Source organism: Mesoflavibacter sp. CH_XMU1404-2 (assembly GCF_037029465.1).
In the GTDB taxonomy this organism is placed as follows: domain Bacteria; phylum Bacteroidota; class Bacteroidia; order Flavobacteriales; family Flavobacteriaceae; genus Mesoflavibacter.
Genome location: NZ_JAYMEM010000030.1, coordinates 57672 through 115342, shown reverse-complemented (window position 1 = coordinate 115342; position 57671 = coordinate 57672). Strand labels below are relative to the sequence as shown.

At 31.2% G+C, this 57671-nt stretch carries 63 protein-coding genes and 1 other RNA gene (2 of these 64 cut by a window edge); 30 read left to right on the top strand and 34 right to left on the bottom strand.

What is annotated here, in order from left to right; genetic code table 11:
• Window positions 1-458 carry the 5' end (the start) of an FtsX-like permease family protein gene (locus tag WA327_RS14225; RefSeq protein ID WP_336070834.1) on the bottom strand. It extends 781 nt beyond the left edge of the window, so only the first 458 of its 1239 coding nucleotides appear in the window; it begins with the start codon at window positions 456-458; its stop codon lies off the left edge, out of view.
• Window position 459: 1 nt separating this feature from the next.
• On the opposite strand from WA327_RS14225, the gene WA327_RS14220 reads away from it, so the two are divergent.
• On the top strand, window positions 460-1752 hold the full coding sequence (locus tag WA327_RS14220; protein ID WP_336070832.1) for a DUF1343 domain-containing protein: 1293 nt from the start codon (window positions 460-462) through the stop codon (window positions 1750-1752).
• 3 nt (window positions 1753-1755) lie between these two features.
• Here the strand turns inward: WA327_RS14220 and WA327_RS14215 are convergent, their stop codons facing one another.
• The 4 genes from WA327_RS14215 to WA327_RS14200 form a co-directional block, all read right to left on the bottom strand.
• Entirely contained in the window at window positions 1756-2784 is a 1029-nt protein-coding gene (locus WA327_RS14215; RefSeq protein ID WP_336070830.1) for a hypothetical protein, read from the bottom strand.
• 264 nt (window positions 2785-3048) lie between these two features.
• On the bottom strand, window positions 3049-3876 hold the full coding sequence (locus WA327_RS14210; protein ID WP_336070828.1) for a sterol desaturase family protein: 828 nt from the start codon (window positions 3874-3876) through the stop codon (window positions 3049-3051).
• A 27-nt stretch (window positions 3877-3903) separates the two neighbouring features.
• A complete protein-coding gene (locus WA327_RS14205; protein WP_336070826.1) occupies window positions 3904-4794 on the bottom strand; it encodes a hypothetical protein in 891 nt (296 codons plus the stop codon).
• 44 nt (window positions 4795-4838) lie between these two features.
• Window positions 4839-5333 (bottom strand): YkgJ family cysteine cluster protein, encoded by a 495-nt coding sequence (locus WA327_RS14200; RefSeq protein ID WP_336070824.1) that lies wholly within the window; start codon window positions 5331-5333, stop codon window positions 4839-4841.
• Between the two features lie 119 nt (window positions 5334-5452).
• On the opposite strand from WA327_RS14200, the gene WA327_RS14195 reads away from it, so the two are divergent.
• Entirely contained in the window at window positions 5453-6151 is a 699-nt protein-coding gene (locus WA327_RS14195) for a methyltransferase domain-containing protein (RefSeq protein ID WP_336070822.1), read from the top strand.
• A gap of 3 nt (window positions 6152-6154) precedes the next feature.
• On the opposite strand, the gene WA327_RS14190 is transcribed toward WA327_RS14195, so the two are convergent.
• Window positions 6155-7888 (bottom strand): TonB-dependent receptor, encoded by a 1734-nt coding sequence (locus WA327_RS14190; protein WP_336070820.1) that lies wholly within the window; start codon window positions 7886-7888, stop codon window positions 6155-6157.
• Between the two features lie 30 nt (window positions 7889-7918).
• Window positions 7919-10939 (bottom strand): tetratricopeptide repeat protein, encoded by a 3021-nt coding sequence (locus tag WA327_RS14185; protein WP_336070818.1) that lies wholly within the window; start codon window positions 10937-10939, stop codon window positions 7919-7921.
• 139 nt (window positions 10940-11078) lie between these two features.
• Here WA327_RS14185 and WA327_RS14180 point away from each other — a divergent pair, with 139 nt between their 5' ends.
• The 4 genes from WA327_RS14180 to WA327_RS14165 are packed head-to-tail and all read left to right on the top strand — an operon-like array spanning window position 11079 to window position 14948.
• Entirely contained in the window at window positions 11079-12428 is a 1350-nt protein-coding gene (locus WA327_RS14180) for a hypothetical protein (protein WP_336070815.1), read from the top strand.
• On the top strand, window positions 12425-13108 hold the full coding sequence (locus WA327_RS14175; RefSeq protein WP_336070813.1) for an ATP-binding cassette domain-containing protein: 684 nt from the start codon (window positions 12425-12427) through the stop codon (window positions 13106-13108). Before WA327_RS14180 ends, WA327_RS14175 begins: the two co-directional genes overlap by 4 nt.
• 5 nt (window positions 13109-13113) lie before the next feature.
• Window positions 13114-13998 carry a glycosyltransferase gene (locus WA327_RS14170; RefSeq protein ID WP_336070811.1) on the top strand — a complete coding sequence of 295 codons (885 nt, stop codon included), beginning with the start codon at window positions 13114-13116 and terminating at the stop codon, window positions 13996-13998.
• 5 nt (window positions 13999-14003) lie between these two features.
• The gene (locus WA327_RS14165; protein ID WP_336070809.1) at window positions 14004-14948 is read left to right on the top strand and encodes a glycosyltransferase family A protein; all 945 of its coding nucleotides are present in this window, start codon (window positions 14004-14006) and stop codon (window positions 14946-14948) included.
• Here WA327_RS14165 and WA327_RS14160 read toward each other — a convergent pair.
• Window positions 14934-15347, bottom strand: coding sequence for an FdtA/QdtA family cupin domain-containing protein (locus WA327_RS14160; RefSeq protein WP_336070808.1), 414 nt, complete (start codon window positions 15345-15347; stop codon window positions 14934-14936). The genes WA327_RS14165 and WA327_RS14160 overlap by 15 nt on opposite strands.
• Window positions 15347-16153, bottom strand: a complete 807-nt coding sequence (locus WA327_RS14155) for a glycosyltransferase family 2 protein (RefSeq protein ID WP_336070807.1) — start codon at window positions 16151-16153, stop codon at window positions 15347-15349. The genes WA327_RS14160 and WA327_RS14155 overlap by 1 nt, the downstream gene beginning before the upstream one ends.
• A gap of 53 nt (window positions 16154-16206) precedes the next feature.
• Here WA327_RS14155 and WA327_RS14150 point away from each other — a divergent pair, with 53 nt between their 5' ends.
• Window positions 16207-17349, top strand: coding sequence for a glycosyltransferase (locus WA327_RS14150; protein ID WP_336070806.1), 1143 nt, complete (start codon window positions 16207-16209; stop codon window positions 17347-17349).
• Here WA327_RS14150 and WA327_RS14145 read toward each other — a convergent pair whose 3' ends face one another.
• The 5 genes from WA327_RS14145 to typA all read right to left on the bottom strand — a co-directional run bounded on the left by WA327_RS14145 (window position 17350) and on the right by typA (window position 23564).
• On the bottom strand, window positions 17350-18657 hold the full coding sequence (locus tag WA327_RS14145; protein WP_336070804.1) for an O-antigen translocase: 1308 nt from the start codon (window positions 18655-18657) through the stop codon (window positions 17350-17352). It lies immediately after the preceding gene.
• A complete protein-coding gene (locus WA327_RS14140; RefSeq protein ID WP_336070803.1) occupies window positions 18658-19755 on the bottom strand; it encodes a DegT/DnrJ/EryC1/StrS family aminotransferase in 1098 nt (365 codons plus the stop codon).
• Window positions 19752-20624, bottom strand: coding sequence for a GNAT family N-acetyltransferase (locus WA327_RS14135; RefSeq protein WP_336070802.1), 873 nt, complete (start codon window positions 20622-20624; stop codon window positions 19752-19754). Before WA327_RS14135 ends, WA327_RS14140 begins: the two co-directional genes overlap by 4 nt.
• Before the next feature lie 369 nt (window positions 20625-20993).
• Entirely contained in the window at window positions 20994-21761 is a 768-nt protein-coding gene (locus WA327_RS14130) for a nicotinamide mononucleotide transporter family protein (protein ID WP_336070800.1), read from the bottom strand.
• Window positions 21762-21764: 3 nt separating this feature from the next.
• Entirely contained in the window at window positions 21765-23564 is a 1800-nt protein-coding gene (typA, locus tag WA327_RS14125; protein WP_336070798.1) for a translational GTPase TypA, read from the bottom strand.
• Between the two features lie 291 nt (window positions 23565-23855).
• Between typA and kdsA the strand changes: the two genes are divergently transcribed.
• Window positions 23856-24674, top strand: a complete 819-nt coding sequence (gene kdsA / locus WA327_RS14120) for a 3-deoxy-8-phosphooctulonate synthase (RefSeq protein ID WP_336070796.1) — start codon at window positions 23856-23858, stop codon at window positions 24672-24674.
• Window positions 24675-24899: 225 nt separating this feature from the next.
• Here the strand turns inward: kdsA and WA327_RS14115 are convergent, their stop codons facing one another.
• Complete coding sequence (locus tag WA327_RS14115) at window positions 24900-25247, bottom strand: DUF1801 domain-containing protein (RefSeq protein WP_336070795.1); 348 nt, start codon at window positions 25245-25247, stop codon at window positions 24900-24902.
• A 1-nt stretch (window position 25248) separates the two neighbouring features.
• Entirely contained in the window at window positions 25249-25608 is a 360-nt protein-coding gene (locus WA327_RS14110; RefSeq protein WP_336070793.1) for a hypothetical protein, read from the bottom strand.
• Window positions 25609-25748: 140 nt separating this feature from the next.
• On the opposite strand from WA327_RS14110, the gene WA327_RS14105 reads away from it, so the two are divergent.
• The 6 genes from WA327_RS14105 to WA327_RS14080 all read left to right on the top strand — a co-directional run bounded on the left by WA327_RS14105 (window position 25749) and on the right by WA327_RS14080 (window position 28949).
• A complete protein-coding gene (locus WA327_RS14105) occupies window positions 25749-26354 on the top strand; it encodes a hypothetical protein (protein ID WP_336070791.1) in 606 nt (201 codons plus the stop codon).
• Between the two features lie 115 nt (window positions 26355-26469).
• Window positions 26470-26763 (top strand): transcriptional regulator, encoded by a 294-nt coding sequence (locus tag WA327_RS14100; RefSeq protein WP_336070788.1) that lies wholly within the window; start codon window positions 26470-26472, stop codon window positions 26761-26763.
• 55 nt (window positions 26764-26818) lie between these two features.
• Complete coding sequence (locus WA327_RS14095; RefSeq protein ID WP_336070786.1) at window positions 26819-27319, top strand: hypothetical protein; 501 nt, start codon at window positions 26819-26821, stop codon at window positions 27317-27319.
• Window positions 27294-27923 (top strand): ElyC/SanA/YdcF family protein, encoded by a 630-nt coding sequence (locus WA327_RS14090; protein WP_336070785.1) that lies wholly within the window; start codon window positions 27294-27296, stop codon window positions 27921-27923. Before WA327_RS14095 ends, WA327_RS14090 begins: the two co-directional genes overlap by 26 nt.
• The gene (locus tag WA327_RS14085; RefSeq protein ID WP_336070783.1) at window positions 27920-28291 is read left to right on the top strand and encodes a DUF2809 domain-containing protein; all 372 of its coding nucleotides are present in this window, start codon (window positions 27920-27922) and stop codon (window positions 28289-28291) included. Before WA327_RS14090 ends, WA327_RS14085 begins: the two co-directional genes overlap by 4 nt.
• Window positions 28284-28949, top strand: coding sequence for a DUF1361 domain-containing protein (locus WA327_RS14080; protein ID WP_336070781.1), 666 nt, complete (start codon window positions 28284-28286; stop codon window positions 28947-28949). The genes WA327_RS14085 and WA327_RS14080 overlap by 8 nt, the downstream gene beginning before the upstream one ends.
• An 18-nt stretch (window positions 28950-28967) precedes the next feature.
• Here WA327_RS14080 and WA327_RS14075 read toward each other — a convergent pair whose 3' ends face one another.
• Complete coding sequence (locus WA327_RS14075) at window positions 28968-31028, bottom strand: hypothetical protein (RefSeq protein WP_336070779.1); 2061 nt, start codon at window positions 31026-31028, stop codon at window positions 28968-28970.
• A gap of 104 nt (window positions 31029-31132) precedes the next feature.
• Window positions 31133-32338, bottom strand: coding sequence for an NAD(P)-dependent oxidoreductase (locus tag WA327_RS14070; RefSeq protein WP_336070777.1), 1206 nt, complete (start codon window positions 32336-32338; stop codon window positions 31133-31135).
• A 296-nt stretch (window positions 32339-32634) separates the two neighbouring features.
• Here WA327_RS14070 and ssrA point away from each other — a divergent pair.
• Window positions 32635-33032: a transfer-messenger RNA gene (ssrA, locus tag WA327_RS14065) on the top strand.
• A 65-nt stretch (window positions 33033-33097) separates the two neighbouring features.
• Here the strand turns inward: ssrA and WA327_RS14060 are convergent.
• The 7 genes from WA327_RS14060 to WA327_RS14030 form a co-directional block, all read right to left on the bottom strand.
• The gene (locus WA327_RS14060; protein ID WP_336070775.1) at window positions 33098-33547 is read right to left on the bottom strand and encodes a heavy-metal-associated domain-containing protein; all 450 of its coding nucleotides are present in this window, start codon (window positions 33545-33547) and stop codon (window positions 33098-33100) included.
• A 31-nt stretch (window positions 33548-33578) separates the two neighbouring features.
• Window positions 33579-35309, bottom strand: coding sequence for an efflux RND transporter periplasmic adaptor subunit (locus tag WA327_RS14055; protein ID WP_336070773.1), 1731 nt, complete (start codon window positions 35307-35309; stop codon window positions 33579-33581).
• Window positions 35299-35781 carry a DUF305 domain-containing protein gene (locus WA327_RS14050; RefSeq protein WP_336070771.1) on the bottom strand — a complete coding sequence of 161 codons (483 nt, stop codon included), beginning with the start codon at window positions 35779-35781 and terminating at the stop codon, window positions 35299-35301. Before WA327_RS14050 ends, WA327_RS14055 begins: the two co-directional genes overlap by 11 nt.
• An 11-nt stretch (window positions 35782-35792) precedes the next feature.
• On the bottom strand, window positions 35793-36524 hold the full coding sequence (locus tag WA327_RS14045; RefSeq protein WP_336070770.1) for a MauE/DoxX family redox-associated membrane protein: 732 nt from the start codon (window positions 36522-36524) through the stop codon (window positions 35793-35795).
• A 2-nt stretch (window positions 36525-36526) separates the two neighbouring features.
• Window positions 36527-37750, bottom strand: a complete 1224-nt coding sequence (locus tag WA327_RS14040; protein WP_336070768.1) for a TolC family protein — start codon at window positions 37748-37750, stop codon at window positions 36527-36529.
• A complete protein-coding gene (locus WA327_RS14035; protein ID WP_336070766.1) occupies window positions 37747-41454 on the bottom strand; it encodes an efflux RND transporter permease subunit in 3708 nt (1235 codons plus the stop codon). Before WA327_RS14035 ends, WA327_RS14040 begins: the two co-directional genes overlap by 4 nt.
• A 107-nt stretch (window positions 41455-41561) precedes the next feature.
• Entirely contained in the window at window positions 41562-41975 is a 414-nt protein-coding gene (locus WA327_RS14030; protein WP_336070765.1) for an HYC_CC_PP family protein, read from the bottom strand.
• 212 nt (window positions 41976-42187) lie between these two features.
• On the opposite strand from WA327_RS14030, the gene WA327_RS14025 reads away from it, so the two are divergent.
• Entirely contained in the window at window positions 42188-42346 is a 159-nt protein-coding gene (locus tag WA327_RS14025) for a YqaE/Pmp3 family membrane protein (RefSeq protein WP_336070764.1), read from the top strand.
• A gap of 39 nt (window positions 42347-42385) precedes the next feature.
• On the opposite strand, the gene WA327_RS14020 is transcribed toward WA327_RS14025, so the two are convergent.
• The 4 genes from WA327_RS14020 to WA327_RS14005 form a co-directional block, all read right to left on the bottom strand.
• Window positions 42386-42775 (bottom strand): rhodanese-like domain-containing protein, encoded by a 390-nt coding sequence (locus WA327_RS14020; RefSeq protein WP_336070762.1) that lies wholly within the window; start codon window positions 42773-42775, stop codon window positions 42386-42388.
• 13 nt (window positions 42776-42788) lie between these two features.
• Window positions 42789-43097: a rhodanese-like domain-containing protein gene (locus WA327_RS14015; RefSeq protein ID WP_336070760.1), complete on the bottom strand. Its 309-nt coding sequence runs from the start codon at window positions 43095-43097 to the stop codon at window positions 42789-42791.
• A 105-nt stretch (window positions 43098-43202) separates the two neighbouring features.
• A complete protein-coding gene (locus WA327_RS14010; protein WP_336070758.1) occupies window positions 43203-43814 on the bottom strand; it encodes a thioredoxin family protein in 612 nt (203 codons plus the stop codon).
• Between the two features lie 5 nt (window positions 43815-43819).
• Window positions 43820-44308, bottom strand: a complete 489-nt coding sequence (locus tag WA327_RS14005) for a redoxin domain-containing protein (protein ID WP_336070756.1) — start codon at window positions 44306-44308, stop codon at window positions 43820-43822.
• A 269-nt stretch (window positions 44309-44577) separates the two neighbouring features.
• On the opposite strand from WA327_RS14005, the gene WA327_RS14000 reads away from it, so the two are divergent.
• The 13 genes from WA327_RS14000 (at window position 44578) to WA327_RS13940 (ending at window position 54464) form a co-directional block, all read left to right on the top strand.
• The gene (locus tag WA327_RS14000; RefSeq protein ID WP_336070754.1) at window positions 44578-45975 is read left to right on the top strand and encodes an anthranilate synthase component I family protein; all 1398 of its coding nucleotides are present in this window, start codon (window positions 44578-44580) and stop codon (window positions 45973-45975) included.
• A gap of 292 nt (window positions 45976-46267) precedes the next feature.
• On the top strand, window positions 46268-46834 hold the full coding sequence (locus WA327_RS13995; protein ID WP_336070752.1) for an aminodeoxychorismate/anthranilate synthase component II: 567 nt from the start codon (window positions 46268-46270) through the stop codon (window positions 46832-46834).
• Between the two features lie 132 nt (window positions 46835-46966).
• Complete coding sequence (trpD, locus tag WA327_RS13990; RefSeq protein WP_336070750.1) at window positions 46967-47959, top strand: anthranilate phosphoribosyltransferase; 993 nt, start codon at window positions 46967-46969, stop codon at window positions 47957-47959.
• A 317-nt stretch (window positions 47960-48276) separates the two neighbouring features.
• Window positions 48277-49062 carry an indole-3-glycerol phosphate synthase TrpC gene (gene trpC / locus WA327_RS13985; protein WP_336070748.1) on the top strand — a complete coding sequence of 262 codons (786 nt, stop codon included), beginning with the start codon at window positions 48277-48279 and terminating at the stop codon, window positions 49060-49062.
• A complete protein-coding gene (locus tag WA327_RS13980) occupies window positions 49059-49724 on the top strand; it encodes a phosphoribosylanthranilate isomerase (RefSeq protein WP_336070746.1) in 666 nt (221 codons plus the stop codon). Before trpC ends, WA327_RS13980 begins: the two co-directional genes overlap by 4 nt.
• Before the next feature lie 45 nt (window positions 49725-49769).
• Window positions 49770-50957, top strand: coding sequence for a tryptophan synthase subunit beta (gene trpB, locus WA327_RS13975; RefSeq protein ID WP_336070744.1), 1188 nt, complete (start codon window positions 49770-49772; stop codon window positions 50955-50957).
• A 35-nt stretch (window positions 50958-50992) separates the two neighbouring features.
• The gene (locus WA327_RS13970) at window positions 50993-51271 is read left to right on the top strand and encodes a GIY-YIG nuclease family protein (protein WP_336070742.1); all 279 of its coding nucleotides are present in this window, start codon (window positions 50993-50995) and stop codon (window positions 51269-51271) included.
• Window positions 51272-51307: 36 nt separating this feature from the next.
• Window positions 51308-52072, top strand: a complete 765-nt coding sequence (trpA, locus tag WA327_RS13965) for a tryptophan synthase subunit alpha (protein WP_336070740.1) — start codon at window positions 51308-51310, stop codon at window positions 52070-52072.
• A 49-nt stretch (window positions 52073-52121) separates the two neighbouring features.
• Window positions 52122-52529: a DUF805 domain-containing protein gene (locus WA327_RS13960; RefSeq protein ID WP_304145521.1), complete on the top strand. Its 408-nt coding sequence runs from the start codon at window positions 52122-52124 to the stop codon at window positions 52527-52529.
• Window positions 52530-52671: 142 nt separating this feature from the next.
• The gene (locus WA327_RS13955) at window positions 52672-52818 is read left to right on the top strand and encodes a hypothetical protein (RefSeq protein WP_169558272.1); all 147 of its coding nucleotides are present in this window, start codon (window positions 52672-52674) and stop codon (window positions 52816-52818) included.
• A gap of 57 nt (window positions 52819-52875) precedes the next feature.
• Entirely contained in the window at window positions 52876-53100 is a 225-nt protein-coding gene (locus WA327_RS13950) for a hypothetical protein (protein WP_106678864.1), read from the top strand.
• Entirely contained in the window at window positions 53090-53545 is a 456-nt protein-coding gene (locus WA327_RS13945; RefSeq protein WP_336070735.1) for a tRNA (cytidine(34)-2'-O)-methyltransferase, read from the top strand. The genes WA327_RS13950 and WA327_RS13945 overlap by 11 nt, the downstream gene beginning before the upstream one ends.
• Window positions 53546-53549: 4 nt before the next feature.
• The gene (locus WA327_RS13940) at window positions 53550-54464 is read left to right on the top strand and encodes a YitT family protein (protein WP_336070733.1); all 915 of its coding nucleotides are present in this window, start codon (window positions 53550-53552) and stop codon (window positions 54462-54464) included.
• A gap of 80 nt (window positions 54465-54544) precedes the next feature.
• Here the strand turns inward: WA327_RS13940 and WA327_RS13935 are convergent, their stop codons facing one another.
• The 5 genes from WA327_RS13935 to WA327_RS13915 form a co-directional block, all read right to left on the bottom strand.
• Window positions 54545-54775: a VF530 family protein gene (locus WA327_RS13935; RefSeq protein WP_336070731.1), complete on the bottom strand. Its 231-nt coding sequence runs from the start codon at window positions 54773-54775 to the stop codon at window positions 54545-54547.
• Entirely contained in the window at window positions 54775-54990 is a 216-nt protein-coding gene (locus tag WA327_RS13930; protein ID WP_336070730.1) for a DUF6500 family protein, read from the bottom strand. The genes WA327_RS13935 and WA327_RS13930 overlap by 1 nt, the downstream gene beginning before the upstream one ends.
• A complete protein-coding gene (locus tag WA327_RS13925) occupies window positions 54991-56286 on the bottom strand; it encodes a DEAD/DEAH box helicase (RefSeq protein ID WP_336070728.1) in 1296 nt (431 codons plus the stop codon).
• A 124-nt stretch (window positions 56287-56410) separates the two neighbouring features.
• The gene (locus WA327_RS13920) at window positions 56411-56866 is read right to left on the bottom strand and encodes a hypothetical protein (RefSeq protein WP_336070726.1); all 456 of its coding nucleotides are present in this window, start codon (window positions 56864-56866) and stop codon (window positions 56411-56413) included.
• A 54-nt stretch (window positions 56867-56920) separates the two neighbouring features.
• The gene (locus WA327_RS13915) at window positions 56921-57586 is read right to left on the bottom strand and encodes a uracil-DNA glycosylase family protein (protein ID WP_336070724.1); all 666 of its coding nucleotides are present in this window, start codon (window positions 57584-57586) and stop codon (window positions 56921-56923) included.
• Window positions 57587-57649: 63 nt separating this feature from the next.
• Between WA327_RS13915 and WA327_RS13910 the strand changes: the two genes are divergently transcribed.
• Window positions 57650-57671, top strand: partial view of a 30S ribosomal protein THX gene (locus tag WA327_RS13910; RefSeq protein ID WP_336070722.1) — the beginning only. The gene runs 110 nt beyond the window's last position; the window shows 22 of its 132 coding nt (coding positions 1-22); it begins with the start codon at window positions 57650-57652; its stop codon lies off the right edge, out of view.

The window sequence follows — 57671 nt, the reverse complement described above, 5'->3', positions numbered from 1 at the left end:
TCATTCCACTTTTCTTTAGGAAAATCGGGTAGCTTTCCTTCTACTAAAAACTCTTCAAAATATTGCCAGTCGTAATCTTTACCAACTCCTTTTAGTACAACATATTCAAAATCGTCTTCCAACCTAATTATTCCTGATTTTGTTGCTGTTGCCTGTATATGGGTTACCTCTGGAACTGCAGAAAATTTAGGGTAAAAATCTTGCTCTGTCGTTATTGGATTTTGACTTTCTTGAGAGTTATTGTTATCATATCTTTCGATAACAGCGTGACCTTCAAAAGCAACTACTTTTTCTCTAATCTTTTTTTGTAAGCCAATACCGGTAGCAACAGCAATTAACATAACAATCATGCCTAAGATTATGGCTAAAATTCCTATTTTTATAATTGGTGCCGAAATACTACTTTTATACGCCTTACTATCAATAATGCGTTTAGCTATAAAAAACTCGAGATTCAATATGATATTTTCTTTTAATTGGTGTAAAAATACAGTTTTATTATTTGTTTTAACACTATTTGCCTGTGGTAATCAAACAAAAAAAAGTTTGACTCATGTAGATAAAATGGTTGCTAAAATTGAAGCTGACACTACAAAAAATGTACAACAACCTTTATTACTTGGTGTAAATAGGACTAATATGTATTTACCGCTTTTAAAAGACAAACGTGTTGGAGTTGTTGCTAATCAAACTTCTGAAATAACTTTTTTACAACGTGCTGTTGTAGATGAAAGTACAATGGGAAGCAAAAAAGTGACACAGCATTTAGTCGATTACCTAAAAGATTACATGAGTGTAAATGTAAAAACTGTTTTTGCACCAGAACATGGTTTTAGAGGTCAAGCAGATGCTGGTGAAGTTGTTAAAGACGGTATTGATACCAAAACAGGTTTACCCATTATTTCTTTGTACGGAAGTAACAAAAAACCTACCGCAGATCAGTTAAAAGATATTGATGTTATTGTTTTTGACATACAAGATGTTGGCGCTCGGTTTTACACTTACATTTCTACATTACATTATGTTATGGAAGCTTGTGCTGAAAACAACATAAAAGTGATTGTTTTAGACCGACCAAATCCTAATGGACATTATGTTGATGGACCTATTTTAGAACCTGATTATAAAAGTTTTGTTGGTATGCATCCTGTACCAATTGTACATGGATTAACTATCGGTGAATATGCTAAAATGGTAAACGGAGAAGGTTGGCTAAAAAACAGTATTGCATGTGACTTAACAGTTATACCAATGAATAATTATACTCGTGATTTAGAGTATGATTTACCTGTAAAACCGTCACCAAATTTACCAAACGCAAAAGCAATTAACCTTTATCCTAGCTTATGCTTTTTTGAAGGTACTAATGTAAGTGCTGGTCGTGGTACAGATATGCAATTTCAAATTTATGGATCACCAGATTTACAAAAAACTGACTTTACTTTTACACCAAAATCCAATAATGGTGCTAAATACCCAAAGCATGAAAATAAAGTTTGTAACGGTTACGACTTAAGAGATTATAAACGACTTGATAATATTGACCTAAGCTTTATCATTAACGCTTATAACACAACTAGCAACAAAGAAGATTTTTTCTTAAAAAATAATTTTATAGATAAGTTAGCTGGCACAAATAAACTACAAGAACAGATTAAATCTGGATGGTCTGAAGATAAAATAAAAGCCACTTGGCAAAGTGGCTTGGATGATTATTTGTTAAAACGCAAACCTTATTTACTGTATAACTAACTCTTATTCGTCATAAGGTTTACCGTTTGGTCTTACATGTGATTTACGATACTCTTCTCTAGTTTGTCTATTAACAGATTCATCATTATTGACTTTAGATAAGTTATATTCAACTTTGTTGGTTTCAATTTTTGAAATTGTTTCTTCTTTAGTTGAATTTTTTGAAGCTTTACCTTCTAATTCTGTTATCAAACGCTTATTTGCAGATTCTATATCGCGTGTGCTTGTTTCAAAATCGCTTTGATTAGAGTCGGTTACGCTATGCTCTTCGTCATTATTTATTCCCTTTTTATCATCCACATTTTTTTCTATCACCTCTTCTGAAGTTAAGCCTTCATCTTTAGTTTTTAACTCTCTTGTTTCTGCTAAATATTCTTGATAGGCTTTTTGTTTTGCTGCTTTTTCTTGTTGAGATTGTTTTTGATTAGCTTCTACTATTGCTCTTTGCTCTTCTAGCCAAGATTGATATTCTTTTTTTAATCGATCTCGGTTTGATAACGAGTTATCTTTATGCTCATTTTCAATTTTACTTCTAGAGGTTTTGTCTTCTGAAACATTTGCAATATAAGTAGATTGATTTCCTTTTTTTGTAATTGGCTTTAAATGTCTTCTTTCTCTTTCTTCCTTAGACAAACTAGCTTGTAATACACCTTCTTCAAAATCTTCAATTACATTTTCAGAAACTTCAATTTTAAATTTTCTCTCTATACCAAATGCTACAATAATATCTTCTCTGTAAACAGCAATAGTGTATCTTCCTTCAGACAAATAGTGTAAAGGTACTTTAACTTGTTTAGAGTTAACATCTATTCTTTCGGTCTTATTTTGCTCATGACTTAAAAAACTCACTTTTAAAACAGACTTATCACTATGTAGTAATAAAGTATCTGCTGTTTGGTTTAAGTTATGCTCAATACCAGAAGCAAAAAGATTATAATTTTTATGTAAGACAGTATAATGCTCTTGAGCTGTAACAAACGTTACAAGTCCAAAAAGAAAAGTAAATAGCAATACTTTTGGTAGATGTTTCATTTTTATGTTTTTAACTAAATGCTAAAAATCAATCGTTAGGGAAGATCAAAAGTATAATGAAAACAGCAGTTATATTAGCTTTTCAAATTAAATTTATAAGAAATTAGTTAAAAAGTATAAAATACTCGACTAATAACTAATTTATCTGATAATCAATATTTTAAATATAAATTTTGAGATTTATTAATTGAAATCTTATAATTTCATCTAAAACGTTAAGATTTAAATAAGTAAATAGTGAAATGATTAAATTTTACGCAAAAATTATTCGGTAGTTGGTCTTCTATATTTATGAAAAGGTTGTTTTAATAAGTGTTTTAAACTACCATTTTCTTCTTCATTAGGAAATGTATCGACACCGTAAACAATATCTTCTCTATCCATATACATATAAGTACCAAATAGTCTGTCCCAAACCGAAAAAATATTACCATAATTAGAGTCTGTATATGGCAACTTATAGTGATGATGAATTTTGTGCATATCTGGAGAAATCAATACATAACTCAACAATTTATCTACACGTTTTGACATTTTTATATTAGCATGCGTAAACTGCGTAGCAACAAGTGACATTGATTGATACAAAAACACAATTGCTATTGGCGTACCAACTATAAACACACCTGCAAGCGTAAATGCAAATCTTATAATACTTTCTATTGGGTGATGTCTATTTGCTGTAGTTGTATCTACATTGTGATCAGAATGATGTACTAAATGCACCATCCAAAGTGGTTTTACTTTATGCTCTACGTAGTGCGCTAAATAAGCTCCAAAAAAATCTAATAATAAAACTCCTAAAAGCGCATACAACCATAAAGGCATTTCTGGTAACCAATTAATAATGCCAAAATTATTTTCTTTCACCCAAAAAGAGGTGAAAATTAACAATCCTGCTAATGCAAAATTGATAATAACAGTTGTTAAGGTAAAGAATAAGTTAGGAAATGCATGCTTCCATTTTTTATACTTAAAATTGAATAAAGGCAACATTCCTTCTAAAATCCAAAATAAAGTAATACCACCAATTAACAAAGCACTTCTATGAGCAGAAGGAATGGTTTCGAAATAATTTAAAAGTGTTTCCATAACTAGTTACAAGTTATAAAATAAAATTTATTTAACGAGAAACTTAACTTTATTCATATCGTTTTGCGTCACTTGTTCTTGCCATTTTAAAGATTCTTCAATTTTACCAACACCTCTTAAGGAAGTATATTGTAAGAAGGCGTATAATGACATGTTAATCTCATCAACACTTGACACTTCAATCTTTTTTAAAGTGCGATAAACCTTGCGATGTTTACCTAAAATCAACTCTTTATTTAAGTCCAGTAATTCTATTTTTTGCTTTAAAGCTGGTTTATTATCGTAGTCACTTTCTACTAACATTTTTGAAGCCTCCAACATGTAAATATCAGACAGATTAACTAACTCTTTTTTAATATCTTCTTTGGCATAAGTTGCAAAATCTAAATATTTAACCGCTAATCTAAAAGCTGAAGAAAAAGATTTATTCTCAAAATAATTATTAATCTCTGGCTTTAAAAAGGAAATATTTAAAGCATAATTTCTAATAAGTGTTGTTAGGTTTAAAATACCGTATTCATCTTGAAACCCTGTGTTAATTATATTTCCATTTGGATCCATAACTTTTAAAAAGTCATCATTAAAACGGTCTTTATACTGGTAATTTTTATCGGTTAAATATTCTGCTGCAAGATCATCATAGTTACTTTCACTAATAATTACTGGCACAAAATACTCCCAAACTAATTTAGCTGCATTTTCATCTTCAAAAAGTCTAACCTGGTATTTATTACCCTTGCTATCTTCAATAAAAACTGGATAGGCATGACTTGAAGAATTTTCCCAAACCGCCAGAATCATCTTATCTTCCATAAGCGCTAATCGTTTGGCAAATTTAAAAGAGGTTAACCATTCTTGCGAAGAAGCAAAACTGATCATAAAAATGCTTAAAAACAGGGTAAATACAACTTTTTTCATAGACTTCAATTTACGCTAATAAAGCACAAAAACCAAACCAAATATTAGATGTTAATGCGTTTTTTCATAGCTTCAACTATATTATATGCTGCTGGGCAAATCGCCACGTTTTTCATCGTTAAATTTGATATTTGCTGAAACTTTTTTCTGTCTGTATGCGGGAATTCGGCACATGCTTTAGGTCTAACATCATAAATAGAGCAATAATTATCTGCACCTAAAAATGTACACGGTACGCTTTGCAAAACGTAGTCATTCTCTTCATCAATACGTAAATACGTTTCAATAAACTGATGCGGTTTCATCTTAAAATGTTTTGCAATACGCTCTACATCTTTATTGGTAAATAACGGACCTGTCGTTTTGCAACAATTAGCACAATCTAAGCAATCTGTGCGTTCAAATTCTTCTTCATGCAACTCTTGCATAATGTAATCTAATTGTTTTGGCGGCTTCTTTTTTAACTTTGTAAAAAAGGTTTTATTCTCCTTATGCTTATCTTTGGCAAGCTTTGGAAGGTTGTTTATAAACTCTTGCATGGTGCAAAAATACTATTTTAATACTATGTTTTTTCGCTTTCGCGGAAATGAATTGATAACTGAATATGGAAGAGAGAAGTTTGAAGCCTGAAGATAAAAATTAAAGACTATAATTAAAAATGAAAGACCTTTTTGGTAAAGCCTTACTAGATTATCAAAATGATAACTACACCGAAGATATTATTACCTCAACTAACATTTCTGATGAAGACGAATTACCGCTTCCCTATTTATTCAGAAGTTTTAAAGATATGCCTAAATTAGAGCAAAAAGCACTAAAATTAGCAGAAGGCAAAACGCTTGATGTTGGTTGTGGCGCAGGTAGCCATAGTTTGTATTTACAGCAAAAAGAGATTGAAGTTAAAGCAATAGACATCTCTAAAGGCGCTGTGGAAGTTGCAAAAAAAAGAGGCGTTTTAAATATTGAACATAAATCGGTTTTGGATGAAACTGAAAATTTTGATACTATTTTGTTACTTATGAATGGCACTGGTATTTTTCAAACCTTAAATCAAGTGTCTAAATACCTGCTTCACTTAAAGTCTATTTTAAATAAAAATGGACAAATCTTAATCGACTCTAGCGACATTAAATATATGTACTTAGATGAAGATGGCGGATTTTGGCACGATATGAATGCCAATTATTATGGCGAATTAGACTATTACATTTTTTATAAAGGTGAAAAAGAAACACCAATGAAATGGCTTTACCTAGACTTTAATTTATTAGATACCGCATGCAAAGCTGTTGGTTTAAAATGCGAAATGCTCACTGAAGGCGAGCATTATGATTATTTGGCTAAATTATCTGTTTAATCTCTAATCAAAATCAAACTTGTAAGTCGCACCAGCTAAAAACTGAATACCTTGAACTGGTGTATTTTGCCACTTATTATAATTTTGAGAAGCAATATTATTTGCTTTTACAAATGCAGACCATCTGTCTGTAATATGATAACCCACATGCGCATTAGCATCAAAATAACTATCTAAAGTTACTACTTGATTTGTTGGCGGAGCTAGCAAACTTGGCACAAATAATAAATCTTTACGCTCACCAACATAAAATAAATTAGCACCTGCAAACCAATGTTCGTTTATCTGATAGTCTAAAAATAATGAAGCCTCAATATCTGGTAAGTTCCACGCTTCTTCTTCATTCTTAACATCGTAAGTAAAGTATTCTGCTTTTAAGCCTAAAGTAAAGTTTCTATTTACATCAACATTTACTTCTCCTGCAACGCTAAACGTATTTACATTATCATAAACTACTCCAAAAGAATTACCATAAGTGTAAGGTTGCTCTGTTTCTAAAACATCATTATTAATGTAAAGTGCTTTACTGCGCTCTGCTTGGTAACGACCGCTTACAGAATAGCTAGTGTTACTAGATAACTTTCCTCTTAATCCTCCAAACGCGTTGTATTGTTGATCTGTAGGAACGATATATAAATTAGGTGACACAAACGGATTTTCTTGTGCAAAATCATGATAGTTATTTTGTATTAATCCTCCTTTTACACCACCAAATACGATTAAAATTTCGTCTACTAACTTATAACTAGCTGCAATATCTGGATAGATAAAAAACTTACTATCACTAGCTTCTGTGTTATTAAAGTAAACTGCTTTTAAACCTAAATCTACCGTTAAATCGTCTTGTTTAAGTTGTAATTTAGGATTGACACCAACTTGAAAATTACCATAGTTTAATTCGGTTGGCGAGTAGTAATCACGGTCAAAACTTCCGCTTAAATAATCTACAAAAACGCCTGTATTTATATCTAAATCTTGAATGGTCACTGTTCCGTTTACATCAGCTTTAAATCTATTTTCTCCAGAACTGTAATCGTCTCCAAAACGTCTAAACAACACACTTGCATCATTAATTATTGCCTCTTCAAACTTTATATCACCACCAACATGCGCTGTGTAAAAGGAATGACCAACATCCAAGCCATCTGCTGTTGTCTGATCAAATAATGGTTGTTGTAAGCCATACCAATTATAGGTTTGGTATTGAAATCCACCTAAAGCCGTCCAAGTAAAATCTCTATTCCTATTAGTATAGCTTAAATTTAATTTAGAATCTGAATAATCATTATCTGTCAACACACCATCTATATCACCTTGCGACGATTGGTGTGCAACGTGCGCACTCAAAGATTGATCACGACCAATAGCATGGTTTAAAAACACTTCACCAACAATTGTTGTATATGTTCCTACACCTAAACTAGCGTAATTATCATATAATTTTACCTTTTTTGCTTTATCAACAACTGCAGCTTTACCTTTTGCTGGTGTAAATGTTGACGCTACAGGAAACGAAAAAATATTGTATTGCACCTCTTTTTTTGTACCTGTTTCGGCGTCATCTAAAGTTGGTGTTTCTTTAACTTTAAATGCGTCAGAAACGGTTGGCGTATATGGCTTTATAACATCTATAACATCTGTATTTATAGTGTCTTGATCTCTTTCTTGAGAAAATAACATTACGGTCGTTATCAATGATAAAAACAGTAATATAATTTGCTTTTTGTTGTTAAACATAATTTAGTTTTATTGAATTATGATTGTATCTTAATCTTCGGTAATTACAGAAGAATTTGTTTTAGCTTCTTCTGCTTTTATAGTTGCTAATTCGGTTTCGGCTTCTGTTTTTACATCTTCAAAGTTGCTAAAGTTTTTAATCACACTTTCTAAAATGTAAGTCGCTTGAAACGCATCGCCTAAAGCGTAAAAATTCTTTGCCATAACGATTAACCCTTTTGCTCCGTAATATTTGTAACCCGAATAATCTTTAGCTAACTGCTGCGCAACAGCATTAGAAGCTTCATAGTCACCTTCTTTGTTTTTAAAATAAGCACTATAGTACAAAGCTTCTGCAGCAGTTTCACCTGTTGCTGTTTCTTCAACGTTTTGATATGCTGTTTTAGCTTTAGCTTCATCGTTTGTTTTTATAGCAGAACGTGCAATAATGACGTGAGCATCGCTTTTAATTTTGTTATCTAAATTGTTGTTAGCAAGTACTTTTTCCGCGTAAGCAACTGCTTGATTATATTGCTCTAACTGATAATTGGCTTGCATTAAATTAGACTGCGCAAAAAGTGTATTTTGCGGAAAATTAGATTCGGCTTCCAAACGCTTTAACGTTGGTATTGCTGCATTCCAATCTTTTTGATCTAACTGAATTTGAGACAAACGCAGCAAAGCTTCTTCTGTAAATTCGCTTTGCGATTGGTTTACAACATATTCAAAATGTGGTTTTGCATTCTCTGCTAAGTCCTTTTTAAAGTACAATTGTGCCAAATAGAAATGTGCAGAATTGGCATGCAACCCATTAGGGAATTGATTTAAATAGTTGTTAAACTGCTTAATCGCTGCGTTGGTATTGTTGTCTAAAAACTGTTTTTCGGCAGCTTCGTAAGTATCGTTATCTAAATCGGCATCGGTAACTTCTACATAATCCAAAGTATTAACCCAAGCCGCATAAGCATCTACCTGACCTAAATCTATGTAAATTAATCGTGCAGTAGAAACCGCTTGATTAGCTTCTGCCGAATTTGGATAATTCTCTGCCACAGCTTTTAACTTAGTCAATGCACGTTGATTATCACTTTTATTATAGAACACTAATCCTTGACGCAATTGCGCTTTGCTGTTAAACGGACTTGTTTTGTATTCTGAAATTAAGCGATCAAAGGTTTGAATTGCTTTAGCATCGTCACCAGATTTTACATAAGAATCTCCTAACGCATACATCGCATCATCACGTAGCTTTGAATTTTTATAGGTTGAAATAAATTGCTCTAACTCACTTCTTTTTTTAGCATCTTGACTGATGTAACCATAACTCATCGCCTTTTGAAAGAAAGCATAATCATTTTCTAATTGTCCAACAGCAATTGCTTTTTCGTAAGCCGAAATAGCATCTGAATAACGACTTGACACAAAATAACCATCGGCTAAACGCAAGTAAGCATCATTAAGTCTTACTTTATCTTCTTTGTGTTTTGAGATAAAACTGTTGAAATACTGCGTCGCTTCACTATACTTTTTTTGTTTAAAGTAAGTATAAGCTATATTATAATCTAAGTTAGTATATTCTGAAGTTGAAGGCGCTTCTGTTTGTTGTTCAAACTGTTTAAAACCAATCAAAGCTTCGTTGTAATCACTTAAATTATAATCGGTTTCGGCGTTCCAAAAAGTTGCACGTGCTGTAAAGGTTTGGTCTTGTTGCTCGCTTAAAGATGTTTCAAAAAGGTCTTTTGCTTCTTGATAATTTCCTTCATTATATAATTCTAAACCACGATAAAACGCTACTTTTTGATACGCCACTTTGCTTTCAAAACTCTTTTTGTTTTTTAATAGCTCTAACGCTTCTTTATAATTTTTAGAGGTGATGTAAGAGTCTATTAAAAGTGTCTCTACTTCATCTTTATATTGCGTTTCAGGATATTTTTCTAAATAACCTGTCAACACTTGTGGTACCGATTGGTAAGCGTTACCAATCTCGTAACTAATTTTGGCATAATTTAACCAAGCATCTTCTTGAATTTTTAAATCATAATCCATTTGAGATGCATTTCTAAAAGCATTTAATGCTTCTTGCTTTTTTCCAACATGCACATAACTTTCACCTAAATGATAATAAGCATTTTGGGCAACACTATTGTTTGCGCTTACAATTTTATTAAATTCTGAAATCGCACTATCGTAATCCTTTTGCTTGTAATACGCGTAACCTAATTGGTAATAATCGGTATTACTCCACTTACCTTTTCTACCTTGATATTCTTTTAAATACGGAATGGCTTCGCTGTATTTTTCTAGGTTGAAATAGCTTTCGCCTATAATTTTATTAAGTTCGGAAATTTCATTTCTATCACTAGTTGGCAGTTTTTCTTTAGCCAATTCTATCGCATTTTCAAACTTACCTAGTTTAAAATTTAAATCGGCTTGATAATAACTTAGCTTTTCTTTGTATTTTTCGTCATCACTAACTTGATCAAAATACTTGTTGGCGCTATCATAATCATCACCTTGATAAGACATAAATCCTAAATAGTATTTTGCTTGAGAACCATATTTTTGTGAAGTCTCTACACGCGTTAAATACTTTTTAGCATCGTTATAATTTTTGGTTACAAAAGAAGCGTAACCATTATTAAAATTGAATTTTTCTCGGTCTGCTCTACTCATAGACGCTTCGTCTACTTTTTCGTACCATTTTTGTGCGTAGGCGTATTTTCCGTTTTCAAAATAATAATCGGCTACATCTAAAAATGCTGTATTTTTCTTAGTACTTGTTGGATAATTTTCAACAAAATTTTCCATCATCGTATCTGCGCCTTGTTGGTTTAATCTAATTGCCGAATTAGCAATATAGAAAGCACAATCACTTTCGATATTTGGATTATCAGTTTGTTTTTTAACCTGACTAAACAAGGTCTGTGCTGCTAAATATTGTTGATTATTAAATAGTTGAAGTGCTTTTTGATAATCGGTTAAAGGACTAGTGTAAATGGCGGTTTGTTGCGCCATCATCATTACCGAAAATAGAAAAACCACTAAAAAGGTGAGCTGTTTTTTTACTAACATTGACACGTTTTTTAAATTGTAAATCAAAGATAAATTAATCTAATAGGTTAACGTTAGATTTAACTAATAATTATAAACGGAGTTATTAAATAAAGGATAAAACTATATATTTACACTAAAATAAACCTTTTACTATTAAATGTCCTTTGTAAATAAAATCAACAAATTTATAGATAAAAAAAACATTAAAATTGTAATTGGTTTTGCCATAGTTGTAAGGTTAATTTTTGTTTGTCTTTATGGTGCCATAACTTTAATGCCCGACAGTTATGACTACCTGGCATTAAGTAACATTATTAGCGAATCTGACTGGTCTAACTACACAGCTAAAAGAACTCCTGGATTCCCAGTTATAATTAGTCTATTAAAACAAAACCTAAAGATTTTAGTGGCATTTCAATTATTACTAGGCGTTTTAAGTACTGTTTTATTATACAAAATAATTTTATCTATCAGTAAAAATAGACTACTATCATTTTGGACTGCTATTATCTATACATCATTTGCAAATGTAATTTTATTTGACTTTGCCATCTTGACAGAAGCTTTAACTACGTTTATTTTATTAACCAGTATCTGGCTAGTTATAAAACATAAATTATTCAATCCTAATTCATCAATTATTTACTACTTAGTACTATCTTGTGTTCTTAGTTGGTTATATTTAATTAAGCCATTTTACATTTATGTCCCTTTTGTTTTTGTTGCGTACTTTTTCATAAAATCAATTAAACTAAACGTTAAAAAAGTTTTTTTTAAAAGTATTATTATCCTCAGCACTCCAATATTATTTTATTTTTTATGGAATAACTTCAACCAAAAAAAAATAGGAGTTTTTACAAACACTCAATATTTTGGAATAAACTTAGCTCAAACAGCAACTCCTTTTTTTGAAAAAGCACCTAACAAAGATGGTTTAATAAGAGACATTATTGTTAAACATAGAGACTCTTTAATTAAACACGATTTAGACAAAGTTGCGATGAGTGTTTGGAGCGCACATGATGAATTATTGACAAAAACTAAATTAACTGAAATAGAATTATCAAATAAATTAGGAGAAATATCAAAACAACTTTTTAAAGACTATCCCCTTTTATACTTAAAACAAGTTAGCAAATCATGGTTACTTTATTGGGGCTCAAAAAATAGTCTTTACTGGAACTATAAAGAAGTTAAGAATCTTTATTTTAAAAAAGGAATAATTGTAATATGGTCTTTTTTTCAGCAATACATTTTAATAGTAATAAATATCCTTTTTTTAATATTCAGCTTTTTAAAACTATTACAATTCTTTAACAGACCATATAAAGCATTAGATGTTGATTTATTCATTGTAAGCGTTATCATTATTGGGTCTTTAGCACAAGCATTAGTCGCATATGGAGAAAATAGTAGATACTGCTTCCCTTTTTTCGGATTAATCCTTTACTTTGTAATTAAAAATTTAAACAAAAAAGAACTAGTTTTAAAAAAGAACTCTTTATGACCAATACCGTTTTAGAATTAAAAGACGCCAGCATCTTTCAAGGAGAAAGTTTAGTATTATCTGATGTTAATTTACAAGTCAACAAAGGAGATTTTGTTTATTTAATTGGAAAAACTGGATCTGGAAAAAGTAGTTTTATGAAAACACTTTACGGTGATTTAAAACTAACACAAGGTGAAGGTCATATTGTAGATTTTAATTTACGTACGCTAAAAGAAAAAGAAATTCCATTTTTAAGAAGAAAACTCGGCATTGTTTTTCAAGACTTTAAACTACTTACAGATAGAACGATAATTGACAATTTAACCTTTGTTTTAAAAGCTACAGGCTGGAAAGACAAAGACAAAATGAAAGAACGCATAGAAACTGTTTTGGATAAAGTAGGAATGAAAACCAAAGGTTTTAAATTCCCTCATGAATTATCTGGTGGAGAACAGCAACGTATTGCAATAGCAAGAGCACTATTAAATGAGCCCGAATTAATCTTAGCAGATGAACCAACAGGTAATCTAGATCCACAAACTAGCATTGAGGTTATGGAAGTGTTGCAAGACATTAATAAAAATGGAAACACTATCCTAATGGCGACACATGATTATGCTTTACTTTTAAAATATCCAAGTAAGACATTAAAATGTGATGATAATAAGGTATTTGAAGTTGTGCAACGTAAAAGCTAAATTTTATGTTATCCATTTTAATACCAACTTACAATTACTACATCTACGATTTGGTATTAAACATTCATAAAAAATGTTTAAAAGAAAACATAGTCTTTGAAATTATCTGCTTAGATGACAATTCTGATTCTAATTTCACTGAAGCAAATAAAAAAATTGAAGCTTTATCTAATTGCTTTTATAAAATCAGTCGTGAAAACAAAGGTAGAATAGCAACAAGAGAACATTTAGCTAAATTAGCTAAAAACAAGTGGCTTTTGTTTTTAGATGCAGATGTTTTACCTAAGAATGGTCATTTTATTAATAAATATGTAAACTATACAAACCAGGATTATTTAGCTATTTTTGGGGGGTTATTTTATGAAGAAAAAAATAGTAACAAGCAGCTTTTAAGGTGGAAATATGGCAAACAAAACGAAGAAGTTCCTGCTGTAAAAAGAAACTTAAAACCTTATAAAGTTGTGACTTCTGCTAACTTATTTATAAAAAAAGACATCTATTTATTCTTTTCAAAGCAATTTAAGACAAATACTTACGGAGGAGATTTGATTTTTGCCATACTACTTAAAGAACAAAACACCAATATTCTTCATATTGACAATGAAGTTATTCATTTAGGTCTTGAAAGTAACATTACTTACCTTCTGAAGGTTGAAAAGGCAATCTACAATCTTTTAACTTTGTACAATGAAAACAAAATTAAAACACATCAAAATGACTTGTTAAAAGCTTACTTAATTTTAAAGAAGTTAAGATTAAGATTTCTTTTTTCATATGCCTTTAAAATCTTTAACAAAACAATAAAAAATAACCTTACAGGTAATGCGCCTTCTATCAAATTACTTCAGCTATATAAAATCTGCTACATGTGTAATTTATCCTTAAATTAGATTTAATGGAACCGTTAATTTCAATAGTCATACCACTTTACAACAAACAAAAACACATAAAAAAAACTATTTTAAGTGTTTTGGATCAAACTTTTAGTGACTTTGAAATAATAGTAATTAATGATGGTTCTACAGATAATAGTCTTAAGGTATTAGATACTATTGAGGATAAAAGATTAAATATCTTTTCAACTATAAATCAAGGCGTATCTAAAGCTAGAAATTTTGGAATATCAAAAGCAGTGGGCAAGTTTATTGCTTTTTTAGATGCAGATGATATATGGTTTAAACACCATTTAGAGGATTTAAAAAAACTACAAGAACAATTTCCGGATTGTGGATTATACTGCAAAGCTTATTTTAAAAAAGAAGGTAATTTAGATATACCGTCAAGATACAACTCTATACCTAATGATAAACCTTGGAAAGGTATTGTAGAGGATTATTTTAAAGCCTCTAAAATTAATAACATAGCTTGGACTTCTTCAGTAATGATACCAAAAAGTATTTTAGAAGATTTTAATGGTTTTGATGAAAAAATTACTTTGGGAGCAGGTGAAGACACTGATTTATGGATTAGAATTGCATTAAATTATAAAGTAGCTTTTAGCAATAAAGTTTCGGCAATTCACATATTAGATTCTGATAATAGAATTAGCAACAGTAATACTAATTTAAGACGTTTTATCGACTTGGATAAGTATGAAGAGGAAGCAAAAAACAATCCTTCTTTAAAAACCTATTTAGATCTTAACAGATATTCCATTTCAATACAATATAAGTTAGTTAAGAATACGCTTAAAACAGATGAGTATATAGATAAAATAAACCCAGATTCTCTAAACAAAAAACAATTATTTTTATTGAAGCAACATCCAACTATTCTAAAATTAATTTTTGGTATGAGTCAAATTTTGAAAAAATTCAATATTAAGCTAAGTAGTTTTTAGTGTTTTGAATAATTCAAAGTCTCTTATATAATCGTCTTCATCATAAACTTCTGAAGCTAATACCAAACACACAGATCCTGATGAAAAATTTTCTAGTTCTCTCCATATACCAGGCACAATTAGCAATCCTTTATCTGGTTTATTAAGCGTTATTGTTTTTGTATTATAACCATCGTTTAGAATAACATCAAAACTACCACTTACAGGAATTAAAAACTGATATAACTCTTTATGTGCATGTCCACCACGGTAAGCGTCACTAGGCACATCATATAGATAATAGACACGCTTAAGCTGAAAAGGAACAACATCTTTTTCTATTACAGATAACGTACCTCTTTCTTCTTTTATCTTATCTATCTGAATAATTTTTAAATCGCTTATCGTAGTGTTTTTCATTAATTAGAAACTTTAAAATCTTTTATTCCTTTAAATCCTATTTTAGTTTTACTAAACATTTCATTTAAGCTTATAAACTTTTTCCTAATCAAAAAGAAAACAAACTTAAACACCCAAAAATAGGCTAAACTTTTATACTTTTTGTAAGCTAACGCAGATCTTGCATAGATTATTTTATCGCTTCCTAAAGCTTTACCAGAGTTATACTCTGAATGAGAAACAATATATTGATTACAGAAATATCCTCTTACATTATTTTTAATTAATTGGCTTATAAACAAGTATTCTTCGGCAGTTTCAAACTGACTTCCTATTCCAAATCTTTCATCAAAAATTACACCTGTAGTTTTTACTTTTCCTAAATCACAAGCTATTTCAATAGACATTACACCTTCAATAGATTGTTTAGAAAGTTCAAAATTTTCATCATTATATTTTCGATAATCATTTCCTTTTAATGTTTTTGCTTTAAAAACTAAGAATCCAGCTTCAGTTTCATCTTTAAAAGCATCTAAAATGATTTGATCAAAATTAGGATCAAAAATCACATCATCATCTGTAAATAAAATGTATTTAGACGTTGCATTTTTTATGGCTTGATTTCGACTTCTAGAAATTCCTTTGTCAAAAAAATTAAAAACTCTAATATTTGCTCTGTCAGACTTTAATAAGTTAGTCTTTGTTGTTTGATTAATTACAAGAATATTAACCGAGTTGACGTCTGCATTTTGAAACATCTTGTCTATAAATTCTAAAGAGTTTCTGTGCATTGTTGAAATTAATACTTCTAACTTATCATTACACATTATACCAAGACGTTTTATTTATTTAAATTTGAAAACAAATGTATAAAATATAAATGAAGATATTACTGATAGGAGAATACAGCCGACTTCATAATTCTTTAAAAGAAGGTTTACAAAATTTAGGACATGAAGTAACTTTAATTAGTTATGGAGACGGCATGAAGCAATATCCTTCTGATATTTTATTAAAATCTAAAATAAATAAGAACAAACTTCTTAGAAAAATAAACAACCTATCAATACGAGTTTTTAAAAAAGATTTTATTAAAGTTGAATTTAAAAATCATTTAAAAAAAATTAGACATCAATTAATTGGTTACGATGTTGTACAGCTTATTAATGAAGACGCTTTAAACTTAACACCTAAAGATTCTATTAATTTTTTAAATTTCATTGTAAATAAAAACAAAAAAATGTTTTTATTGGTTTGCGGTGAAGACTACACAACCATTAGTTTTTTCTTAAAAGGTAATAACGGTCATTCTGCTTTAACACCTTTAATTGAAAACCCTAAATTAAAATCTAGATATAGCTTTTCTTTAAAATACATATCTAAACCTTACAAAAAGCTACACAATTACATTTATCAACACATTAATGGAGTGATCTGTTCTGATATTGATTATAGCCGCATTTTTAAAAACAAAAACTCGTTTTTAGGCTTAATCCCAAACCCAATTAATGTTGATAAACTTGAGTATATCCCTTTAAAAACAGATGGAAAAATCAATATTTTTCATGGGATTAACAGTCATTCTTCTATAAAAAAAGGAAGTAAATTCTTTACTGAAGCTTTATCTATTATTAAGAAAAAATATGGAGACAAAATAAATATTATTGAAACCACTAATCTACCCTATAAAGAATACATAAACATTTACAACAACGCACATATATTATTAGACCAAGTTTATGCTTATGACCAAGGTTTTAATGCTTTAGAAGCTATGGCTAAAGGTAAAGTTGTGTTTACTGGCGCAGATCAAGAATGGCTAGACCATTATAATTTAGAAGAAGATACTGTCGCTATAAACGCTTTACCTGATGTTAATTATTTAGTTGAAAAACTAGAATGGCTGATAAATAACCCAGATCAAATTCAAAACATTTCAAAAAACGCAAGACAGTTTATTGAAGCACATCATCACTACAAAGAAGTCGCTAAAAAATATTTAGCAACTTGGCAGAGCAATTAATTAATCTTCTTCTTTCTTTTCAGGGATGATACCAAATAACGAAGAATAAAAAATCATAAGTATAATTCCGTAGTATAAAAAATATGTAGCAAAGTGAGCCATATTAGCTCCAACAACACCAAACTCATCTATTAAATATTGACTGGTAAAATATAGCGTTACAACTGAGAAGGCTTCAGTAATAATATAATGCCAAAACATTCGCTTTGCTAAAAACTGATAAGCAATAACAATAGACAGTACTTTTACAAAATCTCCTAAAAGTTGCCAAAAGAAAAGATCTTCCACAGGTTGAAACTCGTCAGTTAATACAATTAAAACTATAAAATGTCTTAGAAAATAAATTAATATTAAACCTATTCCAAAAATTGGAATTATAGTTTTATAAAAATTAAACACCTCTTTTCTAAAGTCTTTAATATTATCAATTTCTGAAAAACGAGGTAAAATATACAATGATAATAACGTACTTACAAACATTAAATAATATTTAGAGATACGGTTCATTGCTTCCCAATAACCAGCATCTTCAATACCAACATTATCAATTATATAGTTTCTAATAAATAGAGTGATTATTGGTAGTATAATTGCTGAAAATATAGCCATTCCAGAATATGTGCTTAGCTTTTTGGCTAGCTTGACACTAAACTTACTTGCTTTTATTAAAGGTGTTAGGTTTTGTCTATTAATTATTCCTACAAGCGTAATTAAAAAGATAATAGACTCTGCTATAGCAACTGCTATTAAGGCTCCATCAATTCTGTCTTTCCATATTAAAAGTATTGTAATTACAGCTCCTAAAATCTGTCCAAAAATATTAAATACAATCAAGTATTTGTATTTAGAAAAACCATTCATTATAGCAAAAGCCAACATATTTAAAGCATAAAATGGCAAGGCTAAGGCTAAAATTTTAATAATGTAAGTGTAATTATTATAAGCTTTAAATACGGTATCATTTACATATTCTGCATTGTAATAAATCAAAAAACTTAAAACAAAGGTTGAAATAAACCCTAAATAAAAAACTGTAGAAAGAACTCTAGAAAGCTGTGTTCTATCCCGTTTATGCTGTGCAATATATTTAACAACACCTTTATAAAGTCCTAAAATAGAAATTGATTGTACAGACCCTACAAAATTACGAAGGTTACCTACCAGCGCCATACCTTCAGCACCAATAAAAATAGCCATGAATTTTGAGGTTAAAAAACCTGCTATGATTTTAACAATCACCGAAACTGAATTAAGTGAAGCTACTTTTAATAAAACATTATTATTAATATAGTTTAAAACTTTTTTCAATTAGTAATTATTAATGGTTGTAACAACTTGATCTACTTCTCCTTGAGTCATCACAGGACTAATAGGTAGACTAACACAAGTTTCGTGAATTTTTTCTGTTAGAGGAAATTTTAGACTATTAAATCGATGAAGCGCCTTTTGTTGGTGAGGAGCTGTAGGATAATGTATCGAAGACTCTATTTTATTAGCCTTTAAATAATTGATAAACTCCTGACGATTATCCACTAAAACCACAAATAAATGAAACACATGATTTGAAGAACCATCATAAAATGGCAATTTTATTTTAGGATTTTTTACTTCAGACAAGTAACGCTTTGCAATCTCTTGACGTCTCAAATTATCGGCATCCAAATGCTTTAATTTAATTGAAAGAAACAAAGCCTGAATTTCGTCCAAACGATTATTACTTCCTATAAAGTCGTTAACATATTTAGTTGAAGATCCGTAATTTCTTAGCTTGAAAATCACTTCAGACAACGCTTCATTATTTGTTGTTATGGCACCAGCATCACCTAACGCACCTAAATTTTTAGCAGGGTAAAAGCTAAAAGCAGCTGCATGAGATAAATTACCTGCTTTTTTTGTGTTATTTGTTGCTCCGTGTGCTTGCGCAGCATCTTCAATAACTAACAAATTTTTATGTTTAGCTAATTTATTTATACTGTTCATATCACATAATTGACCATATAAATGAACCGCTAAAATAGCTTTTGTTTTTGCTGAAATATGTTTTTCTATTTCTTCAACATCAATATTAAAAGTCTTTGGATCTGGTTCTACTAAAACTGGTGTTAAGCCTGTATTTATTATTGAAATAATGCTTGCTATGTAAGTGTTTGCAGGAACAATCACTTCATCTTTTGGTTGTAAAACACCTAACTCTAAATAGCCTTTAAAAATTAACTCTAAAGCATCTAAACCGTTACTTGTACCGATGCAATATTTTGTACCACAAAATGCTGAAAATTCAGATTCAAATTGTTTAACGCAATCGCCAAGAATATACCAACCACTTTTTAAAAATGCATCAAATTTTGTTTTAAATTCGGTTTCAAAACGCGCATTGATTTTATGTAAGTCTAAAAACTTTATCATATCAAAACGTCTTCTAAAAGTTTGAAATTTTCTGTAGAAACCTCATAAAAATCTTGCGTTATCGTTCTTGCGCCATAACCTTCTTTCCAATACAAAAGACCAGAATTTAATTGAAGTCCTTTGTTTTCATTTGAAATTCCAAAATCAAAATAGCGTTTCAACTTAAAAACTTCTTTTATTAAATAATGATGTAAAAAATCTAAACTTCCTGATTGGTTTTTTTCATCATTCCCAGAAATATATTGAGAATGTGCTACATATTTAGTTTCAAAAATAGTCGTTCCGGCAACTATTTTATTATCACTATACACATTAAACTGTCTAATTTTTTTAGGAAATTGTTGTTTCAACAAAGTAATTTCTTCTAAACTATGTACAGGGTTTACATCGTGTTTACTTTTTAAATTCGGGATTAAAATAGCATTCCAAAACTCCTCAAAACCATCTACTTCTCTAACTTCTAGACCATGCTTAACTCCTTTTTTGTAACCTACTAATCGGTCTTTAGAAAATTTTATTTGTTCATCTAAAACAACTACAGAAAGTGTGTCTTTTCTATATAATTTAGATTTGGTTAAGAACAGTAAATAATCAAGTTCATCACTTGGTAATGATGTATAAATTGAAGGTATTAATTTTAAGTTAAGTGTCGTAAAATGGTTGCTATCTAAAAACTTTAGTATCGTTTTAAACACATCAATAAAATGATGGAGTTTAAGTTTTTTAGAAATTACTAATCCTCCGTAAGTCAGACCTTGATGAGAAAAGAGCTTATCTTCTACTCTATTTGCTGGCAAAACTGCGACTAACTTTTCATCTTTAAAAACCATTAAAGAATAGTCTTCAAATCGGTCTTTATGGTAGTCCATAAAGCTACGATTGAATAGAAAAGTACCGTTTTTGGATTGACTTATAAAGTCATTCCAAAGCTTAAGATTTGACGCTGAATATTTATGTATAGAATAAATAGTGTTGCTGTTTTTACAGCTTTGAAAGTACTAAATTTTCTTGAAAAACGCATAATAAAAGTTAACACAAAAAATTGCTGCGTTTGCTATAATTATAGGCAAACCAACTCTAACAGTTGGTAACATAAACCCATAAATTATAAAAAATGTACAACCAATCATGTTAACAATTCTTAGTCTTTTTACGTTTTTCATTGTAAATGAAAGTAAGACAAAAAAAGAGGCGAAATAGCCTATGTATTCTGTTAAAGTAATACCGAATAATTCCATTTATTTTTCTTTAATTTTTTGAACATCACCATTAAGGTGCCAATCAAAATAAGTTAAGATAGCATTACTTAAGTAAAAAACATACTTAACGACATTAGCTAAATTACCTTGAATAAAATTCTTTACTATTTGAGCAAAATTATAAAAAGTCCATACTAAAAAGGACTGTTTATATTTAAAAACAATACCAACATTACCTACAATACTAATACCAAAAATTATGGCAATGGTATGTTTAAAAATAGGATTTGTAATTGAGGTTCCAAACCAATAAAAACCTAAAAACACTAACGAATAAGATACCACAAACGCTAAAACAAAAAGCAACCAATATCTAGCATCTGCATTTTTAATACGTTCGCCTTCAAACCATTTTTTTGTAGATAATAGGGCTATTCCAAAAGTTATTGGATATGTGATTATTGCAGAATGATTGCCAAACAAATAATCAATAACTCCAGAATTTATGGTTGTAAAAATCCAAATTACATTTCCCCAATTACTTTGTCTTACTAAAAAACGTGTTGCTAATAACGAAAATGCCGCACCAATAATTGATAAAATTCCTATCGGGAAAGCACCTTTTTCTATATAACTCCATAAACTAGAAAAAGGTATCCCAAAACGGATACCTCCTTCATAATATATAGTTTCATGAAAATTTCTATACAGTGTAATACTAACTACCAAAATTACTCCAAGTACATCTATATATTTAGAATGTACAATGCGCCTAAGCAATGGATTTGGTATCGTATTATCGGTCACTTTTTACAAAGCTTTATTACGTTTACGCTCTACTTCTTTTAGTAAAATTTTACGTAATCGTAAGTGATTTGGTGTTACCTCTACATACTCATCTTTTTGTATGTATTCTAAAGCTTCTTCTAAAGAAAACTTAATTGCAGGTACAATTTTAGCTTTATCGTCTGCTCCTGCACTACGTACGTTACTTAACTTTTTAGTTTTTGTAACGTTTACAGTCATATCATCTTGACGCGAGTTTTCTCCGATAACTTGACCTTCGTAAATATCTTCTCCTGGATCCACAAAAAACTTACCTCTATCTTGTAATTTATCAATAGAATAAGGAATAGCTTGACCGTTTTCCATAGATACTAATGATCCATTTTGTCTTTCAGGAATACCACCTTTTACTGGCTGATATTCTTTAAAACGGTGCGCCATAATTGCTTCTCCTGCAGTCGCTGTTAATAATTGGTTACGTAAACCAATAATACCTCTTGACGGAATGATAAACTCGCAAACCATACGGTCTCCTTTTGCTTCCATACTCATCATTTCACCTTTACGCATTGTTACAAGCTCTACTGCTTTACCAGATACTGTTTCTGGTAAATCGATAGTCATTTCTTCTACTGGCTCACATTTTACACCATCAATTTCTTTAATGATTACTTGTGGCTGACCAATTTGTAACTCATAACCTTCACGACGCATCGTTTCGATTAAAACCGATAAGTGTAATACACCACGACCAAATACCATAAATTTATCGGCACTATCAGTCTCTTGTACACGTAAGGCTAAGTTTTTTTCTAACTCTTTTGTTAAACGATCTTTAATATGTCTTGACGTTACAAACTTTCCGTCTTTTCCAAAGAAAGGCGAATCGTTAATAGTAAATAACATACTCATTGTTGGCTCGTCAATTGCAATTGTTTTTAATCCTTCAGGATTTTCAAAATCGGCAACAGTATCACCAATTTCAAAACCATCAAGACCAACAATAGCACAGATGTCTCCAGTTTGTACTTGATCTACTTTTATACGACCTAAACCTTCAAAGATGTGTAATTCTTTAATTCTACTTTTCACCTTAGAACCATCACGTTTTACTAACGTAATTTGTTGGTTAACTTTTAAGTCGCCACGTGTTAAACGTCCAATAGCAATACGACCTGTAAAACTAGAGTAGTCTAAAGACGTGATTAACATTTGTGTAGTTCCTTCTTCAATTTTTGGTTCAGGAATATGCTCGATAACCATATCTAATAATGGTTCGATGTTTTCTGTTTGTTGCTTCCAATCTTCACTCATCCAGTTGTTCTTTGCAGAACCATAAACTGTTGGGAAGTCTAATTGCCACTCTTCTGCACCAAGTTCAAACATTAAGTCAAACACTTTTTCGTGTACCTCATCCGGCGTACAGTTTTCTTTGTCTACTTTGTTTACAACTACGCAAGGTTTTAACCCTAAATCAATAGCTTTTTGAAGTACAAAACGCGTTTGTGGCATTGGTCCTTCAAAAGCATCAACTAATAAAAGTACACCATCTGCCATGTTTAAAACACGTTCTACTTCTCCACCAAAATCGGCGTGACCTGGTGTATCAATAATATTAATTTTAGTGTCTTTATAAGTAACCGATACGTTTTTAGAAGTAATCGTAATTCCACGTTCACGCTCTAAATCGTTATTATCCAAAATTAAATCACCAGTATTTTCGTTTTCTCTAAATAACTGACAGTGATACATAATTTTATCAACCAGCGTTGTTTTACCGTGGTCTACGTGCGCAATAATTGCAATGTTTTTAATCTTAGCCATAAATAGTGCCTTATTTTAAGCGTGCAAAGGTAGGTATAAATTATATATATTCAACACTTTATTTTTCAATTGGGCATTACCCTTTGTAACAACGCCTATTTTTAGACTAAAACAAAGATTATTAATAAGTTACAAAGGGTCGCGCTTTCAGAAGTCGCAATCAAAGATGTGCTCCAACAATTCTTCAATCGCTAATGCAAGTGTTTGCCAAGATTATTTATTTCAACTAAAAATAAAAGCCTATTTATTTCAGTCATTAATAGTATCTTTGTAGCATCTAAAACTATAATAATGACACTTCAAGATATACCTAAAATCAAACATACAGACAGTAATAACTTCTTTTTACTTTGCGGTCCATGCGCAATTGAAGGCGAAGACATGGCTTACCGCATTGCCGAAAAAGTAGTTAGCATTACCGATAAACTAAATATACCTTACGTATTTAAAGGTAGTTTTAAAAAAGCAAATCGTAGTCGTATTGATAGTTTTACAGGTATTGGTGATGAAAACGCATTAGAAATTCTTGCTAAAGTGTCTGAAAAATTTGATATACCTACCATTACAGATATACATGAAGTTAGCGATGCTGCAAAAGCAGCACAATACGTAGATGTATTACAAATACCAGCGTTTTTAGTACGTCAAACCGATTTGGTTGTTGCTGCTGCAAAAACAGGAAAAGTAGTCAACCTTAAAAAAGGACAATTTATGAGTCCTGAAGCGATGAAACACGCTGTACAAAAAGTAAAGGATGCAGGAAGTGACAAAGCTTGGATTACCGATCGTGGTACTATGTTTGGTTACCAAGATATGATTGTAGATTTTAGAGGTATTCCTACAATGAAACACTATGCGCCTGTAGTTTTAGACGTTACACATTCTTTACAACAACCTAACCAAAGTGCTGGTGTTACAGGCGGACGACCAGATATGATCGAAACTATTGCGCGTGCTGGCGTTGTAAATAATGTAGATGGTTTATTTATCGAAACACATTTTGATCCAGCTAACGCAAAAAGCGACGGTGCAAACATGCTACACTTAGATAATTTAGAAGGTTTACTAACTAATTTAGTGGCGATTAGAAAGTTGGTGCAGAGTTTTTAATTAGTGACACCAATTACACAAATTATCACTAATTATATTTCTAATATAGTTGTTTATAAAACTACGTCAGTTCGAGTGTTTTTTATGCAATTTTAAATGGAATAAAAAATGTATCGAGAACTTTAAGTTTATACTTCTCGATACAATTTTACTTAGCTACTCTTCGTAAAATCACTCGAAGTGATGATAATGAATATTACCTTTGATGATAGAGCTATTTGTTTTTCAATACAATTCACTAGCTGCTTTCAACACATCTATAAAAATGTTATCATTTATAGCATCTAAAGACGTATATCTAAGTGACATCATTTTTTTACGATTTTCGGTAATTTGATGTTCTTGGTGTATTTTAATTTGTGGTCCTTTTACAAAACCAACATCTACAAATTGCTTTTTATGACTGGCATTGAAATAACAAAAAGGCTTTCCTTTTAAGTAGTAAAATGGGATTTTATATTTAAATTTTAATTCTATTTCAGGTAAAGTGTGTTCTACTAAAATTTGTAAATGCAATAAAATAGCCCGAAAATGTTCGGGCTGATTTAATATATATTGTTCGGCAGGATTCATTTTAGAATATCGCTAAAATACCAATCACTAATAAAACAATTCCGATAATCGCTTTAAAAGGCATTAACTTGTCTGATAATTTTCTTAATGAATTTTCAAATGCTGGCGCTTTACCAAATACATGTGTAAGTAGTAAAATACCTCCAAGAATACTTACAATTCCATACAAACTAAAGTGACCACCAAATAGTCTTAACAAAGGTATTATAACTAATGCGCCACCAATTATAGTTTGAAAAGGTGCTAAAACACCGGCTATTTTATTAAAAAAATCACTTTCTCCATCCCATTTATCCAATGTAGACAATCCAAGCAAAATTCCTCCAGTAATGTTTGCTATAATTAGTAATAACCCAAGCATATCTTTGTTTTTTAGTTAGACTTAAATTTAATAAAAAAAATGAAATGGAAGAACTATTTCAATTTTTAAAAATTTAGCAATCTTTTAACTTGTTAAATTCAAAATAAAAACATTACTTTGTTTTTCAAAGTACTTTAAAAATGAGCGATAAAGATTATTTAAAAGACATTAGCGAGATAAAAAACTTAATGAATAAGTCGTCTCGTTTTATTTCATTAAGCGGTTTATCTGGTATTTTAGCTGGTATATATGCGCTTATTGGTGCTGCGATTGCATACTATATTGTAGCAAATTCGGTTAGAGGTTATTTAATTTTGGATGGCAATGTATTTAAAATTTGTGCAGCTATTTTAATTATGGTTGCCGTTTTAAGCATAGGAACTGGCATTTTTCTAACTACTAAAAAAGCAAAGAAAAACGGCGAGAAAATTTGGGATAATTCCTCTAAGCGATTAGTTGTAAATTTTTTAATCCCATTAATCGTTGGTGGACTTTATATTTTAATCATTTTAAATCAAAAACGCTACGGACATACCGCAGCTCTAATGCTTATTTTTTACGGGTTAGCATTAATAAATGCTTCAAAATATAGTATTGGTGATATTAGATATTTAGGCTTTACCGAGATTATCTTAGGCTTAATTTGTGCCTTAATGCCAAGCTACGGGTTTTGGTTTTGGGTGATTGGTTTTGGATTTATGCATATTATTTATGGCTCAATAATGCACTTTAAATATGATCGCTAAAATGAAAGCTTTTAAAAAGAAATATATAATCGTTGCTATTATAGTATTTTTGTTGTTTTTAATTTGGGCAGAATTAGCTGTAGGTATTTTTAATTCGCCTTTTGCTGGAAGTTAAATGAGTATAATTAATAACATAAATAAACTATTTGATCACCGTATTAGACTTGGCATTATGTCTGTATTAATGGTTAACGAGTATGCCGATTTTAATACGCTAAAAGAACTTTTAGACGCTACAGATGGTAATCTTGCTAGTCACACCAAAGCATTAGAAAAAGCTGAGTATATTAAAATTGAAAAACAGTTTATAGAACGCAAACCAAACACACGATACAGCGCTACTAAACTAGGACAAGCTGAATTCAAAAAACACATTGAAGCTTTAGAAAAATTAATTAAAAACACATAAATCAAAAATTTTTATCAATTTACTTTGAAATTCAAAGTACTTTAAAAACAAATAAATGAGAAGATACAGGAAAAAAATAGTTGCCTTTCTTTTTGAAATCACACAAGGTATTTACATCAAGTATTTCAAGAAAAACACACCTTGGAATTTAACCAAAAAAGAACTTTTACTATATGCTAAATATAGTTTTGGATACAAACTTGGCTTGTTTTTAGACCAAAATGGTTTTGATTTAATTCCTAAAGCAGAAAGGCACGATGCTTATCATGTAATTACTGGGTACACAAGTAATGAAGAAGATGAAATTGCGTTACAATATCTATGTTTTGGTAATGGTAAAAGAAGCCTATACCTTTTTGGAGTCGTTATTTTAGGTTCGATAATCCTACCTGATTATTACCGTTATTATTTAAAATCTTATCACTTAGGAAAAAATTTAAATCGGTTTTATGATTTAGATTTTAAAGGCTTACTAAATACAGATTTTGAAACTTTAAAAACATCTATTTTCAATAAAAAACAACTAAAAAATGAAACGCTTAAAACAACTTTTTAAACTTGGATTAATTCTTTTATTAGCAGTTTTACTATGTAATTTCTTAATAAGCTACAAAGCAGAACACAAAACCTTCGATAACATTGAAAATGTACCAAAAAACAAGGTTGGTTTAATTTTAGGTGCAGGAAAAACAACTTCTAATGGTTATGTAAATTTATATTATAAATACAGATTAGAAGCCGCATTTTTACTTTGGAAAAACAATAAAATTGATAAAATTTTAATTAGCGGAGACAACAGCAGAAAAGATTACGACGAACCTTCTACTTTTAAGTCAGACTTAATACAACTTGGTGTACCAGAAACTGATATTTATTTGGATTATGCTGGATTTAGAACTTTAGATTCTATTGTACGAGCAAAGAAAATTTTTGGCTTAGAATCTATGACTATTATATCTCAAAAATTTCATAATGAGCGCGCCATTTATTTAGCAGAAAATAATAACATAGATGCTATAGGCTTTAATGCTAAAGACTTAAATGGACGATTTGGATTACGTACTAAATTGAGAGAATATTTAGCCAGAACTAAAGCAGTTATAGATGTGATAATTAACAAGCAACCAAAGTTTTTAGGTCCAACAATTGAAATCTCATGAAAGCAAACAAAACCTATCTCATCATTTTCATCTGTATTCTAATTACTGAAATTGGTATCGCTCTATTCTTAAAAAGCGGTTTTATCAGACATACATTTGGTGACTTTTTAGCGACTATTTTGGTGTTTTTATTTATAAAAATATTTAGTAAAATGTCTTCTGTAAAAGTTGCAATTACAACACTAATAATTGCTTTTTGTATTGAGTTTGCGCAATATTTTCAGTTTCTAAATTATTTAAATCTTAATCAAATTAAACTTTTAAGAATTGTCTTTGGAACCAGCTTTAGCGTTCAGGATTTAGTAGCTTACACTTTAGGAGTTCTCACCATTTATTTTATCGATTTAAAACTTTTAAACAATGAATAACATAAAACAACTACTTTTTACCCAAAGTAAAATCTTTTCAACGTTTATAGGCTTATCAGTTTTTAGCCTATTTATATTAATGATTAGAATGAAATTAACGCATTCTTATTACTATTTATTCTTAGTGTGGAATTTATTTTTAGCCTTTATCCCTTTTTTCATAAGTACTTATTTATCATTTCAACAAAAAATAAATAGTGTTATCCTTATCACGATTAGCATAGTTTGGCTATTGTTTTTACCCAATGCACCATATATTATTACCGACTTGTTTCATTTGCAATACAGTCATCCAAATCGTATTTGGCTAGATGTATTAACCATAAGTGCATTTGCTGTTACAGGTATGTATTTTTTCTATCAATCGCTATTGACTATGGAAATTATTTTTAAGAAGAAATTTGGCAAAACAACCTCAACCTACATAACACCTATACTTATTGTTTTAGTTGCTTTTGGTGTGTATTTAGGTAGATATTTAAGGTTTAACTCTTGGGAAGTTTTAAGTCAACCCTTATCCATTTTTGAAAGTATTACAAGTATAATTTTTAATCCTAAAACACATTATAACGCTTGGTTATTTACTGCTCTTTTCGCTTTGTTTTTAGCAGTGTTTTATTATGCTTTTAAAAGTAATAATAATAAAAAAGCTTCCTGATTAGGAAGCTTTTTTATTTTAATTATCATCTGGATCGTTTGGATCTGTTCCATTTAAGGCTTCTTGACCATCATCAACACCATCTCCATCGGTATCTGGGTTATTAGGGTCTGTGATGTTTCCGTTTGGGTTAGCTGAAGATAACCCATTATCTATACCTGTTAATTCTTCACAATCAAATAAACCATCTTGGTCTGTATCTACAGTAACATTCGCACCTAATAAATAGAACACTCCGTTGGTAGTAACTTGACCTGAAATGATATTTTCCACTCTTACAAACAACATTTGTAAATCATCTATATTATCATATGGACTAGCTACTGGATTTGTTGCATTATCTGCATCTGCTTGAGTTACGTAAAATGTAATATCAGAATTAATGTAATTATCATTAAACTGTTCTAAATCATAAGTCAAACCATCACAGCCTTCAGAGTACCATTCTGCTCCATAAACCGCAACGTCTTGAGGATCTAGATAATCAGGTATACCATCGCCATCGCTATCTTGATCCATAGGATTGGTATTACTACCGTAAACTTCATCTGCAGTGTTTATACCATCACCATCATCATCTTCGTCTTGATAGTTTGGTATACCATCTTGGTCGGTATCATCATCTAATAAATTTCCGTTTCCATTAATGTCCTCATCTATGTCATAAACACCATCATTATCAAAATCGCCTAAAGTGATACAAGTTGAAGCTGTTCCTAAATCTGTTATAGCTGTAAAATTTCCTGTAAACGTGTCGGTTTCTTGTCCTCCAGAAGCATCTATCACATTAATTATATATGAGCTATCTGCAGCACAATAACTAATACTCTCATTTACCATACCATCTGTAATTGGTATAATTTGCGCATTGCTACCGTTTACTATTTGCATGTAACCGTTAGTAATTGGGTTACCATCACAATCATTAAACATTCCTGTAAGTGTAGTTATTTGTTCTGTTGAATTTGTTACTGTAACCGTAATTGTATCATCAGCAGAAAATGGTCCAACTGTCGTTGTAAACACATCACAACCATAATTAGGAATCGTTAAAGTCAACGCTTCATTAGCAGCAATTAAACCACAAACTTCTCCGTTAGCATTTGTATATCCTCCTGAAGTTGAATTCCATGTAGTTGTTTGTAAAGTTAATTGTGTATATAAACTTGGTAAAGGATTTCCGTTACTGTCTTGTAACGTAATGCATGTTTGTACAACATCAAAAGGTGCATCACAATTCCAAAAACTAAAATGCGATACTTCTCCAACATATTCATTACCTATTAATGTAGCCTCACCTTCTTCTACCCAATATCCGTTTTGCTCATCAAAATACCATAGTGGAATTGTTGCTGGTGGATTTGTTGTATTGGTTGGTACAGGAATAGTTATAGTTGCTGTTGTACCAGAAGTGATGTTTAAATCTTCTCCATTTTCACCAATTAGTTCTACAGCAATCATACCGTAAGTTTCTAGCGTTCTTAAATCGTCAGCAGCATCTTTAGCTATTAACATACCTGGCATTTGCAGGTTCATATCTTCTTCATCTGGATTTAAATGTCTTAACACCACATCTACATTACCTTGATAAGTAACACCCGTTGAAGTCTCAAAACCACCATCAAAATCTACTTTAGTACCATTTGGTAAATCTACAGTAATAGCCTGACTAGAAACTATGGTTGCATTTGGTGTTGCATCCAATAACATTATTTTTACTTGGTTAACACCATCGGTTGGCACTAATGCTCTAGATCCAGAAATATAACCTTGTTTAGAAGCTTTGATGTATGCAAACTTCTCATAAACTGAAGCATCGTTTACTGTAAAAACACCATTAACATCGGTTATAGCAAATCCGCTACCTAAAGTGATGTTTGCTCCTATAATTGGCTCGTCATTTTCATCAACAACACGACCAATAAAATCTGCTGAAATTTGCGAGCCAAAATTAGCAAAGAATGGATTATCAGACAATCCATCTTCTTGTTGTTGGTTAATAGGAATGTTATTGTCCTTTTCACAAGAAAAAACTATAAAAAGGAATGCACATGCATAAAGCAGTTTTGAAAATTTCATATTCTTTAATTATTGATTATGTTTAATAGATAACAAAGTATCTATATGGTTGCGTGTTATTATATAATTATAACAAATTAGTTTAACAAACACCTACTTAAAACTTATTCTTTTCCATCTACATAATCTTGTAGATAAGTATAACGTTTGGTTAACTTTCCGTTTTCTGTCATTTTTGCACGTTTTAAAACACCATTTTTATCGCCATTAAAAAATGCAGGTATCACCGATTTTAAAAACATATCTCCAAAACCTTCACTTGCGTCTTTTGGTAATTCGCATGGTAAATTATCTACAGCCATAACGGTAATTGCGCCTTTTGCATTGTATGGTACTTCTTTTTCTGTCATTGGATCGTAACCATAAAATGGATCTGCTATAGTAGACGGTCTTATTGTACTAGCAACTGGTCCGTCAATATCACAAGAAACATCTGCCACCAAATTAATTTTAAAATCTGGATGTTTAGCATCTTCTCTTGTAAATAAATACGGAGCGCCATCACCGTAAAAATGACCTGCGATAAAAAAATCGGTAACCTTAGCGTAAGGCATAAAATTGCTTTCGTAACCGCTTGGGTCTTTATAAAATTCTGGTCTACTACCTACTTTACCATCTTTACGTTTGTTGTATTCCATAACATCAATCATGCAATAAACTGGCTCTGTAAAATCTGTAGTTAAGTATAACGCATCGCTTACTTCTTTGATTTTTAAATGGTCTAAAATTTCTTTAGCGCCTTTTGCTACTTTACCTGTTCCGGAAAGTACAATCTTAATATTTGGTAATTTTATTTTATCAAGCTCTGCTTTTACCTCGTCTAAATCTTTTAAGTGTTCTACTTTTGGTAATTCAAACAAACCGTCACGTAATCCTAAAGCTCTAAACCCATTATAAGCACCAACTAATCCTGCGTAGCGACCAAAACCTATTAGTCTTGCTCCGCTTTCTTTAACGATAGTTTCGTGATCGTATAACTCGATATTTTTTTCTAAAATGGCTTTTAACAACTTACGGTTGTAAGGTTGTTTTTTTATAGTATGACTAAAGAAAAAATATTTTTTATTAGGAATTAAAGCTTCAATAGGCACTTCTTTTACACCTAACATTACGTCTGCTTCTGATACGTCTTCTGTTACTTTAAATCCTAAATCTGAATAGGCTTTATCTGGAAATATCCTAATATCTGAAGCCTCTACAAACACTTCTGCTTCTGGAAAATTATCTTTTAATGTTTTTAAATCTTTTGGTGAAAATACAACGCGTCTATCTGGTGGATTTTTGCGTTCTTTAATTATTGCGAATTTCATTTAGTAAGTTTTAATCCTGCTAAAATACCTTTATTATTAAGCTTTAGCAAATGAAATTTTTATAGCAAATCTGACATTTTTTCTTAAGTTTATTATAAATATGCGTTGGTATATTTTTTGATGTATTATTTTTAGTAAATTCGCAGTCCTTTACTTAAAATAGGGTAATACAATAACCTTTGGTTTAGGACCGCGTTAAGGATTGAGGTATTGTTGGAGCACATCTCTGATTGCGACTACCGAAAGCCTGACGCACTTTTGCCTTTAAAAGCAAAAGTGGGTAACGCCATAAAATTGGGGTCGACTGGTTTTGACAGCGAGATTAATTAAATGGTAAGCACGTCGTGTAACGACTATGAGACACGTAAAACGCTAGGTCAACTTTTTAAACGGCGAGAATAACTACGCTTTAGCTGCCTAATCTGAATTATAGTAAGATTACGCCTAGGCTTACAAGGTAAGCAAGCTAAATGTCTCTGGAAAGCCTTGATTGACGGCGTTCCTTTTTGAGGCATCGTAAAAGTCAAAATAGATTTGGTAGCGCTTTGATGCCAATTCGAAACTTAAAAAAGATAAGTAGTAACTAGGTTGTCTTTAACCAGGTTGCTGACGAAAAAATAAGAAAAGACTAAACGTGTAGAAAGCTATTTGGTTACTTGTTTGGACGAGAGTTCGATTCTCTCCGACTCCACAAAAAACCCTGTAAAATATTGATTTTACAGGGTTTTATTTTTTTAGGTGACAAAAAAGTTGATAATTTTAATGATTGTGATTAGAATGATCTTCACTTTCACCATCTCCTGATTGATTCATTGCCATGTCGTGATCATAATGGCAACATCCTGGTAGGTTTTTGTAAACTTCTTCATCTCCAGCTACTTTTTCTGTGTCGTAACCTGATGCTGCGATTGCATTGTGAATTGCCATTTCATCTGTTTTAGAGCTATCAAAAGATACATCTATTTTCTTTTTGTCTGTATCCCAATTTGCAGTTGCTACACCTTCTACTCCATTTGCGGCTTTCTCGATAGTGTCTTTACACATACCACAGTTTCCTCTTACTCCAAAAGACAATTCTGTCATTGCAATGTCTTTTGATGCTTCTGACACTTCTGTTGAAACAGTTTCTTCTACTTTTTTAGCTTCTTCTTTACAACTTGTTAAACCCATAGCTACGATTACAGCTATACTTAAAATTACTTTCTTCATTGTTTTAAAATTTAATTATTGTTTATGTTATTTATTCTATTGTTTGTTTTACTTCACCACATTTAAGCATAGTATCACCAAAATAAGGATTTAAGATTTGCTCTTCTTTACTCAACCAATATGCGCCATTATTGTTATCTGCCATAGGACAAAACTCCACATATACTTTTTCATTGACACCAAATAATTGAACCGCCTTTATTAGTTGAGTAGATAATTGTTTGAAATGATCTCTTTGTGTTTTAATTTCAGAGGATTTAGAAATAGAATTAGCAGATGACTGAATGTGACCTTCTAAAGTCATCCATTGTTTGTGTGCCTCGCCTGTTAATAATTCCATATTTATCTTACGAAAGCTTGATATTATTTTTTTGGCATCACTAGTTGCTTGTTCTGAATTATCTTCCACCAAAGCATCTTTTAAATTTATGTAGTTATCATACACTTGTTTTAATTGTTGTTGAAATGCTTTTGGTGATTCTAATCGAGTGATTTTTGAATAGTCATCATTTACAGTCATTTCTTTAGCAACTGGCTGATTCATCATACTTTTTTTGTCTTGTAATTGTGCTGCTGCATCTACTGTAAATGTTCCGTTGGTCACAATTTCGTTTCCTGAGGATAATCCGTCCAACACTTTGTAGTTATCGCCTATTTTATTACCTAAAGTGACTTCTTTGAGTTTAAAAACAGGCTCGTTAGGATTTGATTTGATATAGACTACAGAACGTTCGCCAGTCCAAAGCACCGCAGAAGATGGAACGGTTATCACTTCATTTGAATTGATTTTATCGCTTTCAATTTCTGCAGATACAAACATTCCTGGTTTAAAAATGGCTTCTTTATTATTTAAAACCACGCGTAAATCTACAGTACGTGTTTTGGAATTTAAAACTGGATCTATAAAATCTACCGTTCCTTTAAATATTTTATTAGGATATGCATTAGTTATCACTTTAACTTCTTGACCTTTTTTGAATTGTTCAATCTGATTTTCATATACATCAAAATTTGCCCAAACCGTATTTAAGTTTGCAATTTTTAGCAATGGTTGTCCTTGTTTTATATAATCTCCTTGTTCTACAAGCTTTTCGGTGACTGTTCCAGAAACGGTAGCATATACCGGAAAATTTTCAATAACTTTTCCTGATGTTTCAATTTGATTGATTTGGTTTTCAGAAAGTTTCCAAAGCTTTAATTTATTTCGTACCGCTTTGTATAAAGCAGGTTGAGATTCCTTTAAGGAAGATGCTGTAATCAACTCTTGTTGGGCTGCGTATAATTCTGGTGAATAAATAGCGGCTAACAGTTGTCCTTTACGCACTTCTTCTCCTGTAAAACTGATATTTAAACGCTCAATTCTACCTGAAAAATAGCTGACTTGCACAGCGTTTGCTTCCTCGTTTTCGGCTATTTTTCCTGATAATTTTATGATTCCATTTTCAATTGAACCATTATCTATTACCGTAGTTTGAATGTTTGCCAACGCCATAGCATTTGGTGTTAATTTGAATTGGTCTGCTGTTAAACCATCTGCGCCAGCTTCAGCAGGAATTAAATCCATACCACAAATTGGGCAATCTCCTGGTTCAGACTGCATGATTTGTGGATGCATTGAGCACGTCCACATTTGATTGGTTTGCGAAGCCTCATCATGGTTATGATTTGCTTCTTCATTGGAACTACTACCAAACAACAACCAACCAACCAATACACCAGTCAAAAGCAATACTACATAAATGATTATTTTATTATTTTTCATTTTCTAATCGTTTTATCATGGCTTTCATTTCTTCAATTTCTTTCTTTTGAGCTGTAATAATATCTTCTGCCAATTGTTTTACTTCTGGATCTTTAATATCTGCTCTTTCACTAGTTAAAATAGCAATTGAATGGTGTGGTATCATGGCTTTCATCCATAAAATATCGCCTATAATTGGTTTTTGCATCCTTACTAAAGATAAAGCACTAACAAACAATACTAAACTTCCTATTAATATTGCTATATTTTTCTTTTTGTCTTGATACATTTTTCGCATAAAAAACCACATGACTACAGCCATAGTTGAAATTCCTAAACAGGTCATATAAAAACGTGTAAGGCTAAAATATACGTGATCTATCGAATAGGTGTTTAAATACATTGTGATGTACATTGTAATAAAAGAACAGCCTAACATTATAAAAAATGTTTTGTAGTTTCCTTTTTTTGAATGTGTATTTGAATTTTCCATAGTTTTAATTTTTAAATAGTTAACATTAATATTGCCATAATAATCATAATGGCATTTTCGATAAATGTAGCTTCTGTCATTGGTAATTTAAGCGCTGTACCTAAGCAGGCACAACGTATTGATTTTTTATCCAATAAGGTTTTTGTAACACCAATAGTTGTAATGCCTAAAATGACAAGGGTAATGATTAAAGCAATTTCGACTTCAAAACGCATTAAAAACATTAATCCTAAAGCTGTTTCTATAAATGGGTAAATCCAACCGTAAACTGGTAGACGTTTTGCTAAAGGATCGTACATACTAAAAGATTCTGGAAAACCTTTTAAATCTAACATTTTAAAGAAGCTAAACACAATGTAAAATAAGCCCATAAAGTCCAGCATAAATGCCGACCAAGCCCAATCTTTATAGTGTAATAAAATACTAGCTGAAGCTATATAAAATATGATAAGCAATAAAGGTTTTAACTGTTGTAACTTGCTTTTATTCTCTTCCATTGGCATACTACTCATATTTGATGAAGCAAAGACATTTTTCTCTTGCTTTTCTGTAATCGTGTATTTATCTGATAAAGCATTTTGTAGTTTTTCTGTTGAAACATGAGATGACATTGTTATTTCAGCTTCACCTTTTTCTAAGTTTACTTTTACCTCATTTACGGCATCTAAAGCGTTTAAACTTTTTTCTACTGAAGCCTTGCAACCGTTGCAAGTCATTCCTGTTATGTTATATGTATGTGTCATTTTTATTGAATTAAATAATTGATAATTGTACTTTGTATGTAATATTTTTTAACCGCTTCAATTTGATTGATTTGAAACTTTAATTGCAATTCCTGAATATCTAAAACATCATTAAAATCTATAGTTCCGGTTTCGTAGCTTTTAATAAGAATTTGCTCTGCATCTTTAGCTTGTTTTAGGTTTGTTGTTGCTGTTTTATGGCTTATTCTTGCTGAAATTCGGTCGTTTATAGCTTTATCTAACAGCGTTTTCAAACTGTTTAATCGTTCTTGCTTTTGATAATTGATTTCTTGTTGTTCCAATTCGTTTTGTTTGGTAACCGACTTGTATTTTTTATTAAAAATGGGAATTGACACCGATAGCATTGGCATGATAATATCTTTACCATTATCTGAAAAACTCATATTTGGTCTTTCTTGTACATTGATGTAATCCAATCCAAAACCAACCATGGGACTGCTTTCTTTTTGATTTAGCAATTCTGATTTTTCTATGGATTGATAGAGTTTGTCAAACTTCAACAATTCAGGATGAACCGATAAATTTTCCGAAGTAATTTCAAAATCTTCCAAAGGAATAGTTAAACTATCTACAACTGAAATTTTCGTTTTATTGTCTCTATTTAAAAGGTTATTTAAATTGGTTTGTTCTGCTAAAAACTGTTGTTGCAATACCTCTTTTAGTTGCTTTAAATCGTTTTGTCGCATTTGAAGACGCAATACATCTACTGCAGAAGCTTTACCAACCTCAACAGAGGTTAACGCCATAGTTTCGTAGGTTTCCAATAGTTTGATATTCTCACTTATTACTTGTTGTGTGGCTTGATTTGCATACAGATTGTAATACGATTGCGACACCGAAGCCATCAATTTACGTTTAGCAATCACAATATCTTCATATTTCGCTTCTGCCAAAGCGGTTACATAATCTTCACGAGAAGTAATGGTGCCAAACCATGGTAACATTTGTTTTGCTGACACTTTAAACCGTTGTGCACCTGTTCTTGTTTCCGGTTCACTTACAAAGTAGCCAACGCCAAATTCAGTATTTGGAATAGTATTGACTTCGTTTACTTTTTCTGAAGCTCTTTTGTATTGAAGTTCAAATTTTTGAATTTCAGGATTGTTTTCTAATGCTTCGTTAATTAATGTTTCTAATTGTTGCGCATTTCCTTTGAGACAAAAGAGAATAGAAAAAAGAAAAAAGATGGTTTTTATAAATTTCATTTTGATGCTCTTTTAAGTTGAACTTCAGCTTTCCAGCTATACAAAACTGGCACTACAAATAGGGTTATTAAAGCGATTAACATTCCACCGAAGCTTGGTATAGCCATAGGAATCATAATATCACTTCCTCTTCCTGTTGATGTTAAAACAGGTAATAATGCCAAAATGGTGGTTGCAGTAGTCATTAAACACGGTCTGATACGCTTTTCACCAGCTTCTACAATTGAGGCTCTTATTTCCTTTTTTGTTTCGGGTGAATTTCTATTGAAGGTTTGTGTTAAATAAGTTGCCATAACGACACCATCATCGGTTGCAATTCCAAATAGTGCAATGAAACCAACCCAAACGGCGACACTTAAATTAATGGTGTGCATTTGGAATAAATCGCGAAGATTTTCACCAAAGACACTGAAGTTTAAAAACCATGATTGTCCGTACAACCAAATCATTAAAAAACCACCTGCAAAAGCAACTGCTATTCCTGTAAATACCATTAAAGATGTACTAACCGAACGGAATTGAAAATACAGAATTAAGAAAATGATTGCCAATGCTAAAGGCACAACTACTGACAAGGTTTTTTCGGCACGTAATTGGTTTTCGTAACTTCCTGTGAATTGGTAGTTGATGCCTTTTGGCACAATTAATTCACCTGAATCAATTTTACTTTGAATCATTGCCTGCGCATTTTCAACTACGTTGACTTCTGCATAACCATCCATTTTATCAAATAGAACGTAGCCTACTAAAAAGGTGTCTTCACTTTTAATCACTTGCGGACCTTGCTCATAACGAATGGTTGCCAATTCACTTAAAGGCACAGGACTGCCTTTTTCAACAGGCACATAAATTTGCTCTAAATCAGTTGGATTTGCTCGTAACTCTCTTGGGTAACGTACACGAACACCATAACGCTCACGACCTTCAACGGTTTGAGTTAAAGACATACCGCCAACTGCGACTTTTAAAACGTTTTGTACCTCTTCAATACTTACACCGTAACGTGCGATTTTTTCTCTATCAATATCGATTAACAAATAGGGTTTTCCGACAATTCGGTCTGCAAAAACAGCCTCATCTTTTACACCTTTGGCTTCTTTTAAAATGGTTTCTAACTTCATTCCAAAAGCTTCAATTTCTTTTAAATCTTGTCCTTTTATTTTAATCCCCATTGGCGCTCGCATACCTGTTTGCAACATTACTAATCGAGTTTCAATAGGCTGAAGTTTTGGTGCTGATGTCACACCTGGAAGCTTGGTTACTTTTACAATTTCGTTCCAAATATCGTCAGGTGATTGAATTTCTGGTCGCCAATTGCGGTAGAATTCGCCATCGTTATCTTCAATCAATTGAGACTTTTCAAATGTGTTAAAGTTGACATTTTCAGAGTTATTTGGATTTGTAATAAAACGTCCATCTTTCAATTCAAACAATCCCTCTTCATTGACTTTATAACGTTGACGTTCACCTTTATCATTCAACATATATTCTGATTTATATTGAATGATATTTTCATACATAGATAATGGCGCAGGATCTAAAGCAGATTCTGTTCTGCCCGCTTTACCAACAACGGTTTTTATCTCTGGAATACTGGCTACAGCCATATCCAATTGCTGTAAAACACGTTTATTTTCTTCTACGCCAGAATGCGGCATCGACGTTGGCATTAATAGAAAAGAACCTTCGTTTAATGATGGCATAAACTCTTTCCCAGTGTTTTTCATAATAAAAAATCCTGCTATTACAATTGCTGATGGGATAGACAGAAATAGTAATTTATTGTCTAAACACCATCTTAAAATGCGTGTGTAATATTTTATAAATAATGAGAATACACCTAATAAACCAAAGCAAACAATAGCTACAAAAATGAGGTTTAAAAAGAAGCTTTCTGTAACACCTAAAGGTCGCCAATATTCGGCTAACAAGAATACTATAGCTGAAGCTGAAATGATGATTTTAACAAGGTTAGCTTGTTTATCTGAAATCTTATTTTGAAGATTTAGTAAAGCAATTACACCAAAAGCGATGAGTATGATTCCTAACCAATACCCATAAAATATCGCAGCTATTCCTAATACTATTAAGACACTATTTAAAACATATTTAAAATGTTTTTGAATGCTTTTTTTTCTGAATAAAAAGGCTGTAAACGGCGGAATCAAAAACAACGCAACGATAATGGAAGCTGTTAATGCAAAGGTTTTGGTAAACGCCAATGGACGGAATAATTTTCCTTCAGCACCAATCATGGTAAACACAGGAATAAAACTGATAATTGTTGTCATTACTGCTGTTACGATTGCGCCAGAAACTTCGGCTGTAGCGTTGTAAACGATTGTGTTTATAGGTTGGTTGTTTTCGTTTTCATCTAAATGCCTGATGATGTTTTCTGAGAGAATGACACCAACATCTACCATAGTTCCGATAGCAATAGCTATTCCGGATAATGCTACAATATTAGCATCGACATTAAAGAGCTTCATCGCAATAAAAACCATTAATACCGCAACAGGTAATAAACCTGAAATCAATACAGAAGCACGAAGGTTAAATACCATAATGACAATGACCAAAATGGTAATAAGAATTTCTAAAGTTAAGGCTTCATTTAGTGTGCCTAACGTTTCTTGAATAAGTTCCGTACGATCGTAAAATGGCACGATGGTGACTTGTGATGTTCTACCATCCGATAATGTTTTTGTTGGTAAACCAGCGCTTAATTCGTTTATTTTAGCTTTTACATTGTTAATCACTTCCATTGGGTTAGCACCATAACGAGCTACCACAACACCACCAACCACTTCTGCTCCTTCTTTGTCTAATATTCCACGTCTTGTTGCTGGACCTAAAGATACTTTAGCTACATCTTTTATTTTGATAGACGTGTAATCTTCAGAAGTTACTACTGCATTCTCGATATCTTCTATCGATTTCACATAACCTAAACCACGCACAAGATATTCGGCTTGATTAATTTCTAAGGTCTGCGCCCCAATATCTTTATTGCTTTCTTTAACTGCTTTCACAATTTGGTTCAAACCAATATTATATTGACGCATCAGTTCTGGGTTGACATCCACTTGATATTCCTGAACATATCCACCTATGGATGAGACTTCAGAAACACCACTTGCTGAGGATAAGGCATATTTTACATAGTAATCTTGAATGCTACGTAATTCGTGTAAATCCCATCCTCCAGTAACGTTTCCGTTTTCGTCACGACCTTCAAGTGTGTACCAAAATATTTGACCTAAGCCTGTAGCATCTGGACCCAATACAGGATTTACGCCTTCTGGCAACAATCCATTTGGCAAGGAATTGAGTTTTTCGAGAATACGACTTCTACTCCAGTAAAATTCAACATCTTCTTCAAAAATGATATAGATGCTTGAAAAACCAAACATTGAAGAACTGCGGATGGTTTTTACGCCTGGTATACCTAATAATGATGTGGTTAATGGGTAAGTAATTTGGTCTTCAATATCTTGAGGCGAACGACCGTCCCATTTGGTAAAAACAATTTGTTGATTTTCCCCTATATCTGGTATGGCATCTACAGCTACAGGATTGCTTGGTAAAAAACCTGTATCCCAATTAAAAGGTTCATTTACAGTTCCCCAACCTACAAAAAGAACAAGTAACAATACTGCTACGAGTTTATTTTCTATTAAAAATTTGATGCTTTTGTTTAGCATTGATTTTGATAATTAAACAGTTAGACATTGGTATTAGAACAATACCGAATACAGTAAATTATCCGCATAGCAAAGCCATAGGATAACAACCTCTAAAAGTTTAAAAATCAAATTAAATAAGTCTCGTCAATCTTGAAGATTTGCCTGACGACGAGCGGTGGTTTGTATGCTTCAAAAGAAGAAACATTTTTATCAATATTTTCAAAAAGGTTGATATATGTATAAACAAACGAAGCGATAAATACCTGTTGCTCAAAAGAAATTTTATCAACAGTTAATTGTAACTCGTCTTGTCCTTCTACTGATAATTGCTTATCATCACAACAACTTTTTTTTGTAATTGAACAGCTTTTGGTTGAAGGTTTTTCCATTTCCACACCACAACCTTTTGCTTTTTGAAAAAATGCTGTTTCTACTAAAGTATCTCCACAATAATGCATGTTAACCATAAATGACATTGTAGAAAATAACACTACAAATGCCATAGCTAATGATACTATTTTATGGAAAACTTTTTTCATACGTTATGCGAAGTTACGAAATTTTAACAAATATTGATTTAATTAACAGAAGTTTAGATAAGACTATTAATTTAAAATTTAGGTTAAAAAGGGTTAGTCTTTATCTTTTAACAACCTTTAACAGCTTTGTTTAAACTTATCATAATTTTGGTTTTATTAAGACTTAAGCATGTTATATGTAGTAACTTTAGATATAACCAAAAACTAAAATTATGAGCATTTTAACCATTATCTTAAATCTTTTTATACCACCATTATCAGTTCTTTTAAATAAAGGATTTGGCAAAGACTTTTTTATAAATTTAATTTTATGCGTTATCTTTTGGTTACCTGGTGTGATACATGCCTTTTATGTAACAAGTGATAAATAAAATGAAACAAAAATCCCAATCAAATGATTGGGATTTTTTTTATTTTTCTATAGGCAATTCTAAACTTTTCCATTTAGAATAACCGCCTTTATAGTCTAATATTTTTGTGAAGCCTAGAGCTTTCATCTTTTCGGCACATTTGGCACTTCTTCCTCCCATTTGACAATAAACTAACACAGGTTTATTTTTATCTAGCTTCTGAATGTCTTTTTCAAAAGTTGGTGATAAAAAGTTAATGTTTTGTGCTGCTGCTATATGTCCTGCACCGTATTCTTCTGGTGTTCTTACGTCTATTAGCTGCACATCTTCCATATTAATGTAAGTTTGCATTTCTTCTTGAGATACAACTTTTATTTCTTCAGTTGCATCTGTTTTACAACTTACAATAGTAGTTAATAGTAAAAGGAATAAAACTATATGTTTTTTCATTGTAATATAATTTTTATTCTACGTCTCCTGTCCACTCTAAAATTCCTCCTAAAAGGTTGTAAGTGTTATCAAAACCTAGTTGATTCATTATATTACATGCCTGAGCGCTACGTGCACCAGATCTACAATATACATAGTAGTTTTTTGATTTATCAAGCTCTTCTACTTGATATACAAAACCTTGCCCTTTATAAATATCAATATTTATTGAATTTGGTATTTTCTTTTCTGCTACTTCTGCTTCTGTTCTAACGTCTAATATTACTGCATTATCATCTGCATTAAGCTGTTCTGTCCACTCGGTTTGAGATAAATTTGCCATTTTTAATATAATTTTTTATCAAAATTAAGATTTCTTCGTGATATAGACGTAAAAAAACCCGGAATGTTACATTTCGGGTTTTTAGTTTTTTTAGGAAAAAGTTTTTTAGGCTTTAATCGTACAACCTATTGCTTTAGTTTCTTTCACTTTTATTTCATTTCCTTTTAATAAGGCATCAACAGCATCTTCAACATATTTAGTTTTTACCGCATTTGCATCTTGAAAGTTATCATCTATTGCTCCAATATATTTAACCTCATTTCCTTTTTGTGTTTTTTGTAACACATAAACATGAGGTGTTTTTGTTGCGCCGTATTGTGGATAAATTTCTTGTTCTGCATCAATTAAATACGGAAATGTAAACCCTTTTTCTTTAGCTCTTTTTTGCATTGCCTCCATATTATCACCAGGCTTTATTTCTGTATTATTTGGCATAATTGCAATAACAGGATAACCTTTACTTGCGTATTTTTTATTTAGTGCTTCTACTCTATCTTCATAAGCCACAGCATAAGGACATGTGTTACAAGTAAATGTTACTATAAATCCTTTTGCGTCTTCAAAATCTGATAAAGACACCATTTTTCCGTCTATGTTTTCTAATCTAAAATCTGTTGCGATGTCTCCGACTTTGTATCCATCGTTTGGCTTAATTGTAAAGGCACTAACAGATAGCGCTAGCACAAATAAAAACAGTAATTTTTGTGTTGTTTTCATGAGAGTTATTTTAAAAATTTGTTTACTGTTTTTTCTAATTCTTCATATTCAAAAGGTTGTTCATAAAACTCTCTTTTGTCTGAATTAAATATTAGTGTAGCTGGTATAGCACCAGACCAATCTTTGTTTACTTGTGGTATCCAATAGTTAGAATCCATATCATTTAAAGCGAATAATTCTGACTGCAATTGCTTTTCGTTAATAAAGGTTTTTAACTTCGTATCAAAGTGTTTCGGAAAATCTAAACTTACCAAAACAACTTCAACATTTTTATCTTTATACTCTTCGTTTAGCTTTTCAAAATAAGGCAATTCTTTAACACATGGTACACACCAAGTTGCCCAAAAGTTAACCACGTAGGTTTTATTTTCATCTGTTCTGTTAATGACTTTTTCTAGTCCACTGTAATCAATTTCTGTAAAGGTTATTTCTTTTTTTTCTTCTTTACATGAAAGTATTAACAGTACAAAAAGTATAGGTAGTATGTTTTTCATTTGACTTATAATTTCGTCTAAAATTAATAATCGATTATGGGTTAGTTTAAACTTTTAACAAATAATTAAATGCTATTTGTGTTTGCGAAATAAAATTTGATTTCTATATTTACACTTCAAAACAAACAAATGAACACAATTTTAAATCATACTTGGTGGTGGAACTTCAAGATTTCAATCTTCGTGAAGTAAACCCTTAGTATATTTAATTTAAAATATTTAAAAAAGGCTTGTCATTCACGACAAGCCTTTTTTGTTTATAAAAACTTATGAAAACATTTAGTCTTTACACACATTACAAAAAAATATTGGCAGATACCATTACACCTGTAAGTATCTACTTAAAAATTCGTGATAAATACCCAAATAGTATCTTGCTAGAAAGTAGCGATTATCATGCTAACGACAACAGTTTTTCTTACATCTGTTTTAACCCAATTGCTTCAATTAAAGTAGACGAAAAAGCAATTACACAAACGTTTCCTGACGGAAGTACGATGATTAATAAGGTTAAAAATGTAACGCAGATGATTCATAAGTTTACTAAACGTTTTAAGGTGAATTCTGATACCGATTTTAAATTTATAAACAACGGAATTTTTGGTTACACAGCTTACGATGCTGTTAAACATTTTGAAGATATTACGATTAGCAAAAAACCAAATTCTTTAGATATACCAGATGTATATTACGCGGTTTATCAAAATATTATTGCCATCAATCACTTTAAAAATGAAGCCTATATTTTTGCACATTGTTTTGAAACCGAAAATAACATAGATGAAGTTTATCAACTAATAAGCTCTAAAAACTATGCAACTTACAGTTTTAAAACCGACTCTGAAATCACTTCAAATTTAACAGATGAAGAATATAAAGACCACGTAGAACTAGCAAAGAAACATTGTGCAAGAGGTGATGTTTTTCAGTTAGTATTATCAAAAAAATTCTCGCAAGGCTTTAAAGGTGACGAGTTTAATGTCTATCGTGCCTTAAGAAGTATTAATCCATCACCTTACCTGTTTTATTTTGACTACGGAAATTTTAAAATCTTCGGAAGCTCACCGGAAGCACAACTTGTTGTTAATAACGGTCAAGCCGAAATACATCCAATTGCTGGAACATTTAAAAGAACCGGTAACGATGAAGAAGATCAAAAACTTGCCAAAAAATTAGCCGAAGACGCCAAGGAAAATGCAGAACACGTCATGCTAGTTGATCTTGCAAGAAACGATTTAAGCAGACACGGAAGCGAAGTAAAAGTTGAAACTTATAGAGAAGCGCAATTCTTTTCTCATGTTATTCATTTAGTAAGTAAAGTTACAGGTAAAGTGCATAAAGACACAGCTACTATGCAAGTGGTTGCAGACACATTTCCCGCAGGCACATTAAGTGGCGCACCAAAACATAAAGCCATGCAACTGATAGAAAAATACGAAAAAACAAGTCGTACATTTTATGGTGGCGCTATTGGTTTTATGGATTTTAAAGGAAACTATAATCACGCTATCATGATAAGAACATTTATGAGTAAAAATCATAAATTACATTGGCAAGCTGGTGCTGGATTAGTTTCTAAATCCAATCCAGAAAATGAGTTACAAGAAGTTTACAACAAATTAGGTGCATTAACAAAAGCTATTGATTTAGCAGAAGAGATATGTTAGTAGTTAGTAGAAAAAAGTAATAAATATTGAAAACAGAAAAATAACATTATAAAAAGTCAAGTCCTAAGTTTCGACATAGTCGAAATCGTCAAAATTCAGAAATAATGAACGAAGGAATGTAGATGCAAAGCGTAGCTTTAAGCACGAAATTCCGAAAGTGAATGATGCTTTAGCAATTTCCTAATTTTGATATGATTTTTTGGTTTTGCTCCGCAAAGTACTTTCAATTAAAACTGCGTTTTAATTTCAGTAGTGTATCAAGACAAAATGAACTTTAGTAAAAAAACAAAAAATGAAAAAAGTATTAGTTATAGATAATTACGACAGTTTCACTTACAATCTAGTTCACTATTTAGAAGACTTAAATTGTGATGTAACAGTAAAACGAAATGACAAACTTACGCTAGAAGAAGTCAAAGATTTTGATAAAATTTTACTCTCTCCTGGACCAGGCATACCTGATGAAGCAGGTTTGTTAAAAGCCATAATAAAAACCTATGCTCCAACTAAAAGTATTTTAGGCGTTTGCTTGGGTCAACAAGCTATTGGAGAAGTTTTTGGTGGCAAACTAATAAATCTAAATGATGTATATCACGGTGTAGCAACAAACGTAACCATTACAGTAGATGACGAGAAAATTTTTGAAGGTCTAGAAAAAAATATTGAAGTTGGTAGATATCACTCTTGGGTTGTAGATAGCAATTTACCTGAAAGCTTAGAAGCAACATCTTTTGATGAAAACGGACAAATCATGTCCCTTCGTCATAAAATTTATGATGTAAAAGGTGTACAATATCATCCTGAAAGTGTATTAACTCCTTACGGAAAGAAAATTTTAGAAAATTGGTTGAAAAGTTAGTTAGCAGTTAGCAAAAAAGTAATAAATATTGAATTAAAAAATATAACATAAAAGTTAATGTCATTCAGAACGAAGTGAAGAATCTCAAAAAAAATACTTCGACAAGCTCAGTATGACAATTAGGTAATAAAAATGAAACACATATTAAACCGATTAATAAACCACGAAAGCATCACAACCGAAGAAGCTAAACAAGTATTGGTAAACATTTCCGAAGGATTATATAACCAAAGTCAAATAGCATCTTTTTTAACCGTTTACATGATGCGAAGTATCACTTTAGAAGAATTACAAGGTTTCCGTGATGCACTTCTAGAATTATGTATTCCAGTAGATTTATCAGATTTTAATACCATTGATTTATGTGGTACAGGTGGAGATGGCAAAAACACATTTAACATATCAACATTAGCTTCTTTTGTAACTGCAGGTGCTGGCGTAAAAGTAGCAAAACACGGTAATTACGGTGTATCTTCCGCATCCGGATCATCTAATGTTTTAGAAGCTTTAGGAGTTAAATTCACCAATGATAATGAGACTTTAAAACGTTGTGTTGGTGAAGCAGGAATTTGTATGATGCACGCTCCATTGTTTCATCCAGCGATGAAAAATGTTGGACCTATCCGTAAAGCATTAGGCGTAAAAACCTTTTTTAATATGTTGGGACCAATGGTAAATCCTGCATTCCCAAAAAACCAAATGGTAGGTGTTTTTAGTTTAGAATTACAACGCTTGTATGGCTATTTATATCAACAAACCGACAAAAACTACAGTATCGTCCATGCAATTGATGGTTATGATGAAATTTCTTTAACAGGACCAACAAAAATAATCACTAATCAATCTGAAGTCTTTTTAAATCCATCAGATTTAGATATTAATCAAATAGAAGCGTCAGATATTTTTGGTGGAGATACTGTTGAAGATGCTGCAAAAATTTTCAAAAAAGTAATTTCAGGAAAAGGCACCAAAGCACAAAACGACGTCGTTTGTGCTAATGCTGGTTTGGCTATTGCTACTGTGAAACAAATTTCGCATCAAGAAGGTTTTATTATGGCTAAAGAAAGTTTAGGTACAGGAGCAGCAAAACGAAGCTTAGAAAAGTTAATTGAGTTAAGTTGTTAGTTGTTAGTTGTTAGTTGTTAGTTGTTAGTTGTTAGTAAAAAAGGTAATATATATTGAAATAGAAAATAACATTATAAAAAGTCAAGTCCTAAATTTCGACATAGTCGAAATCGTCAAAATTCAGAAATAATGAATGAAGGAATGCAGATGCAAAGCGTAGCTTTAAGCACGAAATTCCGAAAGTGAATGATGCTTTAGCTAATGCAAAGCATTCACGAACACAAAAATTTAAATTAGTATTCGTGAGTAACTCCTAATTTTGATATGATTTTTTGGTTCGTTTTGCATCAAGGCAAAATGAATAAATAAGATAAATAATGAACATTTTAGATAAAATAACAGCAGACAAACGTAAAGAAGTCGATTTAAAAAAATCACTAATTCCTATCAATCAATTAGAACAATCCATTCTATTTGAAAGACAAACCATTTCATTAACAGAGCGATTAAAAAATAGCGCTTCAGGTATTATTGCAGAACATAAACGTCGCTCGCCATCAAAAGCAATCATCAATCAAAATCTGAATGTACAAGATGTTGCAAAAGGTTATGAAAACGCTGGTGTTTGCGGAATGTCTGTATTAACGGACGGTAAATATTTTGGCGGAAGTTTAGACGATTTATTAATTGCAAGAGCAAGCTGCAATATTCCATTATTGAGAAAAGAATTTATTATTGACGAGTATCAAATTATCGAAGCAAAAGCACATGGCTCAGATGTTATTTTACTAATTGCAGCTATTCTTTCACAAAAAGAAATCAAGCTGTATTCTGAATTAGCAAAACAACTTCAATTAGATGTTTTGTTAGAAGTACATAATGAAGAAGAATTACATAAATCTATCATGCCAAGCATTGATATGTTAGGCATTAATAACCGAAATTTAAAAACTTTTGATGTCTCTCTTCAAACCAGTAAAACGTTAAGTGAAATTATACCTAATGACTTTGTAAAAGTATCTGAAAGCGGAATAAGCTCGGTTGATGCCATTAAGGAATTAAAACAATTTGGCTACAAAGGTTTTTTAATAGGTGAAAATTTTATGAAAACTGATAATCCAGGTCAAAGTGCTACTCAGTTTATTCAAAACTTAGAAAAATGAAACTAAAAGTTTGCGGAATGAAATACCAAGACAACATAACTCAAGTTGCTGCTTTGCAACCTGATTACTTGGGTTTTATATTCTACGAAAAATCAAGTCGTTTTTTTAATGAAATTATTCCTGAATTACCCAAAGCAATAAAAAAAGTTGGTGTATTTGTAGACGCTTCTTTAGAATTTATTTTGAATAAAATTGAAACACACCAATTAGATGTTATTCAATTACACGGACAAGAACCTCCAAAGTTTTGTAACGAGTTGCGTCATGCTGAACTTGATTCAGCATCTCATCCTGTAGAAATCATCAAAGTATTTTCAATAAAAGACCATTTTGATTTTTCAGTTTTACAACCTTTTGAAAACGTCTGCGACTATTTTCTATTCGATACTAAAGGAAAATTACCTGGCGGAAATGGGTATACATTCAATTGGGAAATTTTAAAGCATTACCCATCAACAAAACCTTATTTTTTAAGTGGTGGCATCGGGTTAAATGAGGTAAAAAGTATAAAATCATTCTTAAACCAACCAGAATCCAAATATTGTTACGCAATAGACATCAACAGTAAATTTGAAATTAAACCTGGATTAAAAAATATAGAAGAATTAAAAACATTTAAAGAATTAACAAGTCATGTCGAGCGCAGTCGAGACATCTCATAATGAGATTTCTCAATCGCTTTGCTCATGTCGAAATGACAAAGTTTTATGAAAAAAACTTACAACATCAACAAAAAAGGGTATTACGGAGAATTTGGAGGTGCATTTATACCAGAAATGCTCTATCCAAACGTAGAAGAATTACGTCAAAACTATCTAAAAATAATGGCAGAACCTTCTTTTAAAGCAGAATTTGACCAATTGTTAAAAGACTATGTTGGTCGTCCTTCACCATTGTATTTTGCTAAACGCCTTTCAGAAAAATACAGTACTAAAATATATTTAAAACGCGAAGATTTAAACCATACTGGCGCACATAAAATAAACAATACTATAGGTCAAATTTTAATGGCAAAACGTTTAGGTAAAAAACGCATTATTGCCGAAACTGGAGCTGGACAACACGGTGTTGCAACAGCTACCGTTTGTGCACTAATGGGCATAGAGTGTATTGTTTATATGGGTGAAGTTGACATTGCTAGACAAGCTCCAAACGTAGCACGTATGAAAATGCTTGGCGCTACTGTTATACCAGCAACATCTGGTAGTAAAACTCTAAAAGATGCCACAAACGAAGCTATTAGAGATTGGATAAATAATCCTGTAGACACACATTATATTATTGGTAGTGTTGTTGGACCTCATCCGTATCCTGATATGGTAGCTAAGTTTCAAGCGATAGTTTCAGAAGAAATTAAATTTCAGCTTAAAGAAAAAGAAGGTACAGAAAACCCAGATTATGTTATTGCTTGTGTTGGTGGAGGTAGTAATGCTGCAGGTGCATACTATCATTATTTAAATGATGAAAATGTAAAACTTATAGCTGTAGAGGCTGCTGGCTTAGGCGTAGACTCTGGTGAAAGTGCTGCTACTTCTATGTTAGGAAAGGAAGGCATCATTCACGGTAGTAAAACCTTATTAATGCAGACTAAAGATGGACAAATTACTGAGCCATATTCAATTTCGGCAGGTTTAGATTATCCTGGTGTTGGACCAATGCATGCGCATTTATATAAAACTAGTCGCGCTGAATTTATTTCAATTACAGACAATCAAGCTATGCAAGCTGGTTTAGAATTGTGCCAATTAGAAGGTATTATTCCTGCAATAGAAACATCTCACGCATTAGGTGTATTCGATCAAAAAACATTTAAACCTGATGATATTGTTGTGGTTAGTTTATCTGGTCGTGGCGATAAGGATTTAGAGACTTATATTAAACATTTTAAATTATAACGTCATGCTGAACTTGTTTCAGCATCTCACAAATTATGAAATCAAGTTACACATATATAATGACCAATAAATACAGAACAACATTTTATATTGGTGTTACTAATGATTTACACAAAAGAATAGTTGAACATCAAAATGGAATAGGTTCTGAATTCACAAGAAAATACAATCTTAAAGATTTAATATATTTTGAAAAATTTACTGACATCAACCAAGCTATTGCAAGAGAAAAACAATTAAAAAATTGGCATAAAGACTGGAAATTAAATCTAATTAAAAAGTCTAACCCAACTTTAAAAACTTTAATAATTTAAAAATGCGACCCTGAAACAAGTTCAGGGTGACGAAAAATGAACAAAATAAACCAAAAACTAAACGAAGACAAAAAGCTTTTATCTATATATTTTACAGCCGGTTATCCTAATTTAGATGATACTACAACCATCATTCAAAACTTAGAAGAAAGTGGTGTAGATATGATCGAAATAGGTTTACCTTTTAGCGATCCTTTAGCAGATGGACCAACCATACAAGCAAGCTCTACAGAAGCTTTAAAAAACGGAATGACTACAGAAGTGCTTTTTAAGCAATTAAAAGATGTAAGAAAAACCGTTTCTATTCCATTAATTATTATGGGATATTTTAATCCGATGTTGCAATATGGTGTTGAGGCTTTTTGTAAAAAATGTCAAGAAATTGGTATAGATGGATTAATAATTCCTGATTTGCCAGTAGATGTGTATAACGAACAATACAAAAGTACTTTTGAAAAGTACGGATTAATAAATGTATTTTTAATTACACCTCAAACCTCAAAAGAGCGTATTAAATTTATAGATTCTATTTCAAACGGATTTATTTATATGGTTAGTAGCGCGAGTGTTACAGGAAGCAGTAAAGGTTTTGGTGATACGCAAACCAATTATTTTAAGCGCATTGCAGATATGCAACTTAACAATCCGCAAATCGTTGGTTTCGGAATTAATAACAACGATACTTTTACTCAAGCCACAACTTATGCTAAAGGCGCTATTATTGGAAGTGCATTTATAAAGCACTTATCAAAAAACAATGTTAATAAAATAGAAGAATTCATCAAATCTATTAAAAATTAAAATTTATATTTGGTTTATATTAATCACTAACCAATTAAAATATTTCATTATGGAATGGTATTTAAAAGTCGTAAGAGATAATTACGCAAATTTTGAAGGAAGAGCAAGACGTAAAGAGTATTGGATGTTTGTTTTATTCAATATAATTTTTGCAATTGCAGCAATGGTTTTAGACAACATCCTAGGTTTAGCTTTTGAAGGTATTGGATATGGTCCAATTTATGGAATATATGGACTTGCTGTTTTTATTCCTGGACTTGCTGTAGCAATTCGAAGACTTCATGATATTGGCAAAAGTGGTTGGATGATTCTTATAGCTTTTATCCCTTTTATTGGAGGAATTTGGCTTTTAGTCCTTCTAGCTACTGATGGGAACAAAGGTGCAAACCAATACGGACCTGACCCAAAAAACCCTACAAACGAAGAAATTAACGAAATAGGTAAACCAGTAGAATAAAATTTAAACATTTTATTAAAAAAAGCCTGCATAAGTTATGCAGGCTTTTTTATTAACATCTTAAAAGAATTGTTTAACAACGATTTATGAAAATTTCTCATTGTTTTTCTTAAATTATAATTGAACAAAAAAAAGAAAAATTATGGGAATTATAGCCGACAGAAAATTAAAACGAACAAAAGAACAAACCAATCCAACTAATCCGACAGGAAACACAAAGTTGGAAACAAACGATTTTGATATTGATGAAAAAACAATCAAAAATCAGCAAAATAAAACAAACAGTTAATCTGTAAATATTTATATTTAAAGCCTATTCTTAAAAGATAGAATAGGCTTTTTTTTTATGAAATTACTTAATGATTTTCGTTTAATAATACTACTCTGCTTAACGCTTGGTTTAGCTCCTTTTTTTCCTGAGCCTCATCTTTGGGGAAAACTAAAATGGATTGCTGGTGGTGCAAAAGGCATGCAACCTGTGGATTGGTTTGATGTTGTTTTACATGGATTTCCTTGGGTACTTTTAATTAGAATTTTCATCTTAAAAATCAATAAAAAGAATGTCGCTTAATATTGTTTTAATAGAACCTGAAATACCAAATAACACAGGAAACATTGGTAGATTAGCGTTAGGATCTGGTAGTAAATTACACTTGGTCAAACCCTTTGGTTTTGAACTTACAGACAAACGTTTAAAACGTGCTGGTTTAGATTATTGGCAGCACTTAGATGTTATTTATTATGATAACATAGATGATTTTTTCTCTAAAAACAAAAACAAAAACATGGCTTTTTTATCTGCACACGGAAAGAAAACCCATTGGGATATCCCATTTGAAGAGGATTTGTTTTTGGTCTTCGGAAAAGAGTCTGTTGGCTTACCTAAGTCATTAATAGAAGCTAATCAAAACAATGTATATAAAATACCACAACAAAGTAAACATATACGAAGTTTAAATATTGCAAATGCTGTTAGCATAGTTATTTATGAAGGCTTAAGGCAATTAAACTATTAAAATTATGACTAATAAAACCTCTAAAATTTTTAAAATCTTTTCAGAATATTTTCAAATTATTTTAGGTATTGTCCTTGCTAGTATTGGGCTTAAAGCATTTTTATTACCAAATGGATTTATGGATGGAGGCGTTACTGGAATAGCTTTATTAATTAGTCGATTAATAAATGTTAATATTTCTATACTATTAATTTTATTTAGTATTCCGTTTTTAATTATGGGCTATTTTACTGTGTCTAAAAGGATTATTCTAAAATCTATTATGAGTATTATTGGATTAGCTCTTTTTATTCATTTTGAAAACTTCGAAATTATAACAGAAGATAAATTTTTAATTTCCATATTTGGAGGTCTGTTCCTTGGTGCAGGTATAGGTATTGCTATCAGAAACGGTTCTGTGCTTGATGGCTCAGAGATTTTAGGCATATTTATTAATGATAGATTTGGCATTAGTATAGGAAAAGTCATTCTTATTTTTAACGTTATCTTATTTTCTATTACGGCTTTTGTTATTTCTAAAGAAATTGCTATGTACTCTATTCTAACCTATATTGTAACCGCAAAGGTAACTGACTTGGTTATTGAAGGTTTTGAAGATTTTATTGGTATTACTATTGTATCCCCGCATTATGAAAAAATCAAAGTTGCTATTATTAATGAGCTAGGTGCCGGAATGACCATTTATAAAGGTCAAAAAGGATTTGGAAGTAAAGGTAAAGTTGAAGATTTTGATATAATACACACCATTATTAACCGTATAGATATAAAAAAGATGTACCGTATAGTATCAAATATTGATGAAGATGCCTTTATAATAGAATTTGATGTAAACAATGTTAAAGGTGGTGTACTACGTCGTTATTTAGATAAAAAAAATAAAAAACTAGATAAAATTTTAACTAATAGCACACGATTATAAACTTTGACTATTTTAATTAATTGATATCTTTACTACTAATAGAATAAAAAATCCTGTATTTATATAAGGTAAAGCAATTTTTACTTTGCTTTATTTTTCTTCAAATAATTTAAATACATTGCCTCTACTTTTGCTCTTGCCCATGGTGTACGACGCAAAAACTTTAAGCTAGATTTTACTGAAGGGTTACTTATAAAGCAATTAATTTTAATGACATGCCCCATGTATTCCCAACCGTAATGCGCTTGTAAATCGGTTACAATTTTTTCTAATTTTATACTGTGTAATGGATTATTAGGTTGGTGTTCCATTAGATGTTTTCTACTAAACTTTTTATTTTAACAGCTTTTTCAAAATGATCTAGTTTGTGAGTCTTAATCCACCAAGTAGCAGCTTCCATCAATAATTCAGGATTATCATTTTTATTTTTAAAAAACGCATAAAATGAAATACCTACATTTTCACCTTTTGTTGCTATTTTATGATTACAAATCTCAATAATTTTATCTTTTAAAGCTAGTGTCATTTAATTAATCTTTCTTCTGTTAGAATTTCGACTTTTATTACGGTTTCTATTTCTGCGTCCAGAGTTTGAAGCTGTATTTTTTCTTTCGCCTTTAGGCTTATTAGATTTATTGCTTTTTGGTCTTCTATTTTGTCCTGGTCTAATTGGAGCTGTAGATGCGTTAGGATCTGGCTCAAAACCTTCTAAAATTTCAACAGGTAATTTTTCTCCAATTAATTTTTCTATATCTTTTAAAAAAGTGGTTTCGTCTGCACTAACTAAGCTAATAGCTTGCCCGTCTGCTCCTGCTCTTCCTGTACGACCAATACGATGAACATAATCTTCAGAAATATTAGGGATTTCAAAATTTATCACATGTGGTAACAACGGAATATCCAAACCACGAGCAGCAATATCTGTAGCTACAAGTACACTTACACTTCCGTCTTTAAATCCTTTTAAAGCTTTGGTACGTGCTGCTTGACTTTTATTACCATGGATTGCTGCTGCTTTAATACCAGACTGATCCATCTTTTTACACAACTTATTGGCGCCATGTTTGGTACGTGTAAAGACTAAAACTTGCTTCCAATTACCATCTTTAATCAGTTTGATAATTAAGCCTGTTTTTTTGTCTTTTGCAACGCGATATACTTTTTGTGAAATAGTCTTAACCGTTGTATTTTCTGGAGTTACTTCAACTTGTACTGGATGATTTAAAATACTATGCGCTAATTTTTTTATATCTTTTGAAAAAGTTGCCGAAAACATCAAATTTTGACGTTTATCGGGCATAAATTTCATGACACGCTCAATATCTCTTAAAAATCCCATGTCTAACATGCGATCTGCTTCATCTAAAACAAAAATTTCTACACGTTTTATAGACAATTCATTTTGATTAATTAAATCTAATAATCGTCCTGGTGTTGCGACCAAAACGTCTACACCTTTTCTAATAGTTGCTATTTGTGGTTTTTGGTTAACACCTCCAAAAATAACGGCGCTGCGTAGGTTTAAAAACTCGCTATACTCTTTTACATTAGTATAGACTTGAGCTGCAAGTTCTCTGGTTGGAGTTAAAATTAATGCACGAATTGGTCTAAATTTCTGTTTAGGATTTTCTGACAGAATATGCAATAACGGCAATGTAAATCCTGCTGTTTTACCTGTTCCTGTTTGTGCTGAAGCCAATACATCATCACCTTGTAAAATTGGCGGTATTGCTTTTGATTGTATTGGACTTGGTGTAGTATATCCTTTTTTACTAATTGCTTTTAGTAAAGGTTGAGATAAACCTAAAGATTGAAATGACATAAATAATGTTTGTGAGATAAACACTATTCTTCTTAGGTTACCTCTTTAAATTAACGACAAAGGTACATCTTAATAATGATTTAATGTTCTAATTATTTAATGTTTGTATTTAAAGAAAAATACTTTACTTTTTTTCTGTACCTATTTGATAAAAGATGTAGGCATAGACGCATTTAGACTTGTTTTCTAGATAATCTTCTATTTCTTTTTCTAAGTCTTTATTTTCTTTAAAAGACTTATCATTAGAAATTTCAATTAAAGTTTGACAACCTGGTAGTTTTGACATGGATTGTTCAAACTTTTGAAGTTTTTCTCCGTCACTTAAAATCTTTGCTGTTTCTTCTGGATGTTCTTCAATATAGGTTACAAATCGTTCTTGTGCTTCTTCTTCACCTATCACTTCGATATTTCTCATCATGCGTTTAATTTCGGGATGCATATCATCCATAAATTGGTTAATGCAGTCGCACATTAAATTTCCAAAAGTTTCGGCGTCAATAGTTTTTTCTTCTGTTTGTGCTTGTGTAGAAAAACTAGTCAATAAAATGCTTAATAATAGCAGAACGATAGGTTTTTGCATAATAAGTAATAGATTTTGATAGACTTCTAAAATAGTATATTTATTTAGATAGACCTAAAAAAACTCTCGATACTGCATCACTCTAAAATCAAAAGTATTGAATTTTGGATTTTTAGCTTTTAGTTGTTTATATAACGGATTACTACCTATTGCACGGTTAGCGCTACCTGAATAAGATGTTAATGACACAGTTTTTATTATTCTATTTTCTGAAGTAATTGGTATTTTAAATTGATGAATCCTTGGTATTTCATTAGAGACTAGTTCTAATTTTATATTGTATTCTTTTATATGCTTTCTGAAGAAATACTCTGGTCCGTTTTTACTATTACCACCAGTAAAAAGTATGGTTTCTATATTTGGAAATTGTTTAAGGTAATCTATAACACCTCTTAATTTAACATTAGACATTCCTAAATCCGAAGCGTCAATTTTTTCTCGTTCGCAAATTTCTACAATATCACAAATGCCTATTTTATGTTTGATTAAAAAGGATTTTCGTTGATCTATAGCTTCTTGTGAATTATCAAATCGTAAATTTAAATTGTGAATTTTATCAATATACAACCAAAGTGAATTATAATAACTACCATAACAAAAATCTACATCCTTTTCTAGCAAATCGCCTGTACTAAATCTTGGTGGCGGTAATGTACCAACAATCAGTTTTTTAGTATCTTTTTTAATGAATGGCGGATATGGATGATGGTGTTTAAACACTTAATAATCTTGTTATTCTTTTATATTTTTTGTATGTTAAGAGTAGAAAAATACAATTAAATTATGGGAAAAGGAGATAAAAAAT

What these genes read in the sequence shown, in the direction of transcription:
- WA327_RS14220 (WP_336070832.1), top strand. Translation starts at nt 460, where the DNA reads ATGATATTTTCTTTTAATTGGTGTAAAAATACAGTTTTATTATTTGTT.
- WA327_RS14215 (WP_336070830.1), bottom strand. Translation starts at nt 2,784, where the DNA reads ATGAAACATCTACCAAAAGTATTGCTATTTACTTTTCTTTTTGGACTT.
- WA327_RS14210 (WP_336070828.1), bottom strand. Translation starts at nt 3,876, where the DNA reads ATGGAAACACTTTTAAATTATTTCGAAACCATTCCTTCTGCTCATAGA.
- WA327_RS14205 (WP_336070826.1), bottom strand. Translation starts at nt 4,794, where the DNA reads ATGAAAAAAGTTGTATTTACCCTGTTTTTAAGCATTTTTATGATCAGT.
- WA327_RS14200 (WP_336070824.1), bottom strand. Translation starts at nt 5,333, where the DNA reads ATGCAAGAGTTTATAAACAACCTTCCAAAGCTTGCCAAAGATAAGCAT.
- WA327_RS14195 (WP_336070822.1), top strand. Translation starts at nt 5,453, where the DNA reads ATGAAAGACCTTTTTGGTAAAGCCTTACTAGATTATCAAAATGATAAC.
- WA327_RS14190 (WP_336070820.1), bottom strand. Translation starts at nt 7,888, where the DNA reads ATGTTTAACAACAAAAAGCAAATTATATTACTGTTTTTATCATTGATA.
- WA327_RS14185 (WP_336070818.1), bottom strand. Translation starts at nt 10,939, where the DNA reads ATGTTAGTAAAAAAACAGCTCACCTTTTTAGTGGTTTTTCTATTTTCG.
- WA327_RS14180 (WP_336070815.1), top strand. Translation starts at nt 11,079, where the DNA reads ATGTCCTTTGTAAATAAAATCAACAAATTTATAGATAAAAAAAACATT.
- WA327_RS14175 (WP_336070813.1), top strand. Translation starts at nt 12,425, where the DNA reads ATGACCAATACCGTTTTAGAATTAAAAGACGCCAGCATCTTTCAAGGA.
- WA327_RS14170 (WP_336070811.1), top strand. Translation starts at nt 13,114, where the DNA reads ATGTTATCCATTTTAATACCAACTTACAATTACTACATCTACGATTTG.
- WA327_RS14165 (WP_336070809.1), top strand. Translation starts at nt 14,004, where the DNA reads ATGGAACCGTTAATTTCAATAGTCATACCACTTTACAACAAACAAAAA.
- WA327_RS14160 (WP_336070808.1), bottom strand. Translation starts at nt 15,347, where the DNA reads ATGAAAAACACTACGATAAGCGATTTAAAAATTATTCAGATAGATAAG.
- WA327_RS14155 (WP_336070807.1), bottom strand. Translation starts at nt 16,153, where the DNA reads ATGTGTAATGATAAGTTAGAAGTATTAATTTCAACAATGCACAGAAAC.
- WA327_RS14150 (WP_336070806.1), top strand. Translation starts at nt 16,207, where the DNA reads ATGAAGATATTACTGATAGGAGAATACAGCCGACTTCATAATTCTTTA.
- WA327_RS14140 (WP_336070803.1), bottom strand. Translation starts at nt 19,755, where the DNA reads ATGATAAAGTTTTTAGACTTACATAAAATCAATGCGCGTTTTGAAACC.
- WA327_RS14135 (WP_336070802.1), bottom strand. Translation starts at nt 20,624, where the DNA reads ATGGACTACCATAAAGACCGATTTGAAGACTATTCTTTAATGGTTTTT.
- typA (WP_336070798.1), bottom strand. Translation starts at nt 23,564, where the DNA reads ATGGCTAAGATTAAAAACATTGCAATTATTGCGCACGTAGACCACGGT.
- kdsA (WP_336070796.1), top strand. Translation starts at nt 23,856, where the DNA reads ATGACACTTCAAGATATACCTAAAATCAAACATACAGACAGTAATAAC.
- WA327_RS14115 (WP_336070795.1), bottom strand. Translation starts at nt 25,247, where the DNA reads ATGAATCCTGCCGAACAATATATATTAAATCAGCCCGAACATTTTCGG.
- WA327_RS14110 (WP_336070793.1), bottom strand. Translation starts at nt 25,608, where the DNA reads ATGCTTGGGTTATTACTAATTATAGCAAACATTACTGGAGGAATTTTG.
- WA327_RS14105 (WP_336070791.1), top strand. Translation starts at nt 25,749, where the DNA reads ATGAGCGATAAAGATTATTTAAAAGACATTAGCGAGATAAAAAACTTA.
- WA327_RS14100 (WP_336070788.1), top strand. Translation starts at nt 26,470, where the DNA reads ATGAGTATAATTAATAACATAAATAAACTATTTGATCACCGTATTAGA.
- WA327_RS14095 (WP_336070786.1), top strand. Translation starts at nt 26,819, where the DNA reads ATGAGAAGATACAGGAAAAAAATAGTTGCCTTTCTTTTTGAAATCACA.
- WA327_RS14090 (WP_336070785.1), top strand. Translation starts at nt 27,294, where the DNA reads ATGAAACGCTTAAAACAACTTTTTAAACTTGGATTAATTCTTTTATTA.
- WA327_RS14085 (WP_336070783.1), top strand. Translation starts at nt 27,920, where the DNA reads ATGAAAGCAAACAAAACCTATCTCATCATTTTCATCTGTATTCTAATT.
- WA327_RS14080 (WP_336070781.1), top strand. Translation starts at nt 28,284, where the DNA reads ATGAATAACATAAAACAACTACTTTTTACCCAAAGTAAAATCTTTTCA.
- WA327_RS14075 (WP_336070779.1), bottom strand. Translation starts at nt 31,028, where the DNA reads ATGAAATTTTCAAAACTGCTTTATGCATGTGCATTCCTTTTTATAGTT.
- WA327_RS14070 (WP_336070777.1), bottom strand. Translation starts at nt 32,338, where the DNA reads ATGAAATTCGCAATAATTAAAGAACGCAAAAATCCACCAGATAGACGC.
- WA327_RS14060 (WP_336070775.1), bottom strand. Translation starts at nt 33,547, where the DNA reads ATGAAGAAAGTAATTTTAAGTATAGCTGTAATCGTAGCTATGGGTTTA.
- WA327_RS14055 (WP_336070773.1), bottom strand. Translation starts at nt 35,309, where the DNA reads ATGAAAAATAATAAAATAATCATTTATGTAGTATTGCTTTTGACTGGT.
- WA327_RS14050 (WP_336070771.1), bottom strand. Translation starts at nt 35,781, where the DNA reads ATGGAAAATTCAAATACACATTCAAAAAAAGGAAACTACAAAACATTT.
- WA327_RS14045 (WP_336070770.1), bottom strand. Translation starts at nt 36,524, where the DNA reads ATGACACATACATATAACATAACAGGAATGACTTGCAACGGTTGCAAG.
- WA327_RS14040 (WP_336070768.1), bottom strand. Translation starts at nt 37,750, where the DNA reads ATGAAATTTATAAAAACCATCTTTTTTCTTTTTTCTATTCTCTTTTGT.
- WA327_RS14035 (WP_336070766.1), bottom strand. Translation starts at nt 41,454, where the DNA reads ATGCTAAACAAAAGCATCAAATTTTTAATAGAAAATAAACTCGTAGCA.
- WA327_RS14030 (WP_336070765.1), bottom strand. Translation starts at nt 41,975, where the DNA reads ATGAAAAAAGTTTTCCATAAAATAGTATCATTAGCTATGGCATTTGTA.
- WA327_RS14025 (WP_336070764.1), top strand. Translation starts at nt 42,188, where the DNA reads ATGAGCATTTTAACCATTATCTTAAATCTTTTTATACCACCATTATCA.
- WA327_RS14020 (WP_336070762.1), bottom strand. Translation starts at nt 42,775, where the DNA reads ATGAAAAAACATATAGTTTTATTCCTTTTACTATTAACTACTATTGTA.
- WA327_RS14015 (WP_336070760.1), bottom strand. Translation starts at nt 43,097, where the DNA reads ATGGCAAATTTATCTCAAACCGAGTGGACAGAACAGCTTAATGCAGAT.
- WA327_RS14010 (WP_336070758.1), bottom strand. Translation starts at nt 43,814, where the DNA reads ATGAAAACAACACAAAAATTACTGTTTTTATTTGTGCTAGCGCTATCT.
- WA327_RS14005 (WP_336070756.1), bottom strand. Translation starts at nt 44,308, where the DNA reads ATGAAAAACATACTACCTATACTTTTTGTACTGTTAATACTTTCATGT.
- WA327_RS14000 (WP_336070754.1), top strand. Translation starts at nt 44,578, where the DNA reads ATGAAAACATTTAGTCTTTACACACATTACAAAAAAATATTGGCAGAT.
- WA327_RS13995 (WP_336070752.1), top strand. Translation starts at nt 46,268, where the DNA reads ATGAAAAAAGTATTAGTTATAGATAATTACGACAGTTTCACTTACAAT.
- trpD (WP_336070750.1), top strand. Translation starts at nt 46,967, where the DNA reads ATGAAACACATATTAAACCGATTAATAAACCACGAAAGCATCACAACC.
- trpC (WP_336070748.1), top strand. Translation starts at nt 48,277, where the DNA reads ATGAACATTTTAGATAAAATAACAGCAGACAAACGTAAAGAAGTCGAT.
- WA327_RS13980 (WP_336070746.1), top strand. Translation starts at nt 49,059, where the DNA reads ATGAAACTAAAAGTTTGCGGAATGAAATACCAAGACAACATAACTCAA.
- trpB (WP_336070744.1), top strand. Translation starts at nt 49,770, where the DNA reads ATGAAAAAAACTTACAACATCAACAAAAAAGGGTATTACGGAGAATTT.
- WA327_RS13970 (WP_336070742.1), top strand. Translation starts at nt 50,993, where the DNA reads ATGAAATCAAGTTACACATATATAATGACCAATAAATACAGAACAACA.
- trpA (WP_336070740.1), top strand. Translation starts at nt 51,308, where the DNA reads ATGAACAAAATAAACCAAAAACTAAACGAAGACAAAAAGCTTTTATCT.
- WA327_RS13960 (WP_304145521.1), top strand. Translation starts at nt 52,122, where the DNA reads ATGGAATGGTATTTAAAAGTCGTAAGAGATAATTACGCAAATTTTGAA.
- WA327_RS13955 (WP_169558272.1), top strand. Translation starts at nt 52,672, where the DNA reads ATGGGAATTATAGCCGACAGAAAATTAAAACGAACAAAAGAACAAACC.
- WA327_RS13950 (WP_106678864.1), top strand. Translation starts at nt 52,876, where the DNA reads ATGAAATTACTTAATGATTTTCGTTTAATAATACTACTCTGCTTAACG.
- WA327_RS13945 (WP_336070735.1), top strand. Translation starts at nt 53,090, where the DNA reads ATGTCGCTTAATATTGTTTTAATAGAACCTGAAATACCAAATAACACA.
- WA327_RS13940 (WP_336070733.1), top strand. Translation starts at nt 53,550, where the DNA reads ATGACTAATAAAACCTCTAAAATTTTTAAAATCTTTTCAGAATATTTT.
- WA327_RS13935 (WP_336070731.1), bottom strand. Translation starts at nt 54,775, where the DNA reads ATGGAACACCAACCTAATAATCCATTACACAGTATAAAATTAGAAAAA.
- WA327_RS13930 (WP_336070730.1), bottom strand. Translation starts at nt 54,990, where the DNA reads ATGACACTAGCTTTAAAAGATAAAATTATTGAGATTTGTAATCATAAA.
- WA327_RS13925 (WP_336070728.1), bottom strand. Translation starts at nt 56,286, where the DNA reads ATGTCATTTCAATCTTTAGGTTTATCTCAACCTTTACTAAAAGCAATT.
- WA327_RS13920 (WP_336070726.1), bottom strand. Translation starts at nt 56,866, where the DNA reads ATGCAAAAACCTATCGTTCTGCTATTATTAAGCATTTTATTGACTAGT.